We start from the raw sequence: 44,992 nt of genomic DNA, 5'->3' as shown, positions 1-44,992 counted from the left end.
CCCGGACCCCGCCCCGGTCGTCCGCCGCCGCCCACCGGGCGGGCGCCCCGCACTGGGTGCGCCCGGTGGCGCACTACACGCTCACCGCCGGCTACGACGCCTCCGGGGCGCACTGGGCGCACCGCCACACCGGCCAGGACTTCGCGGTGCCGCCGGGCACCCCGGTCCGCGCGGTGGGCGACGGCACGGTGGTGGTGGCCGCGTGCGGTGACGGCTTCGGCAACCAGGTCGTGGTCCGGCACGACGACGGCTACTGCACGCACTACGCCCATCTGTCCGTGCTGGAGGTCGTCCCCGGACAGCGGGTCCGCGCCGGCGAACGGATCGGCCGGTCCGGCAACTCCGGCAACTCCACCGGTCCGCACCTGCACTTCGAGGTCCGTGTCACGCCGCAGATGGGTTCGTCGGTCGCCCCGCTGCCCTGGCTGGCCCGGCACGGCGTGCGGATCGGCGGCTGACGGCCGCCGACCGGCACGGGAGCCCCGCCCCCCACAACTCCCTCACAGGTTCGCTATTGTTCGGCCTCCGGCGCTGACCGTTTCGGCGCCGCTTTCTGACCTGTGGGGGGTCCTGCATGCGCATACCGCGCGCACATCGGGCTGCCGTCCTCCGAAGTGCATCCGTTCTCCTTCTCACCACCGGCCTCGCGGCCGGACCGCTGACCGTCTGGCCCGCCTTCGCCGACGACGTGACGGTCAGCGGTCTGACCACCGGCGACGACGGCACCCTGGCCGTGGGCCTGGCCGACGGCCAGGCGCTGTGGGTCAAGGTGAGCGTCCGGGCCTCCGCGGCCGCGGACGCGCCCGTACTGGCCTCGACCGACGACCTGTCCTTCTCGTGGCAGCGCGGCTGGTACACCGACCGGCCCGTCGGCCTGCCCGCGGGCACGGCGTTCGGCGACTACCCGGTGGACGTCGACTACCGCCTGCCCGGCGGCACCGTCCAGCACTGGAGCGGCGCCGCACACGGCGGGGCGGGGCTCTTCGGCTACCGGCTGCACACCGGGGTCGGCACGCTCGCCTACGACCGCGACCACACCGACTTCGACCACCAGTCGGCGGTGCTCACCGGCGCCGTCACGACCTTTGACCCCGCGACGGGCACGACCGGCCCGGCCGCGCCCGGCACTCCGGTGCGGGTCAACTGGACCGCCCGCGTCGGGGTCGACACCAAGCACGGCTCGGCGACGGCGACGTCCGGAGCCGACGGCACCTTCTCGGTCGGCGTGACGCCCGGCGGCGCGCTCACCGCGGGCACCGCCGTCGTCAGCGGCGGGGCCGACACCGACCCGGTGGCCCCGGCCGCCCTCCCGGAGCTGCCGGCCAAGGCGGTGCAGTACCGGATCAGCGCCGATCCGTCGGCCAAGCGGGTCCACCAGGGCAAGACCTTCACCATGCGGGGCACCGTCCAGCGGCTGACCGACGAGGGCTGGAAGCCGTTTGCCGGCGCGCCCCTGGTCACCACCCCGCAGCCCCCGGACGTGTACCGGTACACCACGCCCGGCCTGATGGGCACGGGCACCGCGGACGCCTCGGGGAACTTCTCGCTCGCGGCGACGGCGACGAAGACGACGTACCACTACACCTACGTCAAGCCGTCGGAGTACGTGTCCGGCTTCGCCTACGCCGAGCACCTGGTCAACGTGCCCACGGCCGGCTCCTACTCGGGCGTCACGATGTCGCTGGACGCCTACAAGAAGGTCACGGCCAAGGGCAAGCTGGCGGGTTCCTGCTGGAACGCGCAGGTCTCCCTGCAGTACTCCAAGAACGGCAGCACCGGCTGGAAGACCCTCAAGTCGGGCTCCGCGGGGGACTCCTCCGGCGGCAAGTGCTCCTTCTCGGTGAGCGCCTACGGCTACACGGACGGCTACTACCGCCTGTACCACGCCGAGTCGGACGGGATGCTCGCGGTGGCCTCGGCCAAGAAGCGCCTGCACCGCACGGTGACCCGGATCGTCTCCTTCGACATGACGCCCAACAGCCCGCGCGTGGGCGGTGCGCTGAAGGCCCGCGGCACGCTGCAGTACCAGTCGGGCGGCAAGTGGAAGGCGTACAAGGGCGGGAAGGTCGTCATCGTCTTCCGGCCCAAGGGCGAGAGCACCTGGTACTGGACCGTGAAGGGGAGGACCGACTCCTCGGGCCGTTTCAGCCTCAACACCAAGGCCTACGGCGACGGCACGTGGGGCGCCTACCTGGAGGCCGACTCCACGCACTTCTACAGCGAGTCGAAGACGGAGTACGTCAATGCCCGTTGAGTCCCGGCGCGCCCTCGCGCTGATCGCCTCGGTGGCCGCGCTCTCCGGCGGTCTCGCCGTCACCCCCGCCCTCGCCGACGACGCGGGCCCGGTCGGCATCGGTGTGGCCCGTACGGCCGACGCCGAGCGCGGCTCCTTCACGGTGCCGGTGTGGACGGACGTCCCCGGCGCCGCGGTCACCTCGGTCACGGCGACGGTGCGCGACGGCGACGCGGTCGTCGTGGACGCGCTGTCGCTCGCCGGCTCCGGGGAGCGGTGGTCGGTGCCGTCCGGCGCCCCGCTGAAGCTGACCGAGGACGGCGGCGCCATGCCGCACCTGGGCCGGTACACCATCGACGTCACCGCCACCGACGACCAGGGCCACACCGTCACCCGCACGGGCGCCGGCACCCTGGACTTCACCCTCCGGCCGGTCCTCACCGGCACCGTCCTGACGCGGACGGTGCTGGACAAGGACCACCGCACGACGGCCGTCACCGGCACGCTCCTCGGCGTCCAGCCGGGCAGCGGCGACCAGGTGCACGTCGAGGGCGCCACGGTCGACGTGACCCGCACCTACTACTCCGTCGACGGGCGGCCCGACAGCACCGGGCAGGCCGTGACCGGGGCGGACGGGTCCTTCACCTCCCAGGAGTTCCCGGTCGTCACGTGGTCCGGGCTGAGGGCGGCGCTCTCCGTGGACGACGGGCGGGTGCACGGGTCCGTCACCGCGGAGGCCGGGAGCCCGGAGATCCGGCAGACCGACGTGATCGTCACCGCCACGGCCGACCGCACCCGCGCGGTGCCCGGCCAGGCAGTGACGATCAGCGGCCACGTCAAGGACACCACGGGCGCGCCGGTCGCCGGGGTGCCGGTGGCGCTGGCGCTCAGCGGCACGGGTCAGGTCACGGTCACCACCGACGCCTCGGGCGCCTTCACCGGCAAGGTGATCGCGGCTCCCGCCACGTACGGGTCCTGGTCGGCCGGCGAGGCGGACCCCTACCTGTCCGCCTCCGTCTCCGCCGGCGGCTCGATCGTCCTCCCGGCGGACTCTGTCTTCACCGAGGCGAGCGCCAAGATCGCCGCGGACACCAAGGTGACCCTGTCCGCCCGGCTGTACGCCGCGTACGACCGGGTGACGTCCGTCTACCAGCCCCAGGTCGTCCACCTGGAGTACTCCAAGGACGGCAAGACCGGCTGGCAGGACCTCGGCACCGCGCACGCCGACAACAACGGCAGCGTGGTGACGATCACCAAGTGGGGCCACCTCGACGGCTACTACCGACTGCACCACTACGTCTCCGACCAGCTCGCCGAGAGCACCACCAAGCCGGTCCGGCTGACCCGCACCAACACCCGGATGTACTCGATCAAGGCGTCCGCGACGAAGGTGAAGAAGGGCGCCACCGTCACCTTCACCGGCACGTTGAAGGAGTACGTCTCCGGTTCCTGGCGGCCGTACAAGGGCCGGCACGTCGAGCTGTTCTTCCAGAAGAAGGGCTCGACGAAGTGGACGTACGTCGCGTCGGGCACCACGAGCTCGACGGGCAAGGCCACCGTGAAGGGCAAGCCGTCCTCCGACGGCAAGTGGCTGATCCAGTACTTCGGTGACTCCAAGCACTTCGACAGCGACGGCACCGCCGTCTACGTCGACGTGCGCTGACGCACGCGGCACCACCCGCACGAGGGCGGGGGCCGGCCGGGCGACCGGTCAGCCCCCGCCCTCGCCCTTGCCCGCCTCGGAGCGCAGGGACCGCCTCAGCCGGTGCGCCGCGCGGCGGTCCTCGTCGGAGGCGTCCGTGACGTCCAGGAAGATCTGGTCCAGTTCGGGGAACTCCCCGGCCAGGGTGCGCTTGATGCGGACCGCGGCCTCCTCCACGGTCTCGCTGTCGATGCCCTCGGTCAGGTCCACCCGGGCGGCCAGCAGCACCGAGTCGACCCCGAGGCGCATCGTCAGCAGCGCGGTGACCGTGTCGATCTCCGGCTGCAGGGTCAGCAGTTCGTGCGCCCGGTGCCGCAGCCGGGGGTCGGCGGCCTCGCCGATGAGGGTGTCCCGGCAGTCCTTGCCGAGCCGGTAGGCGACGTATATCAGCAGGGCGGCGATCGCCAGGGACGCGTACGCCTCCCAGGTGCGGTCGCCGGTGGTCCAGTGCAGCACCACGCCGGCGAGCGCCAGCAGCACGCCGAGCACCGCGGCGCTGTCCTCGCCGAGCACGGTGCGCAGGGTGGGGTCGTCACCCTCGCGCAGTTCGGTGCGGAAGGGGCGGCCGTGCTCGCGGGCCCCGCCGCGCACCTGCAGCAGCGCCCTGAGCAGCGAGGATCCCTCGGCGAGCAGGGAGACGACCAGGACGGCCACGGCGGTCAGGAAGGCCTGCGTGGTGTGCGGCTCGCGCTCGTGGAACGCGGACACGCCCTGGTAGAAGGAGAAGCAGCCGCCCATCACGAAGATCCCCACGGCGGCGAGCAGCGACCAGAACCAGCGCTCCTTCCCGTAGCCGAAGGGGTGCCGCGCGTCGGGCCTGCGCCGGCTGCGGCGCAGCGCGGCCAGCAGGAAGACCTCGTTGAGGGTGTCGGCCACCGAGTGCGCGGCCTCCGACAGCAGCGCAGGCGAGGTGGTGAGCAGCCCGCCGACCGCCTTCGCCACGGCGATCACCAGGTTCGCGGCGAGGGCGATGAAGACGGTGCCCTTGGTCTGTTCGTCCTTCCCCATGGGGAGCGTGTGCCCCGCCACGCGGCGCTCAGTGGTGGAAGGCGGTGGGTGCCTCGCCGGGCGGGTGGAGCGGGCGCTCCTGTTCGCGCAGTTGGGGGAGGTAGCGCTTGAGGTCGGCGAGGAAGAGGTCGGCGAGGTCCTCGGAGAAGCCGTTGCGGACCACGATGCGCAGCACCGCCAGGTCCTCGCGGTCGGCCGGATAGGTGTAGGCGGGCACCAGCCAGCCGCGCTCGCGCATCCGCCGGGAGACGTCGAAGACGTCGTAGGCGGTGACGTGGTCGGCGGTGGTGAAGGCGAAGACCGGCAACTGGTCGCCTCGGGTGATCAGCCGGAAGTCCCCGCACTCCTCGATCCGCGAGGCGAGGTAGACGGCCACGTCGCGGGCGGTCTGCTGGACGGTGCGGAAGCCGTCCCGGCCCAGGCGCAGGAAGGTGTAGTACTGGGCGACCACCTGCGCGCCCGGCCGGGAGAAGTTCAGGGCGAAGGTCGGCATGTCGCCGCCGAGGTAGTTGACCCGGAAGACCAGCTCCTCGGGCAGGGCGTCGCTGTCCCGCCACAGCGCCCAGCCCACGCCGGGGTAGACCAGCCCGTACTTGTGGCCGGAGGTGTTGATCGAGGCCACCCGGGGCAGCCGGAAGTCCCAGACCAGGTCCTCGTCGAGGAAGGGCGCGATCATGCCCCCGGAGGCGCCGTCGACGTGGACGGGGACGTCCAGCCCGGTCCGCTCCTGGAAGGCGTCGAGCGCGGCGCAGATCTCGGCCACGGGCTCGTAGGAGCCGTCGAAGGTCGAGCCGAGGACGGCCACCACCCCGATGGTGTTCTCGTCGCACATCGCGACGGCGGCGTCCGCGTCCAGGTGCAGCCGGTCGCCCTCCATCGGCATCAGGCGCGGCTCGACCTCCCAGAAGTTGCAGAACTTCTCCCAGCAGACCTGCACGTTGGCTCCCATGACCAGGTTCGGGCGGCCGGTGCCCGGGTGGCGGTCGCCGCCGCGCCTGGTCAGGCGGCGTGCGAGGGACGCGCGGGCGCCGTCGCCGGTACGCCTCATCCAGCGGCGCTTGAGGGCCATCCCGGCGAGCATGCAGGCCTCGGAGGAGCCGGTGGTGGAGCAGCCGACGGCGCTCTCCGGATCGGGGGCGTGCCACAGGTCGGCGAGCATCGACACGCAGCGCCGCTCCAGTTCGGCGGTGCGCGGGTACTCGTCCTTGTCGATCATGTTCTTGTCGAGGCACTCGCCCATCAGCACTCCGGCCTCGGGCTCCATCCACGTGGTGACGAAGGTGGCGAGGTTGAGCCGGGCGTTGCCGTCGAGCATCAGCTCGTCGTGGACGAGCTGGTACGCCGTGCCGGGCGCCATCGGGCCGTCGGGCAGCCGGTGCTTGGGCGGCGCAGCACGCATCCCGGCGACCGGGTCGGCCCCGGCGTAGAAGGGGTTCACGGCGAGCTTCGGCAGGCCCTCGGCACCTTTGTGCAGCGACATACCGTCACGATACGTGTGAAAACGGTCACCGGCAGGTCGGCGGCGACCGGCGACCGGTCCCGGCCGGGGGCCGCTCAGCCCGCCGAGGACATCGACAGCTTCGCCGCGAAGCCCAGGAAGAGCGCCGCGGCGCCCGAGGTCAGTCCCGCCGCCAGGCGCCTGCGACGGCGGAACTGGGCGGCCAGGTAGGTGCCGCCGAAGATCAGCAGCGTCAGGTAGCAGAAGCTGAAGACCTGCGCGATGGCGCCCAGCGCGAGGAAGGACAGCGCGGGGTGGGCGTAGCCGGGGTCCACGAACTGCACGAAGAAGGAGATGAAGAACAGGATCGCCTTGGGGTTGAGCAGGCTGATCACCAGCGCCCGCCGGAACGGCCGCTCGGCGTCCGCCACTCCTCGGCCGCGGTCGTCACCGGCACCGGCTCGGTGCCCCGGGAGCGCCACATGCCCCAGGCGGCCCGCGCCATGCCGACGGCGATCCACGCCAGGTAGCCGGCGCCCGCGTACTTCACGATGCCGAACAGCACGGCGTTGGCCTGGAGCAGCCCGGCCACGCCCGCCGCCGACGCGGTCATCAGCACGGTGTCGCCGAGGAAGACGCCCAGGGCCGCGCGGTACGCCGTCCGGACGCCGCGGCGCGCCGCGACGGACAGGGTGTACAGCGAGTTCGGCCCCGGCAGCAGCACGATCAGTACGGTGCCCAGCACGTACGTCGACAGGTCGGTGATTCCCAGCATGCGCACCAATATGGCACTTGCACCTCACGTGGCGTGAGGCCGGAGGGTGTGGTCATGAACACGAGCACGGGCTACCCGGTCGGGCAGGTGGCGGGTTTCGCCGGCGTGACCGTCCGCACGCTGCACCACTACGACGAGATCGGACTGCTCTCACCCAGCGCCCGCAGCCACGCGGGCCACCGGCGCTACAGCGACGCCGACCTCGACCGGCTGCAGCAGATCCTCTTCTACCGGGAGCTCGGCTTCCCCCTGGACCAGGTGGCGGTCCTCCTCGACGACCCTGCCGCGGACCCGCGGGAGCACCTGCGGCGCCAGCACGAGCTGCTGACCGCGCGGATCGGGAAGCTGACGGAGATGGCCGACGCCGTCCAACGAGCCATGGAGGCACGCACGATGGGCATCAACCTCACGCCCGAGGAGAAGTTCGAGGTCTTCGGGGACTACGACCCCGACCGGCACGCCGAGGAGACCCGGGAGCGCTGGGGCGACACCGAGGCGTACGAGCAGTCGCAGCGCCGCGCCGCCTCCTACACCAAGGAGGACTGGCTGCGGATCAAGGCCGAACAGGAGGACTGGGGCGCCCGGCTGGTCGCGCTGCGCGGGTCCGGCGCCCCGGCGGACGGCGAGGCGGCGATGGACCTGGCCGAGGAGCACCGGCAGTTCATCGTGGACCACTACTACGACTGCACGTACGAGATCCACACCGGTCTCGCCGAGATGTACCTGGCGGACCCGCGCTTCAACGCCTTCTACGAGGCGATCGCGCCGGGCACCGCGCAGTACGTCCACGACGCGATCGTCGCCAACGCTAGGCGGGCGCGGGGCTGATCACCGCCGCCGTGCCGTAGGCGCACACCTCGGTGCCGGCGTCGGCGGCCTCGCCGACGTCGAAGCGCATCGCCAGCACCGCGTTGGCGCCGCGCGACTGCGCCTGTTCCACCAGCCGCTCCATCGCCTCGGTGCGGGTCTGGGCCAGGGTCCTGGTGAGTCCCTTCAGCTCGCCGCCGATCAGGGACTTCAGGCCCGCGCCGATCTGGCTGCCCAGGTGGCGGGAGCGGACGGTGAGGCCGAACACCTCACCGATCACCCGTTCCACCCGGTAGCCCGGCACGTCGTTCGTGGTGACCACCAGGACGGCGGACCGGGGCGACTGTCCGCCGCCGTACTCGTCGATACCCATACGGGCATCGTCGCCCCTGTGCGCCGTCCCGCGCAGTCTCAGTACTCCAGGTGCGGTGCCCGGTCCGGGGCCGGGCAGATCCGGTGGCCCGCGTGGTCGAAGACGTACAGGTGCGCGAGGTCGACCAGCAGCGGCACGTGCTGGCCGGCACGGAGCCGCAGGTCGGGCCCGGTGCGCACGACCAGGTCGCCGCCCCCGCCGGCGGGCCGCTCGGTCTCCGGCCGCTGCCCCGGCGGGTCCAGTACGGCCGTCTGGCCCTGGCCGGAGACCCGAGCGGCGGCCTTCTGCACCAGCCGGCCCAGGCCTGCCGCGCCGCCCTGCCGGGACGCCGCCCGGGAGCGCTGCCGCCCGGTGCCCGGACGGGCGGACTCCAGTTCGGGCACGACGGCCGCGCGGGCGCCGGTGCCGAGGTGTACCAGCGATTCGTGGCCCTGGTACTCCACGTGCTCCACGACACCGCTCAGCACCACCTCGCCCGGCCGCGCGCTGCTCGGCCGGTCGATGCGCACGGCCTCCGAGCGCAGACCGACGATGACCGGCCGGCCCTGCTGGATGCGGAGCATCTGGTGGTCCCGGCTCAGCGGCTGGGGGAGGACGAGCCGCTGCCGTCCGAGGTCGATCCACATCCCGCCGTCCAGCGGTGCCACCACGGTCGCCTCCATGAGGTTGATCCGCGGGGTGCCGATGAAGGCGGCCACGAAGACGTTCTGCGGCAGGTGGTACGCCGCACGCGGGGTGCCCACCTGCTGCAGCACGCCGTTGCGCATGATCGCCACGCGGTCGCCCAGGGACATCGCCTCGGCCTGGTCGTGGGTGACGTACACGGTCGTCACGCCCATGCCGCGGGTCAGCCGGGCGATCTCGGCGCGCAGGTGCGAGCGGAGCTTGGCGTCCAGGTTGGACAGCGGCTCGTCCATCAGGAAGACGGACGGGCGCCGCGAGATGGCCCGGCCCATCGCGACCCGCTGCCGCTCGCCGCCGGACAGCTGGCCCGGGTAGCGGTCGAGGATGTCCTCGATGCCCAGGGTCCGCGCGGTCTCCGCGACCCGGGGCCCGGTGTCCTGCCCGGGCATCTCGAAGCGCAGCGGGAAGCCGATGTTCTCCCGGCTGGTCATGCTCGGGTAGAGGGCGAAGTTCTGGAAGACCATGGCCATCCTCCGGTCGCCCGGTGCCAGGTCGTTGGCGTACTCGCCGTCCAGCAGCAGCTCGCCGGAGGTGATGTCCTCCAGGCCGGCGATCATGCGCAGCACCGTGGACTTGCCGCAGCCCGAGGGGCCGAGCAGCACCAGGAACTCGCCGGGGGCGATGTCCAGGGAGAAGCGGTCCACGGCGCGCACGCCGCGGCCGTAGGTCTTCGAGACGTCGTGCAGGGAGATGGCGCGAGTCATGTGGGTTCCGCCGGATCATGATGATTCAGGAGTGACGGGCGACTTGCGGTGTTGCACGGTAAAACGCTTGGGAGGACCGTAGCCGAGCGTTCGCGGGCTGGGAACGGTTCGGTCGCGACCACGTTGATACTTTTGGCGCGTGACGACTCTCGCCCTGGGCCCGCAATGGCTCGACCCCGATTACCTCATCTCGTCAGCGGGCCTAATCGGCCTGCTGGCGATCGTCTTCGCCGAGTCGGGTCTGCTCATCGGCTTCTTCCTGCCAGGTGACTCCCTGCTCTTCACCGGCGGCCTGCTGGTCGCGGGCGGCAAGCTCGACTATCCGATCTGGCTGGTCTGCGTGCTGGTCGTGCTCGCCGCGGTCGCCGGCGACCAGGTGGGCTACCTCTTCGGCCGCAAGGTCGGGCCCTCGCTCTTCCGGCGCCCTGACTCCAGGCTCTTCAAGCAGGAGAACGTCGAGAAGGCCCACGAGTTCTTCGAACGGCACGGCGCCAAGTCGATCGTGCTCGCCCGCTTCGTGCCGATCGTGCGCACCTTCACCCCGATCATCGCCGGCGTCAGCCGCATGAACTACCGCGTCTTCGTGACGTACAACATCGTCGGCGGCCTGCTGTGGGGCGCCGGCGTGACCCTGCTCGGCTACTGGCTGGGCCAGATCGCGTTCGTCCACGAGCACATCGAGCTGATCCTGGTCGGCATCGTGCTGCTCTCGGTCGTCCCGATCGCGATCGAGTTCCTGCGCGCCCGCGCGGCCTCCCGCAAGGCCGGCCCCGGGCCGCTGCCCGGCGCACCCGAGTACGCGGACGAGGACGAGGCCGGCCAGCCCCCGCTCCAGCGGGGCTCCGGCGGGCGGCACCGCGCGAACCGCCGTTAGCGGACGGAGGGAGTGGGCAGTCGTCCCGCTGTGCCAGAGGGGAGGGTGACCGCACCCTCCCCTCTGGCGCACCCCGGCACCGTCCAGTGATCACGCGTCGAAAGGAGGATCCCGTGGCGCACCCCAAGGAGCCCGACGAGCCCGAGCAGCCGGTCGGCGGCTCGGAGTTCACCCCGCCGCTGGGCGTGGAACTGCCCAGGCCCGAACCGCAGGGTTCCGCCTTCGCCCGCCCCGGGACGCGGACCTCATCGCAGCTGTCCCACCCGGCCTTCACGCCCCCCGAGGGCATCCCGGTCGTCAGCCTCTCCAAGGAGACCCCCTGGCCCGACCGGATGCGCACGATGCTGCGCATGCCCGTCGGCGAGCGCCCCGCTCCCGAGCAGCCCGCCCGGCGGCCGGAGGCGGAGGGCGGCCCACCGGTCCCGCGCGTGCTCGACCTCACGCTGCGCATCGGTGAGCTGCTGCTCGCCGGCGGCGAAGGCGCGGAGGACGTCGAGGCCGCGATGCTCGGCGTCGCCCACGCCTACGGGCTCGGACGGGTCGAGCCGACCGTGACGTTCACCCTGCTGGGCATCTCGTACCAGCCCTCGCTCGTGGACGCGCCGGTCACCGCCAACCGCACGGTGCGCCGCCGGGCCACCGACTACACCCGTCTCGCGGCCGTCTTCCGGCTGATCAACGACGTCACCGCGGCCGACCTCAGCCTGGAGGACGCCTACCGGCGGCTCGCCGAGATCCGCCGCAACCGGCACCCGTACCCGGGCTGGCTGCTGACCGGGGCGGCCGGGCTCCTCGCCGGCGCGGCGAGCATGCTGGTCGGCGGCGGTGGTCCGCTGGTGTTCGCGATCGCCGCGCTCGGCGCGATGCTGGGCGACCGGCTGGCCTGGCTGTGCGCGGGCCGCGGGCTGCCGGAGTTCTACCAGTTCGTCGCCGCGGCGATGCCCGCCGCCGTGATGGGGGTGCTGGTCGCCCGGTTCGGCCAGCACCTGCCCGGTACGAGCACCCTGCAGGCCTCGGCGGTCATCACCGGTGGGCTCTTCGCGCTGATCCCGGGAAGGGCCCTGGTCGCGGCCGTCCAGGACGGCCTGACCGGCTTCTACATCACCGCCTCCGCGCGCCTGCTGGAGGTGATGTACCTCTTCACCGGCATCGTCGTCGGCGTGACGCTGATCCTCTACGCCGGGGTCAGCCTGGGTGCCGGACTCGACCCGGACCAGGTCTTCCGGGCCTACGAGAACCCGCCAGTGCAACTGGTCGCCGCGATGGTGCTGAGCCTGGCCTTCGCCGTGCTGCTGCAGTGCGAGCGCGGCGTGCTGGTGGTCGCCGCGCTCAACGGCGGTGTCGCCTGGACGGTCTACGCGGCGCTGCACCAGGAGAAGATCGGCATCGGCATGTCGCCGGTCGCGGCCACCGCCGTGGCCGCCGGCCTGGTGGGTCTCTTCGGCCAGGTGCTCTCCCGCTACCGGTACGCCTCCGCGCTGCCGTACGTCACGGCGGCCATCGGCCCGCTGCTGCCGGGTTCCGCGACGTACTTCGGGCTCCTCGGGCTGACCCGCGGTCACCTGGACCAGGGATTCGCCTCGCTGACGAAGGCGGCGGCGCTGGCGCTCGCCGTGGCCATCGGGGTGAACCTGGGAGGAGAGATCGCGCGGCTGTTCATCAAGCTGCCCGGCGGCGCTGACCAGGCACGACGCCGCGCGGCGGCCAAGCGGACCCGCGGTTTCTGAGCCTTCCGGGCCCCGCCGCCTCGCCGCCCGGCGATCGTACGGGCAACCTGATGTTAACTGTCCGTATCGTGGTCGTAGTTGACTGTAATCGGTTTTAGGGGTTTCACTTCACCAACTGGAGTCCGTTCCGGGGCAAAACCCGACCTTTCGGAGGCATGGAGCCTTGGCAGACGAGCACCTGAGCCCGCTGGACCTCGCCTTCTGGAACCTGGACTCGCCGGGTCACCCCATGCACCTGGGCGCCGTGGCCGTCTTCGACCGCGACCCGGAGCACCCGGTCGACGCCGACGGACTCGCCGCGCTGCTCACCGTCCGGGCCGAGGCCGTACCGCGGATGCGGCAGCGCGTGAGGGACGTCTGGTACGGCGTCGGCGGCGCCGCCTGGGCGGCCGACGAGCACTTCGACGCCCGGCACCACGTCCACGCCGTCCGCCGGGCCGACGCCCGGGCCGCCGTCGCCGAACTGATGTCCCGGCCCATGGACCGCGACCGGCCGCCGTGGGAGGTCTACGTCATCGAGGGCGCGCCCGACGTGCCCTTCTACGTCCTGGTCAAGCTGCACCACGCCCTCGCCGACGGCCTGCGCGCCGTGGAGTTCGGCGCCGCCCTGCTCGACCAGGGGGCCCGCACCACGGCGGCCGCCCCCGCCCCGGCGGGTCCGGCGCCGGTGGCTCCGCCTCCGCGCCCCGGCGCCGAGGCGGCCGTACCGGCCCAGGTACGGGGGCCCGGCATCCACCTGCCCGCGCTGCCGCTGCCCGATCCGCGGCAGGTCGTCGCCTCCCTGCCGGACCGGGTGCGCGAGGCCGGGCGCGCCCTGGGCATCGGCTCGGCCGTGCTGCGCGCCTCCCTCGACCCCGGCGGGCCCGCCGCGCTGGGCGCGGCCTGGACGCCCGGCGGCGCGGAGCGCCGCTTCGCCACCGCCTCCCTCGACGTCGACGACCTGCACCGGATCCGCAAGACCAGCGGCGGGACCGTCAACGACGTCGTCATGGCCGTCGTCGCCGGCGCGCTGCGGCGCTGGATGCAGGCCCGCGGCGACGACCCGGCGGGTCCGGGCCCGCGCGCCCTGATCCCGGTGGCGCGGCGCCGCCGCAGAGGCGTGCGCGGCGGCCGGGGCAACCGCATCTCCGGCTACCTGCTGCGGCTGCCGGTCGGTGAGCCCGACCCGCTCGCCCGGCTGCGCGACGTCCGCGCGGGCATGGACCGCAACAAGGACGCCGGACCCGACTCGGGGCCCGGTGCCGTCGCGCTGCTGGCCGACAGCGTGCCGCCGCTCGCGCACCGCTTCGCCGCGCCGCTGCTCGCCGCCTCCGCGCGACTGCTGTTCGACGTGCTGGTCACCAACGTGCCGATGCTCGACGTGCCGCTCACCCTGGACGGCTGCCGCATGACGGAGCTCTACCCGATCGCCCCGCTCGCCCGCGGGCAGTCGCTGGCGGTCGCCGTCTCCACGTACCGCCGCCGGGTCCACATCGGGCTGCTCGCGGACGCGGAGTCCCTGCCGGACGCCGAGACGCTCGCCGGGGCCCTGCACGGCGCGCTGGCCGAGCTGCTCGACGCCTGCGGGTGACGCCCCCGGACACGCGTGAGGGCGGCGCGCCCCGGCAGGGAGCGCGCCGCCCTCGTGGCCGCGGGAGCGTACGGGGTCAGTGACCGCCGTGCTCCTTCAGGCGCTTGTAGGACGCCTCGATCTCGGCCTCGGCCTCGGCGCGGCCCACCCAGTTGGCGCCCTCGACGGACTTGCCGGGCTCCAGGTCCTTGTAGACCTCGAAGAAGTGCTGGATCTCCAGGCGGTCGAACTCGGAGACGTGGTGAATGTCACGCAGGTGCTCGACCCGCGGGTCCGCGGCGGGCACGCACAGGAGCTTGTCGTCGCCGCCGGCCTCGTCCGTCATGCGGAACATGCCGATCGCGCGGCAGCGCACGAGGACACCGGGGAAGGTCGGCTCGTCGAGCAGGACCAGGGCGTCCAGCGGGTCGCCGTCCTCGCCGAGGGTGTTCTCCACGAAGCCGTAGTCGGCCGGGTAGACCGTCGAGGTGAACAGGTGCCGGTCCAGGCGGATACGACCGGTCTCGTGGTCCACCTCGTACTTGTTGCGGGAACCCTTCGGGATCTCGATCGTTACGTCGAACTCGAGCACAGCCTGTCCTCCATGATCAGCACATACTTCTGGTGATTAAGTGTCTCCCACGCTTGTGTGTGGTCGCGAAAGGGGCTGGTCCGGGGTGCCCGTCTCGAAGAACTGGCAGGTGGTGGCAGGTTCGGCTGCCGCAGGACTTGCCGTGGCGCTGACGGCTGTGGCCGCAGCAGGACCGTGGGAGTCAGGCCAGCGTACGGCCGAACGGGCGATCGCCGCCTCCCGGGACGGTCAGGGGAAGCAGGCGCGTCCCCACAAGAAGGGCGGCGGGGGCGGCCACAAGGGGGCGGTCGCCCCGGTGCCGCCCGCCCCCGAGGTGCTCACCGCCGTGTCCGGGCCGCAGGGCGCGCCGCTGCCGACCAAGGCCGGACTGGCGGGCCGGCTCGGCCCGTTGCTGCACGACCCCGCGCTCGGCGCGCTGACGACGGGCGCCGTCGTCGACGCCGTGTCGGGCCGGACCGTGTGGGGGCAGGGCACCGCCACGGCCGCCGTCCCCGCCTCCACCACGAAAGTCGCCACGGCCGTCGCGGCCCTGTCGCTGCTCGGGGCCGACCACCGGCTCACCACCTCCGTGGTCGCCGCGGGCAAGGACCGCGTCGTCCTGGTCGGCGGCGGCGACCCCACCCTGACCGCCCGCGCGAAGCCCGGCGGCGGATGGACGGCGGCTTCCCTGGGTACCCTGGCCTCCGACACCGCCCGCGCGCTGCGCGCCAAGGGCGTCCGCTCGGTGAAGCTCACGTACGACACCTCGCTCTTCACCGGCCCCGCCGTCCACCCCATCGGGCACAACGACAACATCGCGCCCGTCACCGCCCTGATGGCCGACGAGGGCCGCACCGACGGCAAGAGCTTCAAGGGCCCGGCCGCCCGCGGGTGGGACCCGGCGGCGGACGCGGCGGCGGCCTTCGCGGACCTGCTGCGCAAGCGCGGCGTCGAGATCGACGGCGCGGTGAAGGCCGGCAAGGCGCCCACGCGCACGCACGCGGCCGACCGGCTGGCGGAGGTGCGGTCCGCACCCCTGGCCGACCTCGTCGAGCGCATGCTCACCAACAGCGACAACGACATCGCCGAGGCCCTCGCCCGGCACACCGCCCTCGCCGCGGACCGCCCGGGGTCCTTCTCCGGCGGCGCCAAGGCCATCGGCTCCGCACTCCGCGAACTCGGGCTCCCGCTGGAGGGGGCCCGCTTCGTGGACGGCAGCGGGCTCAACCGCGCCGGCCACCTCACGGCGGAGCAGCTGGCGCGGATGCTGGCGCTGGCGGCCGACTCCGACCACCCGGAGCTCCGCCCCGTCCTCACCGGGCTGCCCGTGGCGGGCTTCACCGGGTCCCTGCGGGAACGCTTCACCTCCGCGGGCGGGGGCGCGGGGCTCGTCCGCGCGAAGACGGGCACGCTCACCGGGGTCAACGCGCTCGCCGGGACGGTGGTCGACGCGGACGGCCGCCTGCTCACGTTCGCCTTCCTGACCAACGGCACGACCAACCCCACGGCCGCGCAGTCCGCCCTCGACCGCCTCGCCGCCGGCCTCGCCACCTGCGGCTGCCGCACGTAGGGGGTTGTGGGACGTCGTTCCGCAAGGCATGGGGGCACCCCCAGCGGCCGCTGGGGGTGCCCCCAGCCTCCGGCGAGCGGCCGACCCGCAACCCCGTTCGCCGCCCGCGCCCCCGCGAGGAACGCTCCCGGGGAGGGGGACAAGCACGTACCGTGAAGGGATGACGAGCATCGGTGGTGCGGAGATGGTCGACTGGAACCTCGCGGTCGCGACCGCGACCCGCTTCGTGCGGCCCGGACCGGACGTGAGCCGGGACGAGGCGCGCGCGGTCGTGGCGGAACTGCGGCGGCACGCAAAGGAGTCGGAGGCGCACGTCCGGGCCTTCACCAGGATGTTCGGCGATCAGGAGGACCCGGCCGACACCGGGACCCCGGTGCTGATCGTGGACCGCCCGGGGTGGATCAGGGCCAACGTCGCCGGCTTCCGCGAAGTGCTCAAGCCGCTGCTGGACAAGATGCAGGCGCGCAAGCCGGGAGGCCCCGGCGGCGCCGTGCTGGGCACCGTCGGCGGGAAGGTGACCGGCGTCGAGGTCGGGATGCTGCTGAGCTTCCTGGCCTCCCGCGTGCTGGGCCAGTACGAGACCTTCGCCCCCGCGACCCGCGACATGCCGGCCGGCCCCGCCGCGCCCGGTCCGGGCGAGCCGCGCACCGGGCGGCTCCTGCTGGTGGCCCCCAACATCGTCCACGTGGAGCGCGAACTCGACGTGGACCCGCACGACTTCCGGCTGTGGGTGTGCCTGCACGAGGAGACCCACCGCACCCAGTTCACGGCCGTGCCCTGGCTGCGGGACCACATCGAGCAGGAGATCCAGGCCTTCCTCGGCGAGACCGAGATCGACCCGTCGACGCTGATCGAGCGGCTCCGCGAGGCGTTCCAGGCCTTCTCCTCCGGCAACCGGCCCGACGCGGAGGAGGCGTCGGTCGACGCGGACGGCGACGAGGGCCGCAGCCTGATCGACCTGGTGCAGACCCCGAACCAGCGGGAGATCCTGGGGCGGCTGACCGCGGTCATGTCGCTGCTGGAGGGGCACGCCGACTACGTGATGGACGGGGTGGGCCCGGACGTCGTGCCGTCCGTGGCGGAGATCCGGGAGAAGTTCCAGCGCCGCCGGCAGAGCGGTGCCGGACGGATGGACATGGCGCTGCGCAAGCTGCTGGGGCTGGACGCCAAGCTGCGCCAGTACCGTGACGGCGAGCGTTTTGTGCGCTCCGTGGTGGACGGGGCCGGGATGGACGGCTTCAACCGGATCTGGACCTCCCCCAACACCCTGCCCACCAAGCAGGAGATCGCCAAACCCGCGGACTGGGTGGCACGGGTGCACGGGCGGAGCGAAACCTGAGTCGACCCGGGGCACAACAGGCCCCGGGGCCTCCCGGTTCACCCGTCCGAGGGACCGTGGGCGCAGGGTAAGCGTGCGATGCTCGAGTATCGCCCGCTGTCTGTCACCATCTAGCTACCCTGCGTCATCTTCACCGTTCCCGACGCCTCCCCCAGCCTCTCCAGGAGGGAAACCGGACATGGGTCCCCACCCCGCGGTCGCGGCGATACGCCTGGCGGTCCGCCGCGTACTCCAGGACGTCCTGACCGACCACCCCGGCGGCAGCCCGCTCGTGCTGGCCGCCTGCAGCGGCGGAGCCGATTCGATGGCCCTCGCCACCGCCCTCGCCTTCGAAGCGCCCAAGCTCGGCATCCGGGCCGGCGGCGTCACCGTCGACCACGGTCTGCAGGACGGCTCGGCGGCCCGCGCCGTCGACGTGGCCGACCGGCTGCGCGGTCTCGGACTCGACCCGGTGGACGCCGTCGCGGTCACCGTGGGCCGCCAGGGCGGCCCGGAGGCCGCCGCCCGCGACGCCCGGTACGCGGCCCTCGACGCCGCCGCGGAACGCGCCGGCGCCGCCGCCGTGCTGCTCGGGCACACCCGGGACGACCAGGCCGAAACGGTGCTGCTGGGGCTGGCCCGCGGCTCCGGCATCCGGTCACTGTCCGGCATGCCCGCCGTCAACGGCCGTTACCGCCGTCCCTTCCTGCTGCTGGACCGTGACACGGTCCGCAAGGCCTGCCTCGCGCAGGGCATCGACGTGTGGGAGGACCCGCACAACCAGGACCCCGCCTACACCCGCTCCCGGGTCCGCCACGAGGCGCTGCCGGTGCTGGAGAAGTCCCTGGGCAAGGGCGTCGTGGAGGCGCTGGCCCGCACCGCCCAGCTCTCCCGGGACGACGCCGACGCCCTCGACCAGTGGGCGGCCCAGGCCGAGCGGACCGCCGTCGACGCCGACGGTGGGCTGGACGTCGCCCGGCTGCTGACCCTCCCCGCCGCCGTGCGCCGCCGGGTGCTGCGCCGTGCGGCCGTCGCGGCGGGCTCCCCCGCCGGTTCGCTCTTCGCCCGGCACGTCGAGGAGACCGACCGCCTGCTCACCGCGTGGCGCGGTCAGAAGCCGCTCAACCTCCCGGGCGGCGTCGTCGTCGGCCGGCGGAATGGCAGACTGTTCTTCCAGGCCCTGTAGACCGAGCCGGAAGTTGTGCGGGTGAACGAGAACGACATGGGCACCGACCTCGAGAAGGTGCTCATCTCCAAGCAAGAGATCGACGCCAAGCTGGCGGAGCTGGCTGCGCAGATCGACAAGGACTACGAGGGCAAGGACCTCCTGATCGTCGGCGTCCTCAAGGGCGCCGTCATGGTGATGGCGGACCTCGCGCGATCCCTGTCCTCCCAGGTCACCATGGACTGGATGGCGGTGTCCTCGTACGGCGCCGGGACCAAGTCCTCGGGTGTCGTGCGGATCCTCAAGGACCTGGACACCGACATCGCCGGCCGGGACGTCCTGATCGTCGAGGACATCATCGACTCCGGACTGACCCTGTCCTGGCTGATCAGCAACCTCGGCTCGCGCCGTCCGGCCTCGCTCGAGGTCTGCACGCTGCTGCGCAAGCCGGACGCCGCCAAGGTCGAGATCGATGTGAAGTACGTCGGCTTCGACATCCCCAACGAGTTCGTGGTCGGATACGGCCTGGACTTCGCGGAGAAGTACCGGAACCTGCCGTTCATCGGCACCCTTGCGCCGCACGTGTACGGCGGCTGAGGCTCCGGGAACCCCGACGCCCTCCTCCGCGTTGGAGGGTGGTAACGCTGTTTGTTTATGGTCTCCGGCGACTTCGGGTGACAATGCTGGGGTACCGTCCGAAGGTCGGTTCATACACCGGATGCACCGGCGGCCCCCAGGCCGCGGTGCCTCACTGTGGCAGGAGGGACGGGGCGATTTCGCCCCGCATGGATGGACGTGAAGCGCTATTTCCGTGGGCCAGTCATGTGGATCGTGCTGGCTGTCCTCGCCGTGGTCGTATTGATGCAGGTCGTCGGTTCTTCCGGTGGCTACAAGACGGTGGACACCGGCCAGGCCATTGAGGCGATCAACAGCAACCAGGCCAAGTCCGCCGAGCTGACCACCGGCGACGAGAACACGATCAAGGTCGAGCTCAAGGACGGCGCCAAGGTAGGCGACAAGGACCTGGGCTCCAAGATCAAGGCGAGCTACATCGGCGACCAGGGCGTCGACGTGGCCAAGATCCTGCAGGCGAAGGTCGACGACGGCGACAAGAGCACGCTGCCCGACGGCTACACCGTCGCGCCCTCGAAGCAGAACGCCTTCGTCGGCATCCTGCTGTCGTTGCTGCCCTTCGTCCTCATCGTCGTGGTCTTCCTGTTCCTGATGAACCAGATGCAGGGCGGCGGCTCCCGGGTCATGAACTTCGGGAAGTCCAAGGCCAAGCTGATCACCAAGGACACCCCGAAGACCACCTTCGCCGACGTGGCGGGCTCGGACGAGGCCGTCGAGGAACTCCAGGAGATCAAGGAGTTCCTGCAGGAGCCGGCGAAGTTCCAGGCCGTGGGCGCCAAGATCCCCAAGGGTGTGCTGCTCTACGGCCCGCCCGGAACCGGCAAGACCCTGCTCGCGCGCGCCGTCGCCGGTGAGGCGGGGGTCCCGTTCTACTCGATCTCCGGTTCCGACTTCGTCGAGATGTTCGTGGGTGTCGGCGCCTCGCGTGTCCGCGACCTGTTCGAGCAGGCCAAGGCGAACGCCCCGGCCATCGTCTTCGTCGACGAGATCGACGCCGTCGGCCGGCACCGCGGTGCGGGCCTCGGCGGCGGTCACGACGAGCGCGAGCAGACGCTGAACCAGCTGCTGGTCGAGATGGACGGTTTCGACGTCAAGGGCGGCGTCATCCTGATCGCCGCCACCAACCGCCCGGACATCCTGGACCCGGCGCTGCTGCGCCCGGGCCGTTTCGACCGGCAGATCGCCGTCGACCGCCCCGACCTGCAGGGCCGTCTGGAGATCCTCCGGGTCCACCAGAAGGGCAAGCCGGTCGCCCCGGACGTCGACCTCAAGGCCGTCGCCCGCCGGACCCCCGGCTTCACCGGCGCGGACCTCGCGAACGTGCTCAACGAGGCGGCGCTGCTCACCGCGCGCAGCGACAAGAAGCTGGTCGACAACGCGATGCTGGACGAGGCCATCGACCGTGTCGTGGCCGGCCCGCAGAAGCGCACCCGGATCATGTCCGAGAAGGAGAAGAAGATCACCGCGTACCACGAGGGCGGTCACGCCCTGGTCGCGGCGGCTTCTCCGAACAGCGACCCGGTCCACAAGATCACGATCTTGTCCCGCGGCCGTGCCCTCGGCTACACGATGGTCCTGCCCGACGAGGACAAGTACTCCACCACCCGCAACGAGATGCTCGACCGGCTCGCCATGACCATGGGCGGCCGCGCGGCGGAGGAGCTCGTCTTCCACGACCCCACCACGGGTGCCGCGGACGACATCGAGAAGGCCACCACCACGGCCCGCGCGATGGTCACCCAGTACGGCATGACCGAGCGGCTGGGCGCGATCAAGTTCGGGTCGAGCGACGGGGAGCCCTTCCTCGGCCGTGAGATGTCCCACCAGCGCGACTACTCGGAAGAGGTCGCCGGGCTGGTCGACGAAGAGGTCAAGAAGCTCATCGAGACCGCGCACAACGAGGCGTGGGAGATCCTGGTCGAGAACCGCGACGTCCTCGACAACCTCGTTCTGGCCCTCCTGGAGAAGGAGACGCTGAACAAGGAGGAGATCGCCGAGATCTTCAAGTCGATCGTCAAGCGTCCGGCGCGTCCGGCCTGGACGGGTTCCTCGCGGCGTACGCCGTCGACCCGCCCGCCGGTGCTCTCGCCCAAGGAGCTCGCCCTGACCAACGGCACCCAGCCGACGGCCAACGGCAGCACCACGGCGTCCTCCCTGAGCAAGTCCGCCGAGACGGTGGAGCTCCCGGAGGAGCCCAACCCGGAGTCCTGACGTCCGCGACGTGGCCTTGGTCACGGACATCGGAATGCGTGTCGCGCCCCCCAGGTTTCCTATCCTGGGGGGCGCGGCGTTTCCGCGGCTCCCGCGGTGCACGCATTTCGGTACGTCTGAGGAACGAGGCACACATGACCGACCCGGTGACCCTGGAGGGCGATCTGCGCCCCATCGGCGAGTTCGACGAGAAGCGTGCCGAGAACGCCGTCCGTGAGCTGCTGATCGCCGTCGGGGAGGACCCCGACCGCGAGGGGCTGCGGGAGACCCCCGGCCGGGTCGCGCGGGCGTACCGGGAGATCTTCGCCGGGCTCTACCAGGAGCCGGAGGACGTCCTGACGACCACCTTCGACCTCGGGCACGACGAGATGGTCCTGGTGAAGGACATCGAGGTGCTGTCGAGCTGCGAGCACCACCTGGTTCCGTTCGTGGGCGTCGCCCACGTCGGCTACATCCCCTCCGTGGACGGCAAGATCACCGGTCTGTCGAAGCTGGCCCGCCTGGTCGACGTCTTCGCCCGCCGCCCGCAGGTGCAGGAGCGGCTCACCACGCAGATCGCGGACTCGCTCATGCGGATACTCGAACCGCGCGGTGTGATCGTGGTCATCGAGTGCGAGCACATGTGCATGACGATGCGCGGGGTCCGCAAGCCCGGCGCGAAGACCATCACCTCGGCGGTGCGGGGCCAGTTGCGCGACCCCGCGACCCGCGCGGAGGCGATGAGCCTGATCATGGCCCAGTGACCTGAGGCGCCGCGGGCCCCGGCCCGCGGCCCGGTCGGCGTGCCCCGTTCCCCGTTCCCGTTCCGCGCTTCCCGCCCGGCGACGGAACCCGCCCGCCGGAGTTCACGTCCTACAGGGCGCAAATCTCCGACGAGAGCGGGGCGTGCGGTGGTGAACCGCATCGCCGGGGCGTGGTGGCTGATGTCTGTCGTGGCAGAGGAAGATCCCGCTGTCCGGGTTCCCCGGGACAGGGTGCGACGGCTCCCACGGCTGATGCCGGGGTCGGCGGCGCCCCGCGTGGTGGGGAGGGCGTGCGCGCTGGTGGGGCTGCTGGACCTCGCGGCGGCGGTGTTCCCCGGGTTCCGGCACAGCCGGATGCACGTGCTCGCCGGGGTCTTCCCGGGCACGGTCACCTCGGTGGCCGCGGCGGCGGGGGTGGTCACCGGCATCCTGATGCTGATGCTGGCGCACGCCCTCAAGCGGGGGAAGAAGCGCGCCTGGCGGGCGGCCGTGCTGCTGCTGCCGGCGGGCGCGGTGGCGCAGGTGCTGCACCGGCACTCGCTGGGCGGGGCCCTGCTGTCGGCGGTGCTGCTGGCCCTGCTGATCGGGTACCGGGCGGAGTTCTCGGCGCTCGGCGACCCCCGTACCCGGCTGAAGGCGGTCGCGGCCTTCGCGGGGCTCAGCACGCTCAGCCTGGTGGTGGGACTGGCCATCGTCTCCGCCCACCCGGCGGCGGAGATGGGCGACCCGTCCTGGACGGACCGGCTGGCCGAGGTGGTCTGCGGGCTCTTCGGCTTCGACGGGCCGGTCTCCTACGCCACCGGCCAGGCCTCCGACGTCGTCGCGTACTCGCTGGGCGGGCTGGGGTTCCTGATCGCCGCCACCACTGCGTACCTGGCACTGCGACCGGCCCACCCGGTCGCCGAGCTGACGGCCGGGGACGAGGAGCGGCTGCGGGCGCTGCTGCGACGGCACGGGGCCCGTGACTCCCTGGGGCACTTCGCGCTGCGCAGGGACAAGAGCGTGGTCTTCTCGCCGAGCGGCAAGGCCGCGGTCTGCTACCGCGTGGTGTCGGGGGTGATGCTCGCCAGCGGCGACCCGATCGGCGACGTGGAGGCCTGGCCGGGGGCGATACAGCGGTTCATGGCCGAGGCCCGGGCGCACGCCTGGATCCCCGCGGTCATGGGCTGCAGCGAGACCGGCGGGGAGGTGTGGACCCGGGAGACCGGTCTGGACGCCCTGGAGCTGGGCGACGAGGCGGTGGTGGAGACCTCCTGCTTCTCCCTGTCGGGGCGGGCGATGCGCAACGTGCGGCAGATGGTCAAGCGCACCGAGCGCGCGGGGTACGTGTGCCGGGTCCGGCGCGTGGCGGAACTGGGCGAGGAGGAACGCGACGGGGTCCGCCGCGCCGCGGACGCCTGGCGCGGCACGGACACCGAGCGGGGCTTCTCCATGGCGCTGGGCCGTTTCGGCGACCCGGCGGACGAGGAGTGCGTGGTGGTGACGGCGCACGACGCGCAGGACGTGCTGAGGGCGGTGCTCCACTTCGTGCCCTGGGGCGAGGACGGCATGTCGCTGGACCTGATGCGGCGCGACCGGTCCGCCGACCCGGGGCTGAACGAACTGCTGATCGTGGCCGCGCTGGGCGAGGCGCCGCGGCTGGGCGTGCGGCGGGTGTCGCTGAACTTCGCGATGTTCCGGTCGGCGCTGGCCCGCGGGGAGCGGCTCGGCGCGGGGCCGGTGCTGCGGACCTGGAGGGGCCTGCTGGTCTTCCTGTCCCGGTGGTTCCAGATCGAGTCGCTGTACCGGTTCAACGCCAAGTTCCAGCCGGAGTGGCTGCCGCGCTTCCTGGTCTTCCGGGCCACCGGGGACCTGCCCCGGATCGGCCTGGCCGCCATGCGCGCCGAGGGATTCGTCACCCTGGCGCTCCCCGCGTGGGCCTCCCGGCGCCTGCGGTGAGCCGCCCGCTCTAGGCTGACCTCATGGGTACGATGCGCGGCCACGTGGCCGGATTGCCGTCCTGGGACCGGTGCGCGGTCATGGGCGTGGTCAACGTCACGCCGGACTCGTTCTCCGACGGCGGCGACTGGTTCGACACGGACCTGGCCGTGAAGCACGGCCTGGACCTCGTCGCGGCCGGTGCCGACCTGGTGGACGTCGGCGGTGAGTCGACCCGTCCGGGCGCGGCGCGGGTGGACGAGGCGGAGGAACTGCGCCGGGTGGTCCCGGTCGTCCGCGAGCTGGCCAGGGCCGGGGTCGTGGTGAGCGTCGACACGATGCGGGCCACGGTCGCGGAGAAGGCGGTCGAGGCGGGCGCGGCGCTGGTCAACGACGTCAGCGGCGGACTGGCCGACCCGGCGATGATCCCGGTCGTCGCGGCGACGGGCAGCCCGTTCATCGTGATGCACTGGCGCGGCCAGAGCATCGACATGAACAACCGGGCGGTCTACCGGGACGTCGTCGGCGAGGTCACCACCGAGCTGCGGCGCAGCTTCGAGCACGCGGTGGCGGGCGGCGTCGACCCGGAGCGGATCGTCCTTGACCCGGGGCTGGGCTTCGCGAAGAACGCCGAACACGACCTGACCCTGATCGCCCACGTCGAGGACCTGCTGGCCCTCGGCCGCCCCCTGCTGATCGCGGCCTCCCGCAAGCGGTTCCTCGGCCGCGTGCTGGCCGGCGAGGGCGGCGATCCGCCCCCGGCCAGGGAACGCGACGCCGCCACGGCCGCCGTCACCGCCATCGTGGCGGGCCGCGGCGCCTGGGCGGTCCGGGTGCACGAGGTGCACGACAGCGCCGACGCCGTACGGGTCGCACGGGCGCTGGAAGGGGCTCGGTGAGCTACGTGTCCGACCGGGTGCCGAGGGGTGCCGGGAGAAGCGAACGAGGGGGCTTGGTGAGCGACGCACGCGAGGCTGCCGGGCGGCAGGCGGCGATGATGCCCGCGGCGGGGTGCCGAGCGGGCGGAGAAGCGAACGAGGGGGCTTGGTGAGCGACGCACGCGAGGCTGCCGGGCGGCAGGCGGCGATGATGCCCGCGGCGGGGTGCCGAGGTGTGCCGGGAGAAGCGAACGAGGGGGCTTGGTGAGCGACGCACGCGAGCAGACGACGAGGGACGGGGGCACAGGATGACGCCGCGTACCGCCGAGGCCGCACGGGTCGAGGAGGCGAACCAGGCGTTCTACGACGCAGTGGAGCGGTCCGACCTGGACGCGCTGGAGGAGCTGGTGCTGACCGGCCCGCTGGCGGAGACGGTGTCCGTGGTGCACCCGGGCTGGCCGGTGCTGCGCGGGCGACGCGAGGTGATGCGCTCGTACGCCCTGATCATGGCGAACACCGAGTACATCCAGTTCTTCCTGACCGACGTGGAGGTGGCGGTCGACGGCGACACGGCCCTCGTCACGTGCACCGAGAACATCCTCACCGGCGGCCCCGCCGAGGAGGAGGGCGAGATGGGCTCCCTCGTGGGCGGCCTGGTGGTCGCCACGAATGTGTTTCGGCGCACACCGGAGGGCTGGCGGTTGTGGGTGCACCACGGTTCCCCGGTGATGGCGGACGGGGCCGACGAGGACGCCGCGGAGGACGCCGACAACGGCGGCGAGGGGTCAGCCTGAGGCCTTCTGACCACTCGTTCGAGCCAAGAAGTGGTGAAGGCCGGAGTAGGCCGCTGCGTCCCGGGGTAAGCGCGGGGCGGTCGGCCGCCGCCGTGCCCGGTACTGGGGACTGTCGGTGGTCGAAGGTACATTCGAGTAAGGGCGGAGCGGCCCTCCCCTCCCGCTGGGCGGGCGGACCGCGCCCGCCCGTCCGTCCGTCGACCAGCGGGAGTGAATCGTGGATCGTGTCGCGCTGCGCGGCCTGAAGGCCCGCGGGCACCACGGCGTGTTCGAACACGAGCGCCGCGAGGGCCAGGACTTCTTCGTGGACCTCGTCCTCGGCCTGGACACCGCCCCCGCCGCCGCCACGGACGACCTGACCAGGACCGTGCACTACGGCATCGTGGCCGAGGAGGTCACCGCCGTCGTCGAGGGCGAGCCCGTGGACCTGATCGAGACCTTGGCCCAGCGGATCGCCGACCAGGTCCTCAAGCACGACCTGGTCCAGGAGGTGGAGGTCACCGTGCACAAGCCGCATGCCCCGATCACCGTCCCGTTCGCCGATGTGTCCGTCACCATCACCCGGAGGCGCCCGTGAGCTACGACCCCACCGTGCAGCCGGTCCCGGCCTCCGTCGTCGCGCAGGTCGACGCCGCGGACTCGACGCTGCAGAATCCGAAGTTCGCCGTCATCTCGCTGGGCAGCAACCTCGGCAACCGCCTGGAGACGCTGCAGGGCGCCGTGGACGCCCTGGAGGACACCCCGGGCGTCCGGGTCAAGAAGGTCTCGCCGGTGTACGAGACGGAGCCCTGGGGCGTCGAGCCGGGCTCGCAGCCGAACTACTTCAACGCCGTCGTCCTGGTCAGGACGACGCTGCCGCCGTCCTCGCTGCTGGAGCGCGGCCGGGCGATCGAGGACGCCTTCGCCCGGACCCGCACCGAGCGCTGGGGCGCGCGCACCATCGACGTCGACATCGTGGCCTACCAGGGCGTGGTCTCCGACGACCCGGAGCTGACGCTGCCGCATCCGCGGGCGCACCAGCGGGCCTTCGTGCTGGCGCCGTGGCTCGACATCGACCCCGCGGCGGAACTGCCGGGACAGGGGCCGGTGGCCGGTCTGCTGGCCGGCGTGGGCCGCGAGAGCGTGTGGGCCCGGGGCGACGTGGAACTCAGGCTGCCGGAGTAATCGTTACGATCCCGTCGGTACGTTCGTCGATGTGATGTGGGGAGCGAGCACTCGGTGAAGGCGCTGCGCATCAGGACCCTGGTCGGACTGTTCGTGGTGGCCGGAGTGCTCTCCTGGGCCGGCGCGAAGCTCTGGGACTCGCTCGGCACCTTGCCGGGCGTGCCCGTGGCCGCGCCGATCGTGCTGGCGCTGATCGCCGCCGTGCTGGCGGCGACGGCGCTGTCGTTGCGCTCCAGGCTGCGCGCGCAGCGCGAGCGGCGTCCGGGAGCCAAGGGCGTGGACCCGCTGCTGGCCGCCCGGGCGGTGGTCTTCGGCCAGGCCAGCGCGCTGGTCGCTGCCCTGGTCGCGGGCATGTACGGCGGCGCGTGCGTCTTCCTCGTCATGTACCAGCTGGACAACGACCCCCGCCGTGACCAGGCGATCTACGCGGGCACCGCGGTGATCGCCGGCATCGCGGTCTGCGCCGCCGCGATCTTCCTGGAGCGGGTCTGCCGCCTCCCCGAGGACGAGGACGACAACCGCACCGGCGCGGTGGGCGGCCGGGCCTAGCTCTGTCAGTAGCCGCGCCGGACGTTCTCGGCGGCGGCGTCGGCCTGCCGGCGGGAGCGCCGTCGGCGCTCGGCCGTCAGCTCGGCCAGCGCGCCGTCGAGGGCGGCCAGGACGCGGGCCTTCGCGGGGTCGGTCACGCCGGGTGCCGCGTCGGCGGCTGGGCCGACGCGCAGGCCGAGCGCCCCGGTGAGGGCCGCGAGGACGGGCTCGTCCGCCGCCAGGCGGTCCGCCGCGCGGCGACGGGCGGGGGAGTCGCCCAGCACGGTCCGGGTGTCGCGGACCAGCCACCGCCGGTGCCGTTCCCGTACGACCTCGCCCCCGGCTTCCAGGGCGCCCAGGTAGACATCGGCCAGGCCGCGGCCCCTGCGCCACAGCCAGTCGCCGGGGGTCTCGTACGGCGTCCGGCGCACCAGCGCGGCCGCGGCCTCCTCCAGCAGCGGGTCGGCGATCTCCGGGTGCCCGCCCGGCACCAGGCGGTCGCCCTCCAGGGCTACCGCCCCCGCGGCCAGGAGGTCGACGGCCTCGGCCGCGGCGAGGGCGAGGGAGAGGTCGCCGGGCTCCACGGCGCGTTCGGCGGCCCGTTCCAGGGCGGTGATGATCAGGTCCCGCGGGGTGGTCATGGAACGCTCCGCATCAGGAGGCTTCCGCGTCCGGTTCGGCCCGGCGATTGTCGCCCGGCCCGGTCCCGGCCGCCACCGACCGCCCCGCGTCCTCGTCGTCGCCGTCCTCGTTGACCGAACGGCGCAGCGCGGTGTGGAGCGTCGCCGGGGTCAGCACCCCGGCGAAGCGGTCGCCGTCCACGACGGCTATCCAGCCCGCGTCGTGCTGGAGCATCGCGCTGAAGGCCCGCTTGAGGGGGGCGCCGACCGGGACCCAGGCCTCCAGGCGGCGGGTGTGGTCGGCCACGGTGCCCGAGGTGAGGGTGCCCGCGGCGACGTAGCCGCGCAGCCCGCCGTCGTCGTCGAGGACGACGGCGTAGGGGTCGCCCTGCTTCGCCAGGACGGCCGCGGCCTCCGCGGCGGGGGAGCCGGCGCGCACGACGGGCGGGTGCTCCAGGTCGGCGGTCTCGACCGGCGTGACGGACAGCCGCTTCAGACCGCGGTCTGAGCCGACGAAGTCGGCCACGTACGGGGTGGCGGGGGAGCCGAGCACGGTCGCGGGGGTGTCGTACTGCTCGATCCGGCCGGGGCCGAAGACCGCCATGCGGTCGCCGAGCCGGACCGCCTCCTCGATGTCGTGGGTGACGAACAGCACGGTCTTGCGCACCTGTTCCTGCAGCCGCAGGAACTCCGACTGCAGCCGCTCGCGCACCACCGGGTCGACGGCGCCGAAGGGCTCGTCCATCAGCAGCAGCGGCGGGTCGGCCGCCAGTGCCCGTGCCACACCGACCCGTTGCCGCTGCCCGCCGGAGAGCTGCTCCGGGTAGCGGGAGCCGTGCACGGACGGGTCCAGGCCGACCAGTTCCAGCAGCTCGGCGGCGCGCGCCCGGCGCTTGGCGCGGGTCCAGCCGAGCAGGTGCGGCACGGTCTCGGTGTTCTCCAGCACGGTCTTGTGGGGGAACAGCCCGACGTTCTGGATGACGTAGCCGATGCGGCGGCGCAGCCGTACCGGGTCGGTGCGGGCGATGTCCTCGCCGTCCAGCAGGATCCGGCCGGCGGTGGGCTCGATGAGCCGGTTGACCATCTTCATCGTCGTGGTCTTGCCGCAGCCGGACGGTCCGACGAGGGTCACGAGTTCGCCCTCGCGCACGTCGAAGGACAGGTCGTCGACGGCGGTGGTGCCGTCGGGGTAGCGCTTGGTGACGTTCTCGAAGCGGATCATCGGGACCTCTCGTCGGCGCTGGGCGGTGCGGCTCACCCCCAGCTTGGTACACGCTCGGCGATGGTTGTGAAGGGGGTGTTGCGAGGATGTGGCGGGACGCCGGGAATGTCGGTGGCCGGGTTTACGCTCACCTGCATGATCTGAAGCGGGCGGGGGAGGTGGCATCGCATGGCCGGACAGGACTGCCTGGCGGCGAACGACTGGATCTGCGGTGAGTACGTGCGCACGCGCAGCCAGGAGTTGCTGGACGCGGGTGTGCAACATCTTTGGATCACCGTGGCGTCGGTGGCGGCGGGCGTGCTGCTCGCGTTGCCGCTGGCCCTGCTCGCCCGGCGCTGGCGGGTGGCCGCGGCGCCGGTGATGGGGGTGACGACGGTGCTCTACACGATCCCGTCGCTGGCCCTCTTCTCGCTGCTGGTGCCGGTTTTCGGGATCTCCGCGTCGGTGGTCGTCACCGGTCTGACCCTGTACTCGCTCACCATCCTCGTCAGGAACTTCCTGGCCGGTCTGGACGCTGTGCCCGAGGACGCGCGGGAGGCCGCGCGCGGCATGGGCTACGGGCCGATACGCCTGCTGTGGGAGGTCGAGCTCCCGCTGGCGCTGCCGGCGGTGATGGCGGGCGTGCGCATCGCCACGGTTGCCACGGTCTCCCTCACCACGGTCGGCGCGATCATCGGCTACGGGGGTCTCGGCAATCTCATCAAGGCCGGCATGCAGAGCTTCTTCAAGGCGGAAGTGCTCACCGCGTCCGTGATCTGCGTGGTGTTCGCCCTCGTCGCCGATCTGCTGCTGCTCGGGGTGCAGCGGCTGCTCACGCCATGGACCAGGGCCGCCAAGGCGGTGGGCTGATGGGGACGATCCCCGGCGCGTGGCACTGGCTGACCACGGGCGCCAACTGGACCGGCACCGACGGAGTGCTGCAGCGGCTCGGCGAGCACCTGGTGCTGACCTCCGTGTCGTTGGCCATCGCCTGCCTCGTGGCCCTGCCGGTCGCGATCCTCCTCGGCCACCTTGGCAAGGGCGGCGCGCTCGCCGTGAACCTCTCGAACGTCGGCCGGGCGGTGCCCACCTTCGCCATCCTGGTGCTGCTCATCGTCGCGACGAACTCGGCGCGCTACTGGCCCACCATCATCGCACTGGTGCTGTTCGCCGTACCGCCGCTCCTCACCAACACCTACGTCGGCATGCGCCAGGTCGACCGGGACGCGGTGGAGGCCGCCCGCGGAATGGGGATGACCGGCGGCCAGCTGCTGGCCCGGGTGGAGCTACCGCTCGCGGCGCCCTTCGTCCTGAGCGGGGTGCGTTCGGCCGCCGTCCAGGTCGTCGCCACCGCCACGCTCGCCGCGATTCCCGGTGAGGGCGGCCTCGGCCGCATCATCACCGCGGGCTTCGCCCAGTTCGACACCCCGAAGGTCGTGGCTGGAGCGGTGCTCGTGGCCGCGTTCGCCCTGCTCGTGGAGGGAGTCTTCCTGTTGCTGCAGCGCCTGGTGTCCCCCACGCGGAAGTCCCGACCTTCCCGAAGACCTGCCCGTCCCACACATCAGATGGAGTTCTCATGAGCAAGGCCCTGCGCACCGCCACCGCCGTGGCCGCCGTGGCGGTCCTCTCCGCCGGCCTGGCGGCCTGCGGCGGCGACAGCCTGGAGAAGAGCGGGGGAGGGGGCAGTTCGTCGGCAGGCGGCGGCAAGGGTTCCCTGACCGTCGGCTCGGCCGGGTTCACCGAGAGCACGGTCCTCGCGCAGCTGTACGCGCAGTTGCTGACCGACGCCGGCTACAAGACCACGATCAAGACGGTCGACAACCGCGAGCTCTACGAACCCGCCCTGGAGAAGGGCCAGATAGATGTCGTCCCCGAGTACGCGGCCACGCTCGCGGAATTCCTCAACGCGAAGGTGAACGGCAAGGACGCCGCGCCCGTGGCCTCCTCCGACGTCGACGCCACCGTCACGGCGCTCACCGAACTCGCCGACCCGCGCGGGCTGAAGGTGCTGCCGGCCGGTGAGGCGGTCGACCAGAACGCGTTCGCGGTCACCAAGGACTTCGCGGAGAAGAACAACCTCAAGACCCTCTCCGACCTCGGGAAGTCGAAGATCAAGGTCAAGCTCGCCGCGGGCGAGGAGTGCTCCATCCGCCCCTTCTGCTCGCCCGGCCTGAAGAAGACCTACGGCATAGACGTCACGTCGGTCGACACCAAGGGCGTCGGCACCGTCCAGGCCAAGCAGGCCGTCAAGGACGGCACCGACCAGCTGGTGCTCACCACGACCACGGACGCCACCCTCGACCAGTTCGGCCTGGTGCTCCTGGAGGACGACAGGGGCCTGCAGAACGCCGACAACGTGCTGCCCGTCGTCAACGCGAAGGAGGCCGGCGGGGCGGACGTCGCCGCGGCCCTGGACAAGCTCACCCAGGTGCTGACCACGGCCGACCTGACCGAGCTGAACAAGCAGGTGGACGCGGAGCGCAAGAAGCCCGAGGACGTGGCCGCCGACTACCTGAAGTCGAAGGGCCTGCTGAAGGGCTGAGGCCCCGGGGCCGACGGACGGTCCCGGACGGACAAGATCGACTAAATGGTGGCGGGAGGGCGTTCGTGTGACGTTTGGTGCACGCGCGAGCGCCCTCCGTATTTGTCGTTGTGTGTTCGGTGAGAAATCGGATGCCGCGGCCCCACACGACGCACGGGCACGCTAAGTTCCCTTCCATGCCCCGTGGACGACACCGCCATTCCCAGCCGCTGCACCGGCTGCTCCCGCCCGTGACGGTCGCCGGCTCCGCCGCGGCCCTCGCCGTCGGCGCGCTGGTGATCGGTGATCCGGTGCTGCTCCGTGTGTTCGTCGTCGCGGCGGCCGGTGTCGCCGGCGGCGGCGCCTTCCTGCTGCGCAGCTGGGACCGTGCGGCCGGCAAGCAGGTCGCCGACCTGAAGACCGCGCGTGTGCGCGACGAGTGGCGTGCCGACGAGCGGATCGCGGAGCTCGAGGTGGACCTCGAGGACTCCCGCGAGCTGCGCGGCAAGCTGGAGAACAAGCTGCGCGGCAAGCGCGCCGAACTGGCCCGGCTCCGCACGGAGCACGCGGACCTGCTGCGCCGCTACGCCACCGCCGAGTCCGAGCGGGCCCGCGCCCTGGAGGACGGCCGCGTCGCCAAGAAGGCGGTCGGCTCCGCGCTGCCCGTGCCCTACACCTCGCCGGTCAGCCCGGCCGCGTACCTGCGGGCCGCCTCCGCGCTGCGGGACCTGTCGCGCAACGGCGCCCGCCAGCAGGCCGCGCTCACCGTCGAGGAGGCGCGCCGCCGCGACCTCGCCGACACCGACGAGCCGCAGGGCAGGCACGCGCTGGACCCGGCCGTCCGTGAGCGTCCCGCCGACGCCACCACCAGCGGCAGCGGGAACACCCCGGCGCTGCCGGTGCGCCAGCCCAAGCTCGTCCCGGCGGTCGCCGCGGCCGTGCTGCCGTACGCCAAGCCCAACCGGCAGGCCAGCCGAGCCCAGGGCGGCTTCGACTTCTTCGGCACGAAGAACGAGAAGGCCCGCCCCCAGGAACTGGAACCGGCCGGCGAGGCGGCGCCCGCGGGGGCGGACCTCGCCGACGTCGTCGGGGACGAGGCCGTGGCCGAGCAGGCCGAGGTCATCGACCTGACCGTGCACGACGAGACCGAGCAGCTGGACCTCAGCGAGCTGCGCGCCCAGTCCTCCTGACGCCCGGCTTCCCGACGTCCGGCGGGCCGCCCGCGGGCTTCCCGCCGGTCACTTGTCGATGTCGCCGACGACGAAGAACATCGAGCCCAGGATCGCCACCATGTCGGCGATCAGCGTGCCCGGCAGCAGTACGGCGAGCGCCTGGATGTTGTTGTAGGACGCCGAGCGCAGCTTCAGCCGGTACGGCGTCTTCTCGCCCTTGGAGACCAGGTAGTAGCCGTTGAGCCCGAGCGGGTTCTCGGTCCAGGCGTACGTGTGGCCCTCGGGGGCCTTGAGCACCTTCGGTAGCCGCTGGTTGACGGGTCCCGGGGGCAGCTCGGCCAGCCGGTCCAGGCACGCGTCGGCGAGGTCCAGGGCGACGTGGGTCTGCTCCAGCAACACCTCGAAGCGGGCCAGGCAGTCGCCCTCGGTGCGGGTGGGGACCTTCAGGGTGTCCGCCAACTCCCCGTAGGCCAGGTACGGCTCGTCCCGGCGCAGGTCGAAGTCGACGCCCGAGGCGCGGGCGATCGGCCCGCTCACCCCGTACGCGTGCACGTCCCGCGCGGCGAGGACGCCGACGCCGCGGGTGCGGCCGCGGAAGATCTCGTTGCCGAGGACCAGGTCGTCGAAGGTCCCCATGCGCGAGCGCACGGCGGCGACGGCGGCCCGGACCCGGCCGTGCCAGCCGCTCGGGAGGTCCTCCTTGAGGCCGCCGACGCGGTTGAACATGTAGTGCATGCGGCCGCCGGAGACCTCCTCCATGACCGCCTGCAGGTCCTCGCGCTCGCGGAACGCGTGGAAGATCGGGGTGATCCCGCCCAGTTCGAGGGGGTAGGAGCCGAGGAACATCAGGTGGTTGAGCACCCGGTTCAGCTCGGCGAGCAGGGTGCGGGTCCACACGGCACGCTCGGGCACCTCCATGCCGAGCATGCGCTCCACGGCGAGCACGACACCGAGTTCGTTGGAGAAGGCGGAGAGCCAGTCGTGCCGGTTGGCCAGCATGATGATCTGGCGGTAGTCCCGGGCCTCGAAGAGCTTCTCGGCGCCCCGGTGCATGTACCCGATGACCGGCTCGGCCGAGCCGATCCGCTCGCCGTCCAGGCTCAGGCGCAGGCGCAGCACCCCGTGCGTCGAGGGGTGCTGCGGGCCGATGTTCAGCACCATGTCGGTGCCTTCGGCCGCGCCGCCGATGCCGATCGTGGTCTCCGTCATGGGCCCAGTTTCCCATCCCTTTACGCGTCCCGGGGCGTGCCCCCCGCAGCTTCCGCGGCGGCCGGCACGGGCTGCTCCAGCCAGAGGAAGCCGCCGAGACCGTACGGCTCGGTGAGCTCGGCCGCCTGACCCGCGCGGGCCAGGGTGCGCACGTAGCCGGCGGGGTCGGAGGAGGCCAGGGAGAGCGGCGGGCGGGCCCCGGTGACCCCCAGGGCACCCAGGGCCTCGCGCTGGGTGCGCAGGACCGCCCCGGGGCCCGCGCAGGCGTCCATCGCCACGTGCGCCGTGATGTCGCAGGAGCCGTCGGGCACGGGCGGTGAGACCTCGCGGCCCGCCCGGAACGCGGTGAGCGTCCCGTACGGCGGGCGGGCCCCGGCCACGTGGCCGTAGTCGACCGCGACGGCGAGCCCGGTCTCCAGGGAGGCCACCGCGGCCGCCCAGGCGGAATCCCGCCAGCGGCCGATCTCCGCCCGGGTCCCGGCATCCGCGCCCTCGACCGGCCACCAGCGGCGCAGCCAGGCGGCGTCCTCCCCGGACACGGCGTCGCCGAGGCGCTCGGCGCCGTCCGAGGCGCGGACGAGGACGTGGCGGGGCACACCGTGCGCGTCGGTCTCCGCCACCGCGACCGGCACGTTGTCCAGCCACTCGTTGGCGAAGAGCAGGCCCCGCAGGCCCCGCGGGAGCTCGTCGGACCAGGTCACCCGGGCGTCCAGGCCGTCCGGTCGGGGGGCCTTCTCCACCGCGTGGGGCCGCAGGCGGGCGCGCAACGTGGCGGGAACCACATCGAGCACCCCCGTGAGCAGTTCCCCGGCGCCCGCGCCGACGTCCACCAGGGCCAGCTCGCCGGGGTGCCCGAGGTCCGCGTCGACGCGCTCCAGGAGCCGGGCGACGGCGCCCGCGAACAGCGGCGAGGCATGCACCGAGGTGCGGAAATGGGCGGCCGGGCGCTCCCGGCGGAAGAAGCCTCCCGGGCCGTACAGGGCCCGCTCCGTGGCCTCCCGCCACCCCGTCCACGCGGCTGTGCTGTCGATCACGTCTCCACCGTATGTGCACAACCCGGGGCTTCGGACGGTTGAGCGGTCCATCACCGGTTCCAGGTAGGGTGCCGTGGTCAGAGGTGTGTCCGCCCGTGACGGCCGCGGATGAATCGATCATGAACATTCGGCCACCGCGTGAGCGTACGCCTATTGCCGGATGGCCCGGTACTGACAGGTGCTGTGCAAGTGACAGGCAGTGGAAGGTGAAGAGCGGATGACGGCCGGCAACAACGGTGCCCCCGAGCCCGGGAGTGACGACCCCTTCGCGTACCTGTACCGCCAGGACGGCGAGGAGCCGGGTCAGACGGCTGCTGCCCAGCCCGGTGTGCCCCGCACCTCGTACAACCAGGTGCAGCGGGTCGGTGAGCGGCGCCAGCAGCAGCCGCAGCAGGGCGGCTACGGCTACCCGCAGCAGCAGCCCGCGTACGGCCAGCAGGCGCCCTCCTACGGTCAGCCGCAGCCCCAGCAGGCACAGGCGACCCAGCAGTTCCCCCAGGGCCCCGCAGGCCCGTCGGGACCGGCCGGCGGCGGCGGCCGGCGCGCCGCGTCCCCGCGTGCCGGCGGCCCCAACAGCAAGGGCCTGCTGATCGGCGCCGTCGCCGTGGTCGCCGCCGTCGCGATCGGCATCGGCGTCGCCATGGCGGGCGGTGACGACAAGACCCCGCAGGCGGGCGGCGGCTCCACGCCGACCGCGAGCAGCGACGGCGGCAAGGACGACAGCTCCGGCGAGCCTTCGGCCTCGGCGAGCGCGACCGTTCCGGGAGTCGTGGACGCGGCCACCCTGAAGCTGGCCGGCGGTGCCACGATCGCCACCGGCGTCTCCGGCGGCAAGGGTGCCGACGGCAAGTACGTCGCCGGGATGGAGTCCGTGGGTGCCTCCGCCACGTGGAACTTCTCCGTTCCCGAGGACGGCGCGTACACGCTGTTCGTGGAATACAGCGTGCCGGGCGCCGACGGGAACGCCACGATCACCGTCAACGGCGAGAAGCAGCAGCGGCCCATGAGCCTGCGGAACTTCGCGCACGCCAAGCCTGGTGACTACGAGGGCGGCTGGACCAAGTCCTACAGCTACATCCGGCTGAAGCAGGGCGAGAACACGGTGGCCCTGTCCTGCGAGGCGGGCAACCAGTGCAACTACTACCTCGACCAGGTCTCGGTCGAGCAGGGCGAGCACAAGGGCTAACGCCCCGTCTCCTCCGAGCACAGCACCTCGACCCGCCCCAGCAGGTCCTCGTACACCCCGCGGTCGAACTCGCCCGCCACCGGTGCCGCCACGGTGGCCGCCGAGAGGGCGACGGCGCGGGCCAGGCGCCGCGGCCAGTCGAGGCCCTCGACGAGCCCGGAGAGCAGGGCGGCGACGGCGGAGTCGCCGGCGCCGGCGGGATTGCCGGGGAGGGGCGCCGGCGGCCGGGCGGTCCACACGGTGCCGTCCTCGGCGAGGGCGAGCATGCCGTCGGGGCCGAGCGAGGCGGCGACGGCGCGGGCGCCGCGGCGGCGGGCGTCACGGGCGGCGCGCATGGGCTCCGTCGCGCCGGTGAGCCCGGTCAGTTCGGCGGCGTTGGGCTTGACCAGATCGGGCCGGGCGGCCAGGCCGCGCCGCAGCGGCTCACCGCTGGTGTCCAGCAGCACCGGGACGCCCGCGGCGCGGGCGTCCCGCACGAGTTCGGCGTAGCAGCCGACCGGCAGTCCCGGCGGGAGGCTGCCGCACAGCGCCACGGCGCGCGCCGCGCCGCCGTCCAGGAACGTGCGGTACGTACAGAGGAAGGCCGCCCACTCCTGCGAGGTGATCGTCGGGCCGGGCTCGTTGAACATCGTGGTGTCGCCGCCCGACTCGTCCACGACGCCCACCGTCCGCCGGGTGCTGCCGGAGGTGGGCACGAGGGCGTCCGTGACGCCGTCGATCCCCGTCAGGTAGGCCCGCAGCCGGTCACCGGACGCGCCGCCCGCGAAGCCGGTCGCGACGGCCTCGTGGCCGAGCGCGGCGAGGACGCGGGCGACGTTCAGCCCCTTGCCGCCGGGACGTTCCGCGGCCTCCGACACCCGGTGGGTGGTGTGCGGCCGCAGCCGGGGGACGCGGTAGGTCACGTCGATGGCGGCGTTCAGCGTGACGGTGACGATCACCGCATGATCCCTTCGAACAGCGTGTGCGATGGGAAGGGATCATGCCAAAGGAACGCCCGGAGGCACAGACCCCGCCGCCTGGGGGTCCGTCAGGGCTCGACGACCCAGCTGCCCTTCCGCATCACGCCCACGAGGTCGAACGACGCGTCCAGGACCACCAGGTCGGCGTCCTTGCCCGGCTCCAGGGAGCCGATCCGGTCGTAGGCGCCCAGCAGTCGCGCCGGGTTGGCGCTCAGCGCGCGCACGGCGTCGCCGACGGGCAGCCCGTCCACGGTCACCGCCCGCTTGAACGCGGTGTCCAGGGTCAGCGTGGAACCCGCGATGGAGCCGCCCTCGACGAGCCGGGCGACGCCGTCGACGACGTCGACCTCCATCGGGCCCAGCAGGTAGCGGCCGTCGCCGAAGCCGGCCGCGTCCATGGCGTCGGTGATGAAGGCGACCCGGTCGGCCCCGGCGCTGCGGAACGCCATCTCCAGGACGGCCGGGTGCAGGTGGACGCCGTCGTTGATGAGCTCGACGGTGACCCGCTCGTCCTCCAGCAGCGCGGCGATCGGGCCGGGTGCGCGGTGCAGCAGCGCGGGCATGGCGTTGAACAGGTGCGTCGCCACGGTCGCGCCCGCCTCGACGGCCTGCAGGGTGGCCTCGTACGCGGCGTCGGTGTGGCCGACGGCGGCGATGACGCCGTGCTCGGCCAGCAGCCGCACCGAGTCGAGCCCGCCGGGCAGTTCGGGGGCGAGGGTCACCATGCGCGCGGTTCCGCGGGCGGCATCGAGCAGCTTGCGGACGTCCGAGGGGTGCGGGTCGCGCAGCAGCGAGGGCTTGTGCGCGCCGCGCCGGTGCGGGGAGATGAACGGCCCCTCGAAGTGGATGCCGGCCAGGTCGCCCTGCTCGACCAGTTCGGACAGCAGCGCGGCCTGCCGGGACAGGTCGTCGAGGTCCCCGGTGACCGTCGAGGCGAGCAGGGTGGTGGTGCCGTGCCGCCGGTGGGTGGCGACGCCGGTGAGGACGGCCTCGGCGTCACCGGAGGAGAAGGACGCGCCGCCGCCGCCGTGCACGTGGATGTCGACGAAGCCGGGGACGATCCAGTGTCCGGCCAGGTCGCGGGTGGACGCCTGGAGCGGGTCGTTCGCGACGATCGAGCGGCCCTCGACGGTCAGCCGGCCGTCCTCGACCACGCCGTCCGGCAGCACCACACGGGCACCGGTCAGCACGCTAGTTGCCGCAGTCAAGCGGTCACCTCCACGGAGAGAAGATCCCAGGCGAGCAGCCCTGCGCCCAGGCATCCGGCGGTGTCCCCGAGGGCCGCCGGCACGATGAGGGGGAGTTGCTGGAAGGTCAGCCGCCGCTCGACGGCGGCCCGCAGCGGTGCGAAGAGGGTGTCGCCGGCCTCGGCGAGCCCGCCGCCGACGATCAGTGTTCCCGGGGTCATCAGGGTGATCCCGGTGACCAGGCCGTCGGCGAGGGCGGCGACGACCTCGTCCCACACGGCCGCCGCGCGGGGGTCGCCCGCCTCGACGGCGGCGGCGCAGCCGGCGGCCCCGGCGTCCGGGCTCCCGCCCGCGGCCTCCCAGGCGCGGGCCACGGCGGCGGCGGAGGCAGCCGTCTCCAGGCAGCCCCGCTGGCCGCAGCCGCAGACCGGGCCGCCGGGGCGGACGACGACGTGCCCGAGCTCGGTGGCCTCGACACGGCCCTCGATGCCGATCGCCCCGGCGATGCCGGTGCCCAGCGCCACGAACAGGAAGCGCTCGGCGCCCCGCCCCGCGCCCAGCCGGCCCTCGGCGAGGCCGCCGGCGCGCACGTCGTGGCCGAGGGCGACGGGGGTGCCGTCGAGGCGGCGGGTGAGCAGGTCGCGCAGGGGCGCGTCGCGCCAGCCGAGGTTCGCGGAGTAGACCGCGATGCCGGCCCGCTCGTCGACCAGCCCGGGCACGGCGACGCCGGCCGCGGCGGCGGGCTCGCCGTAAGCGCTTTCGCCGTAGGTACGAAGGTCCGCGGCGAAGTCGAGCACGGAGTCGACCACGGCACCCGGGCCGCGCTCCCGGCCGGTCGGGCGGCGTGCCTCGTGCAGCAGCGTGCCGTCCGCCGCGACCAGGGCGGCCTTCATGCCGGTGCCGCCCACATCGAGGGCGATGACGTGTCTCACGGGGGACAGTGTCGCGCGGGACCCCGCAAAAGGTCTAGTCCACTCGTCGAAAGAGATCGCGTGCCGCGTGCGAACGGGCGCCGGGCGGGGTCGCGGGCGCGAACCCCGAGTGGTGTAGACCTCATGAGGGGGGTCGGTGTCGGGACTCCGTGTGACCGAAGGGACACCCGGCGCATCCGCCGGGCGGGGCGCGGATATGGTGGTCGGATGGAACGGGACGAGACCGGGGCGGACGCCCCCGCGGACGGGCTGACGGAGCAGGACCGCGCCGTCCTCGACATCGCCCGCCGCACGTGGGCCGGACCCGGCGCGAAGGAACGCGCCGTCCGCGAACGCCTCGGCATCTCCCCCACGCGCTACTACCAGCTCCTCAACGCCCTCCTCGACGACCCCCGCGCCCTCGCGCACGACCCCGTCACGGTCAACCGCCTCCGCCGCACCCGCGACACCCACCGCACCACCCGCTGACGCCCGCCCCGCGCGGTGGCGCGATGGATGCCCCCGCCGGTGACCGGGTGTCCGGGGTTCGGGCGGCGGTGGGAGAGCCGCGCAGGAGCGGTGGATCCGCGGCGGACACCACCAGTCCGCGCCCGTCCTTCCGGCAGTGAGATGGGTGTCCCCGCCGGCGACTGGTTGTCCGGGGTTCGGGCGAGTGGGTGAGTGGGAGACAGCCCGCCGCAGGCGCGGCGGACCCGCGGGCGGGGGCGGAGAACACCGCCGGAAGCGGGATGCTTCCGTACGCCGGGCATGCCCCCCGCAGGGGTCGGTATGGTCGGGGGCATGAGCCGCAGCCGCAGGGACGAACTGCCGGTACCCACGACGCCCGAGGGCAAGGACGGCCTGGCCGCACTGCTCGCGGAGCCCCGCAGGGCCGTGCTGGCCCTGGACTTCGACGGGACGCTGGCGCCGATCGTGCCGGATCCGGACGCCGCGCGGGCGCATCCCCGCGCGGCCGCCGCACTGGCCCGGCTGGCGCCGCGGATCGGGTCCGTCGTGGTCGTGACGGGCCGTCCCGCGGGCGTGGCCGTGCGGTACGGGGGCTTCGCCGGCGTGCCGGCCCTGGAGCACATGGTCGTGCTGGGCCACTACGGCGCCGAGCGGTGGGACGCCCGTTCCGGCGAGGTCAAGGCGCCCGGCGCGCACCCCGGGGTCAACGCGGTGCGCGCGGAACTGCCGGGCGTGCTGGACGCGATCGGGGCGTGGCACGGCACGTGGGTGGAGGACAAGGGCCGCGCCGTGGCCGTCCACACGCGCCGCACGGAGGATCCGCAGGCCGCGTTCGAGGCGCTGAGCGGACCGCTGCGCGATCTGGCGGACCGGCACGGGCTGATCGTGGAGCCGGGCCGGATGGTGCTGGAGCTGCGGCCGCCTGGCATGGACAAGGGCGTGGCCCTCAACGACTACCTGCGGGAGGTCGGCGCCGGTCCCGTGCTGTACGCCGGTGACGACCTGGGCGACCTGGCCGCCTTCGGGGCCGTGGAGAAGCGGCGTGCCGACGGCCTGCCCGGTGTGCTGGTGTGCAGCGGCAGCGCGGAGGTGGCCGAACTGGCCGCCCGGGCCGACCTCGTCGTGGACGGCCCGGAGGGCGTCGTGGCGCTCGTCGACGCCCTCGCGGACGCCCTGGAGGAGCGGGACGGTCAGGACGGGTCCGAGAGCCAGCCGCCGGTCAGCGACTGAACCGCGGACCCGTCGAGGTCCGCGAGCTTCACGCCCGTGAACTCCCGGGCCCGCGGGGAGGTCTGGACGCGGAAGGGCGGCCGCTCGGCGCCGAGCACCTCGACGATGGGCGCCGCGGCCTCGTCGATGGTCTGGGCGGCCGTGAACGCCTGCGTGGTCCGGTCGAGGTAGTGGGTGAACGCGGGCCGGTAGGGGCCCGCGGCCGCCGCGTACGCGGGGATGTCGATGCCGAGGTTGGCGACGAACTCGCTGCCGACCGCGCCCGGTTCGACGACGCTCACGGTGACCCCGACCGCGGCCGCCACGGGCGCGAGCGCCTCCATGTAGCCCTCGACCGCGAACTTCGCGGCGCAGTAGGCCTCGTTGAAGGGCTGCCCCACGACGCCGCCCACGCTGGTGACGGTGACCAGCCGCCCGCCGGAGGCGCGCAGGTGGGGCATCGCGGCCTTGGTGACCTCGACGACGCCGAAGAAGTTGACCTCCATCGTGGCGCGGACGTCCGCGACCGTCTCCAGCTCGATCGTGCCGACGTGCCCGGCGCCGGCGTTGTTGACCACCGCGTCCAGGCCGCCGGACTCCACGACGACGTCCTCCACCACCGCGGCGACCAGCCGGGCGTCGGTCACGTCCAGCCGCTTCACGTGGACGTGTTCGGCGACCCCCGCCCCGGCCGCGGCCTTGCGGAGGGCGTCCGCCTTCCCGGGGTCGCGCATGGTCGCGACGACGTTCCAGCCGGCACGGGCGGCGGCCACGGCGGTGGCCAGGCCGATGCCTGAGGAGGTGCCGGTGATCAGGACGGTCCTGGAGGTGCCGGTGGTCATGGGGTGGCTCTCGCTCTCTGCCGGGCCGTGCGGGTGCGCAGGTGCGCAGGTGCGCGGGTGCGCGCGTACTGATGACCGCACCCTAGACAGCCCGGGGGCCTCCGCCCGGTCAGCCCCGGCCCGTGGCGTCCGCGTCGTGGACGAGGAGGGCGATCTGGACCCGGTTGTTCAGGCCGAGCTTGCCGAGGATGCGGGAGACGTGGGTCTTCACCGTCGGCACGCTCATGTGGAGCCCGGCCGCGATGTCCGCGTTGGACCGGCCCTCCCCGATGGCGAGGGCCACCTCGTGCTCCCGCTCGCCCAGCGACGCGAGCCTGCGCCGTGCGGTGGCCCGCGCGCCCCTTCCTCCGGCGCCGGATTCGGCGACCTGGGCGATCAACTGCCGTGTCACCGCCGGGGACAGCACCGGTTCGCCGGCCGCCACCTTCCGTACCGCCTCGACGATCTCGCGCGGCGCGGTGTCCTTCAGGACGAAGCCCGCCGCGCCCGCGCGCAGCGCCCGCAGCACGTGCTCGTCGGTGTTGAAGGTGGTCAGCACGATCACCTCGGGCGCGCCCGGCCGCGCCCGCAGCGCCTCGGTGGCCGCGAGGCCGTCCACGACGGGCATGCGGATGTCCATGAGCACCACGTCGGGGGAGTGCTCCTGGACCAGTGCCGCCACCTCGCCGCCGTCGGCCGCCTCGGCGACGACCTCGACGTCCGGCGCCCCGCCCAGCATCATCCGCAGCCCGGCCCGCACCAGCGGGTCGTCGTCCACCAGCAGCAGCCGCACCATCGTCACGCCGCCCACGGTAGCCAGGCGCGCAGCCGGAAGTCCCCGCCGGCCCGGCCGTGCTCCAGGTCGCCCCCGGCGAGCGAGGCCCGCTCCGTCAGCCCGATCAGCCCCTGCCCGGCGCCGGGGATGGCCGGCACCACGGCCGTCGCGGCCGGCACCGGGTTGCTGACCTCGACGGTCAGCCCCCGCGCGGGACCGCCGGCGAGCCGCACGGTCACCTCCGTGCCGGGGGCGTGCTTGCGTGCGTTGGTCAGCCCCTCCTGCACGATCCGGTACGCCGTGCGCCCCGAGGCGGCGGGCGCCGCCGCCACGGCGTCGTCGTCCGCTTCCAGCACGATCCGCATCCCGGCGTCCCGGGACTCCTCGACCAGCCGCGGCAGGTCGGCCAGCGTCGGCTGCGGCCGTCCGCCCGCGCCGTCCGCCGCACCGGAACCGTCCGGCTCGCGCAGGACGCCGATGATGCCGCGCAGGTCGTCCAGCGCCTGGTGCGCGCTCTCCCGGATCACCCCGGCGGCCCGCTCGATCTCCGCGGGGGACGCCCCCGGGTGGAACTCCAGCGCTCCCGCGTGGACGCTCAGCAGCGACAGCCGGTGCGCCAGCACGTCGTGCATCTCCCGGGCGATCTCCTCGCGCGCCTGCCGCCGTCCGCGCTCGGCGTAAGAGGCCAGCAACTGGCGCCGGGAGCGCACGTAGAGCCCCCAGCCAATCGAGCCCGCCATGATCACGAAGAAGGTCGTCGCCGAGCCGGTCTCCGGCAGGTCCGGGTCGGGCCCCCGCGCCACGAACAGCGGCAGCGGAGCGAACGCCAGGGCCGCCACCCAGGCCGTCGTGCGCAGCGGCCGGTGCGCCGCCGCGGTGAAGACCGCCACCGCGGTCGGGCCGCCGACCAGGTGCGCGAACCACCCGGTCACCAGCAGCACCACCGCCAGCTGCACCGGCCACCGCCGCCGCAGGAAGAGCGCCGCGCACGCGGCCGCGCTGACCGCCTGCTCGACGGCCCCGACCGGGGCACCCACCCCGTCCACGGACAGCACGGAGAAGGCCGCCGCACCGAGGAAGACCGCGATGTCGGCGACGACCCCCTGCCGTACGCGTCGCATGTTCCCGAATGTACGGTCCCGGGGCGCCGGCACCACCCCCGCGCCCCAAGTCGAGACTTTCGGACGACAGCCCGCGCGTGATCGGCGACTTTCGCCGACAGCCCGCGCGGGCGCGTGCTCCCTAGCCTCGTGGCATGAAGGGTTTCCTCGGCTTCCTCGGCTTCGTGCTGCTCTCCCAGGGCATCGGCGGCATCGCCTACGAGCTCACCGGCGGCTGGTTCCGCCTATGGGCACTGACCCACCGGATCGGCTTCCTGGACCGTTACGAGATCTACGTGTGCGTCCTCCTGGTCGTCCTCGGCGTCGCGGTCCTCTCCGTGGCGGAGTCGGCGGGCAAGCGCTCCTGACGCCCGGTCGCGCCCGGTCGCGCACGGCCCGCCCCGGTCCCCCGTTCCTGTGCGACGGGGGCCGGGGCGGTGGCACATGTAGGGGGTCGGGTCACCAGTTGTTGTTGTCGCGGACGATCGCCGCGCATTCCACGACGGCGCGGGCGGTGCCTGCCGTACCCCCGCCGGGGTTAGTGACAGTGACCGTCCACCCGTTACCGGATCGCTGACTTGTGAGCACGTTGATGCTGGCGCTGGTGAGGACGAAGCCGCCGCCCGTGACCTCGGTGCGGGAGGGGCACCGAGCGTTGACCGTCAGCGATGGCGTAGCGGCTGGCACCATAGCGGAGACACCCAGGAACTCGGCGGTCCTCAGCCGCCCGAAGTTGTCCCGGTTGCCGCCGCCCTGGACGGGGTTCGAGGCGGCGTCGTCGGCGACCGCGGCGGTGCGCGCGGTGGCGGAGGCGTTCGTGGGACCGGCGAATGCGGTGGTCGTGACGACCGCTGCGGCGACCGTCATGGCTCCGGCGACACCCCAAAGCACCTTATGACGGGGTCGACCGGACATGGTCTTCTTCGCTCGTATGTTCATCTCTCTGCCTTCGAAGATGACGGAAGGAGCTCGCTCCGGGTCGAAGCGATTGCGCTCATCGTCACCTTGTGCGAGGTGTTCCGCACTTCGGGTGACCAAAGAGGATGAACGGTGCCCGCTCGACGATCTGACGGAGCGGCGGTGCGACGCTCGGTCAGCATGCAGGAACGGGCCTCAGATGACGCCGGTGACCGCCCGGGGCTTCACGTGTGGCCGCTGCCGCACGATGCCCGCGCGGACCAGCGAGGCGCCGCGCGGAGCACCCGACGGGGCGTCGGATGCGGGGGCGGCGCCTCGCTGGTCCGCGCGGGCAT

Annotated in this window: 43 protein-coding genes and 1 pseudogene; 27 read left to right on the top strand and 17 right to left on the bottom strand. The window is 73.0% G+C overall.

The window, feature by feature from the left end; translation table 11 throughout:
• The 3 genes from PV341_RS13325 to PV341_RS13315 form a co-directional block, all read left to right on the top strand.
• Positions 1-458: M23 family metallopeptidase (locus tag PV341_RS13325; protein WP_500357859.1), on the top strand; the 458-nt coding region annotated here is incomplete at its 5' end.
• Positions 459-574: 116 nt separating this feature from the next.
• Positions 575-2,254, top strand: coding sequence for a hypothetical protein (locus PV341_RS13320; RefSeq protein ID WP_500357857.1), 1,680 nt, complete (start codon positions 575-577; stop codon positions 2,252-2,254).
• A complete protein-coding gene (locus tag PV341_RS13315) occupies positions 2,244-3,896 on the top strand; it encodes a carboxypeptidase-like regulatory domain-containing protein (RefSeq protein WP_500357856.1) in 1,653 nt (550 codons plus the stop codon). The genes PV341_RS13320 and PV341_RS13315 overlap by 11 nt, the downstream gene beginning before the upstream one ends.
• Positions 3,897-3,944: 48 nt before the next feature.
• Here PV341_RS13315 and PV341_RS13310 read toward each other — a convergent pair whose 3' ends face one another.
• The 3 genes and pseudogenes from PV341_RS13310 to leuE form a co-directional block, all read right to left on the bottom strand.
• Positions 3,945-4,943, bottom strand: a complete 999-nt coding sequence (locus PV341_RS13310; RefSeq protein WP_500322706.1) for a cation diffusion facilitator family transporter — start codon at positions 4,941-4,943, stop codon at positions 3,945-3,947.
• 28 nt (positions 4,944-4,971) lie between these two features.
• The gene (gene gad / locus PV341_RS13305) at positions 4,972-6,423 is read right to left on the bottom strand and encodes a glutamate decarboxylase (RefSeq protein ID WP_500322707.1); all 1,452 of its coding nucleotides are present in this window, start codon (positions 6,421-6,423) and stop codon (positions 4,972-4,974) included.
• A 74-nt stretch (positions 6,424-6,497) separates the two neighbouring features.
• Positions 6,498-7,156, bottom strand: a pseudogene (leuE, locus tag PV341_RS13300) (leucine efflux protein LeuE).
• Between the two features lie 54 nt (positions 7,157-7,210).
• Here leuE and PV341_RS13295 point away from each other — a divergent pair.
• Positions 7,211-7,984 (top strand): MerR family transcriptional regulator, encoded by a 774-nt coding sequence (locus tag PV341_RS13295; protein ID WP_500322710.1) that lies wholly within the window; start codon positions 7,211-7,213, stop codon positions 7,982-7,984.
• On the opposite strand, the gene PV341_RS13290 is transcribed toward PV341_RS13295, so the two are convergent.
• Both PV341_RS13290 and PV341_RS13285 read right to left on the bottom strand, forming a co-directional pair.
• Positions 7,965-8,336 carry a YbjQ family protein gene (locus PV341_RS13290; RefSeq protein ID WP_500322711.1) on the bottom strand — a complete coding sequence of 124 codons (372 nt, stop codon included), beginning with the start codon at positions 8,334-8,336 and terminating at the stop codon, positions 7,965-7,967. The genes PV341_RS13295 and PV341_RS13290 overlap by 20 nt on opposite strands.
• A gap of 38 nt (positions 8,337-8,374) precedes the next feature.
• Entirely contained in the window at positions 8,375-9,724 is a 1,350-nt protein-coding gene (locus PV341_RS13285; RefSeq protein ID WP_500322712.1) for an ABC transporter ATP-binding protein, read from the bottom strand.
• 139 nt (positions 9,725-9,863) lie between these two features.
• On the opposite strand from PV341_RS13285, the gene PV341_RS13280 reads away from it, so the two are divergent.
• The 3 genes from PV341_RS13280 (at position 9,864) to PV341_RS13270 (ending at position 13,895) form a co-directional block, all read left to right on the top strand.
• Positions 9,864-10,598, top strand: coding sequence for a DedA family protein (locus PV341_RS13280; RefSeq protein ID WP_500322713.1), 735 nt, complete (start codon positions 9,864-9,866; stop codon positions 10,596-10,598).
• Positions 10,599-10,711: 113 nt separating this feature from the next.
• Complete coding sequence (locus tag PV341_RS13275) at positions 10,712-12,325, top strand: threonine/serine exporter family protein (RefSeq protein ID WP_500322714.1); 1,614 nt, start codon at positions 10,712-10,714, stop codon at positions 12,323-12,325.
• A gap of 163 nt (positions 12,326-12,488) precedes the next feature.
• The gene (locus PV341_RS13270; RefSeq protein ID WP_500322715.1) at positions 12,489-13,895 is read left to right on the top strand and encodes a wax ester/triacylglycerol synthase family O-acyltransferase; all 1,407 of its coding nucleotides are present in this window, start codon (positions 12,489-12,491) and stop codon (positions 13,893-13,895) included.
• 76 nt (positions 13,896-13,971) lie between these two features.
• On the opposite strand, the gene PV341_RS13265 is transcribed toward PV341_RS13270, so the two are convergent.
• Positions 13,972-14,466, bottom strand: a complete 495-nt coding sequence (locus tag PV341_RS13265; RefSeq protein WP_431948302.1) for an inorganic diphosphatase — start codon at positions 14,464-14,466, stop codon at positions 13,972-13,974.
• 142 nt (positions 14,467-14,608) lie between these two features.
• Here PV341_RS13265 and dacB point away from each other — a divergent pair, with 142 nt between their 5' ends.
• The 12 genes from dacB to PV341_RS13205 all read left to right on the top strand — a co-directional run bounded on the left by dacB (position 14,609) and on the right by PV341_RS13205 (position 27,387).
• Positions 14,609-16,015: a D-alanyl-D-alanine carboxypeptidase/D-alanyl-D-alanine endopeptidase gene (gene dacB, locus PV341_RS13260; protein WP_500357854.1), complete on the top strand. Its 1,407-nt coding sequence runs from the start codon at positions 14,609-14,611 to the stop codon at positions 16,013-16,015.
• Positions 16,016-16,175: 160 nt separating this feature from the next.
• Positions 16,176-17,354 carry a zinc-dependent metalloprotease gene (locus PV341_RS13255; protein ID WP_500322717.1) on the top strand — a complete coding sequence of 393 codons (1,179 nt, stop codon included), beginning with the start codon at positions 16,176-16,178 and terminating at the stop codon, positions 17,352-17,354.
• A 178-nt stretch (positions 17,355-17,532) separates the two neighbouring features.
• Complete coding sequence (tilS, locus tag PV341_RS13250) at positions 17,533-18,519, top strand: tRNA lysidine(34) synthetase TilS (RefSeq protein ID WP_499512522.1); 987 nt, start codon at positions 17,533-17,535, stop codon at positions 18,517-18,519.
• 36 nt (positions 18,520-18,555) lie between these two features.
• Positions 18,556-19,095: a phosphoribosyltransferase gene (hpt, locus tag PV341_RS13245; RefSeq protein ID WP_499516875.1), complete on the top strand. Its 540-nt coding sequence runs from the start codon at positions 18,556-18,558 to the stop codon at positions 19,093-19,095.
• 192 nt (positions 19,096-19,287) lie between these two features.
• Positions 19,288-21,342 (top strand): ATP-dependent zinc metalloprotease FtsH, encoded by a 2,055-nt coding sequence (gene ftsH / locus PV341_RS13240; protein ID WP_500322720.1) that lies wholly within the window; start codon positions 19,288-19,290, stop codon positions 21,340-21,342.
• 134 nt (positions 21,343-21,476) lie between these two features.
• Positions 21,477-22,085 (top strand): GTP cyclohydrolase I FolE, encoded by a 609-nt coding sequence (folE, locus tag PV341_RS13235; RefSeq protein ID WP_500322721.1) that lies wholly within the window; start codon positions 21,477-21,479, stop codon positions 22,083-22,085.
• 180 nt (positions 22,086-22,265) lie between these two features.
• A complete protein-coding gene (locus tag PV341_RS13230) occupies positions 22,266-24,023 on the top strand; it encodes a phosphatidylglycerol lysyltransferase domain-containing protein (RefSeq protein ID WP_500357852.1) in 1,758 nt (585 codons plus the stop codon).
• Positions 24,024-24,046: 23 nt separating this feature from the next.
• Positions 24,047-24,901: a dihydropteroate synthase gene (gene folP / locus PV341_RS13225; RefSeq protein WP_500322725.1), complete on the top strand. Its 855-nt coding sequence runs from the start codon at positions 24,047-24,049 to the stop codon at positions 24,899-24,901.
• Positions 24,902-25,188: 287 nt separating this feature from the next.
• Positions 25,189-25,674: a nuclear transport factor 2 family protein gene (locus PV341_RS13220; protein ID WP_499512517.1), complete on the top strand. Its 486-nt coding sequence runs from the start codon at positions 25,189-25,191 to the stop codon at positions 25,672-25,674.
• 217 nt (positions 25,675-25,891) lie between these two features.
• Positions 25,892-26,251, top strand: a complete 360-nt coding sequence (gene folB / locus PV341_RS13215; RefSeq protein WP_499512516.1) for a dihydroneopterin aldolase — start codon at positions 25,892-25,894, stop codon at positions 26,249-26,251.
• On the top strand, positions 26,248-26,838 hold the full coding sequence (gene folK / locus PV341_RS13210; protein ID WP_499512515.1) for a 2-amino-4-hydroxy-6-hydroxymethyldihydropteridine diphosphokinase: 591 nt from the start codon (positions 26,248-26,250) through the stop codon (positions 26,836-26,838). The genes folB and folK overlap by 4 nt, the downstream gene beginning before the upstream one ends.
• A 54-nt stretch (positions 26,839-26,892) precedes the next feature.
• Positions 26,893-27,387, top strand: coding sequence for a DUF3180 domain-containing protein (locus PV341_RS13205; protein ID WP_499516874.1), 495 nt, complete (start codon positions 26,893-26,895; stop codon positions 27,385-27,387).
• 5 nt (positions 27,388-27,392) lie between these two features.
• On the opposite strand, the gene PV341_RS13200 is transcribed toward PV341_RS13205, so the two are convergent.
• Both PV341_RS13200 and PV341_RS13195 read right to left on the bottom strand, forming a co-directional pair.
• Positions 27,393-28,007, bottom strand: a complete 615-nt coding sequence (locus PV341_RS13200) for a GPP34 family phosphoprotein (protein WP_500322726.1) — start codon at positions 28,005-28,007, stop codon at positions 27,393-27,395.
• A gap of 13 nt (positions 28,008-28,020) precedes the next feature.
• The gene (locus PV341_RS13195; RefSeq protein WP_500322764.1) at positions 28,021-29,208 is read right to left on the bottom strand and encodes an ABC transporter ATP-binding protein; all 1,188 of its coding nucleotides are present in this window, start codon (positions 29,206-29,208) and stop codon (positions 28,021-28,023) included.
• Between the two features lie 168 nt (positions 29,209-29,376).
• Here PV341_RS13195 and PV341_RS13190 point away from each other — a divergent pair, with 168 nt between their 5' ends.
• From PV341_RS13190 to PV341_RS13175, 4 genes are all read left to right on the top strand, one after another.
• Entirely contained in the window at positions 29,377-30,057 is a 681-nt protein-coding gene (locus PV341_RS13190) for an ABC transporter permease (RefSeq protein ID WP_500357850.1), read from the top strand.
• Positions 30,057-30,767, top strand: coding sequence for an ABC transporter permease (locus PV341_RS13185; RefSeq protein WP_500322730.1), 711 nt, complete (start codon positions 30,057-30,059; stop codon positions 30,765-30,767). The genes PV341_RS13190 and PV341_RS13185 overlap by 1 nt, the downstream gene beginning before the upstream one ends.
• Positions 30,764-31,729, top strand: a complete 966-nt coding sequence (locus PV341_RS13180) for an ABC transporter substrate-binding protein (RefSeq protein ID WP_500322731.1) — start codon at positions 30,764-30,766, stop codon at positions 31,727-31,729. The genes PV341_RS13185 and PV341_RS13180 overlap by 4 nt, the downstream gene beginning before the upstream one ends.
• Before the next feature lie 176 nt (positions 31,730-31,905).
• A complete protein-coding gene (locus PV341_RS13175; protein WP_500322732.1) occupies positions 31,906-32,898 on the top strand; it encodes a hypothetical protein in 993 nt (330 codons plus the stop codon).
• 48 nt (positions 32,899-32,946) lie between these two features.
• Here PV341_RS13175 and PV341_RS13170 read toward each other — a convergent pair whose 3' ends face one another.
• Both PV341_RS13170 and PV341_RS13165 read right to left on the bottom strand, forming a co-directional pair.
• Positions 32,947-34,089: an NADH-quinone oxidoreductase subunit D gene (locus PV341_RS13170; protein WP_500357848.1), complete on the bottom strand. Its 1,143-nt coding sequence runs from the start codon at positions 34,087-34,089 to the stop codon at positions 32,947-32,949.
• 20 nt (positions 34,090-34,109) lie between these two features.
• On the bottom strand, positions 34,110-35,123 hold the full coding sequence (locus PV341_RS13165; protein ID WP_500357846.1) for an SAM-dependent methyltransferase: 1,014 nt from the start codon (positions 35,121-35,123) through the stop codon (positions 34,110-34,112).
• Between the two features lie 217 nt (positions 35,124-35,340).
• Between PV341_RS13165 and PV341_RS13160 the strand changes: the two genes are divergently transcribed.
• Positions 35,341-36,309 (top strand): carbohydrate-binding protein, encoded by a 969-nt coding sequence (locus tag PV341_RS13160; RefSeq protein WP_500357844.1) that lies wholly within the window; start codon positions 35,341-35,343, stop codon positions 36,307-36,309.
• Here PV341_RS13160 and PV341_RS13155 read toward each other — a convergent pair.
• The 3 genes from PV341_RS13155 to PV341_RS13145 form a co-directional block, all read right to left on the bottom strand.
• Positions 36,306-37,247: a 1-phosphofructokinase family hexose kinase gene (locus PV341_RS13155; protein ID WP_500322737.1), complete on the bottom strand. Its 942-nt coding sequence runs from the start codon at positions 37,245-37,247 to the stop codon at positions 36,306-36,308. The genes PV341_RS13160 and PV341_RS13155 overlap by 4 nt on opposite strands.
• Positions 37,248-37,336: 89 nt before the next feature.
• Positions 37,337-38,530 (bottom strand): N-acetylglucosamine-6-phosphate deacetylase, encoded by a 1,194-nt coding sequence (gene nagA / locus PV341_RS13150; protein WP_500357843.1) that lies wholly within the window; start codon positions 38,528-38,530, stop codon positions 37,337-37,339.
• Positions 38,473-39,387 (bottom strand): ROK family protein, encoded by a 915-nt coding sequence (locus PV341_RS13145; RefSeq protein ID WP_500322740.1) that lies wholly within the window; start codon positions 39,385-39,387, stop codon positions 38,473-38,475. Before PV341_RS13145 ends, nagA begins: the two co-directional genes overlap by 58 nt.
• Before the next feature lie 207 nt (positions 39,388-39,594).
• Here PV341_RS13145 and PV341_RS13140 point away from each other — a divergent pair, with 207 nt between their 5' ends.
• Together PV341_RS13140 and otsB are read left to right on the top strand one after the other, a co-directional pair.
• Positions 39,595-39,855 (top strand): DUF3263 domain-containing protein, encoded by a 261-nt coding sequence (locus PV341_RS13140; RefSeq protein ID WP_499512503.1) that lies wholly within the window; start codon positions 39,595-39,597, stop codon positions 39,853-39,855.
• Between the two features lie 312 nt (positions 39,856-40,167).
• Complete coding sequence (gene otsB / locus PV341_RS13135) at positions 40,168-41,064, top strand: trehalose-phosphatase (RefSeq protein WP_500322741.1); 897 nt, start codon at positions 40,168-40,170, stop codon at positions 41,062-41,064.
• Here otsB and PV341_RS13130 read toward each other — a convergent pair.
• From PV341_RS13130 to PV341_RS13120, 3 genes are read right to left on the bottom strand one after another with little or no spacing between them, the layout of a single operon-like run.
• Complete coding sequence (locus PV341_RS13130; protein WP_500357841.1) at positions 41,025-41,966, bottom strand: SDR family NAD(P)-dependent oxidoreductase; 942 nt, start codon at positions 41,964-41,966, stop codon at positions 41,025-41,027. The genes otsB and PV341_RS13130 overlap by 40 nt on opposite strands.
• 28 nt (positions 41,967-41,994) lie before the next feature.
• Complete coding sequence (locus PV341_RS13125; protein WP_500322765.1) at positions 41,995-42,660, bottom strand: response regulator transcription factor; 666 nt, start codon at positions 42,658-42,660, stop codon at positions 41,995-41,997.
• Between the two features lie 2 nt (positions 42,661-42,662).
• Positions 42,663-43,760 (bottom strand): sensor histidine kinase, encoded by a 1,098-nt coding sequence (locus tag PV341_RS13120; RefSeq protein ID WP_500357839.1) that lies wholly within the window; start codon positions 43,758-43,760, stop codon positions 42,663-42,665.
• 134 nt (positions 43,761-43,894) lie between these two features.
• Here PV341_RS13120 and PV341_RS13115 point away from each other — a divergent pair, with 134 nt between their 5' ends.
• Positions 43,895-44,107: a hypothetical protein gene (locus PV341_RS13115; RefSeq protein WP_500357837.1), complete on the top strand. Its 213-nt coding sequence runs from the start codon at positions 43,895-43,897 to the stop codon at positions 44,105-44,107.
• 91 nt (positions 44,108-44,198) lie between these two features.
• Here the strand turns inward: PV341_RS13115 and PV341_RS13110 are convergent, their stop codons facing one another.
• Positions 44,199-44,606 carry a hypothetical protein gene (locus PV341_RS13110; RefSeq protein WP_500357836.1) on the bottom strand — a complete coding sequence of 136 codons (408 nt, stop codon included), beginning with the start codon at positions 44,604-44,606 and terminating at the stop codon, positions 44,199-44,201.
• Between the last annotated feature and the right edge of the window lie 386 nt (positions 44,607-44,992).

The organism is Streptomyces sp. PA03-1a (assembly GCF_033792805.1).
Taxonomy (GTDB): domain Bacteria; phylum Actinomycetota; class Actinomycetes; order Streptomycetales; family Streptomycetaceae; genus Actinacidiphila.
Note: the sequence above shows the minus strand (reverse complement) of the source record. Positions and strands in the feature narration are given on the sequence as shown.

Excerpts from the sequence above, each read along its gene's own strand:
- gad (WP_500322707.1), bottom strand. The coding sequence starts at position 6,423 with ATGTCGCTGCACAAAGGTGCCGAGGGCCTGCCGAAGCTCGCCGTGAAC.
- PV341_RS13290 (WP_500322711.1), bottom strand. The coding sequence starts at position 8,336 with ATGGGTATCGACGAGTACGGCGGCGGACAGTCGCCCCGGTCCGCCGTC.
- PV341_RS13315 (WP_500357856.1), top strand. The coding sequence starts at position 2,244 with ATGCCCGTTGAGTCCCGGCGCGCCCTCGCGCTGATCGCCTCGGTGGCC.
- PV341_RS13230 (WP_500357852.1), top strand. The coding sequence starts at position 22,266 with ATGTCTGTCGTGGCAGAGGAAGATCCCGCTGTCCGGGTTCCCCGGGAC.
- PV341_RS13310 (WP_500322706.1), bottom strand. The coding sequence starts at position 4,943 with ATGGGGAAGGACGAACAGACCAAGGGCACCGTCTTCATCGCCCTCGCC.
- PV341_RS13115 (WP_500357837.1), top strand. The coding sequence starts at position 43,895 with ATGAAGGGTTTCCTCGGCTTCCTCGGCTTCGTGCTGCTCTCCCAGGGC.
- nagA (WP_500357843.1), bottom strand. The coding sequence starts at position 38,530 with ATGCCTGGGCGCAGGGCTGCTCGCCTGGGATCTTCTCTCCGTGGAGGT.
- PV341_RS13140 (WP_499512503.1), top strand. The coding sequence starts at position 39,595 with ATGGAACGGGACGAGACCGGGGCGGACGCCCCCGCGGACGGGCTGACG.
- PV341_RS13200 (WP_500322726.1), bottom strand. The coding sequence starts at position 28,007 with ATGACCACCCCGCGGGACCTGATCATCACCGCCCTGGAACGGGCCGCC.
- tilS (WP_499512522.1), top strand. The coding sequence starts at position 17,533 with ATGGGTCCCCACCCCGCGGTCGCGGCGATACGCCTGGCGGTCCGCCGC.
- folP (WP_500322725.1), top strand. The coding sequence starts at position 24,047 with ATGGGTACGATGCGCGGCCACGTGGCCGGATTGCCGTCCTGGGACCGG.
- PV341_RS13170 (WP_500357848.1), bottom strand. The coding sequence starts at position 34,089 with ATGACGGAGACCACGATCGGCATCGGCGGCGCGGCCGAAGGCACCGAC.
- PV341_RS13180 (WP_500322731.1), top strand. The coding sequence starts at position 30,764 with ATGAGCAAGGCCCTGCGCACCGCCACCGCCGTGGCCGCCGTGGCGGTC.
- ftsH (WP_500322720.1), top strand. The coding sequence starts at position 19,288 with ATGGACGTGAAGCGCTATTTCCGTGGGCCAGTCATGTGGATCGTGCTG.
- PV341_RS13185 (WP_500322730.1), top strand. The coding sequence starts at position 30,057 with ATGGGGACGATCCCCGGCGCGTGGCACTGGCTGACCACGGGCGCCAAC.
- otsB (WP_500322741.1), top strand. The coding sequence starts at position 40,168 with ATGAGCCGCAGCCGCAGGGACGAACTGCCGGTACCCACGACGCCCGAG.
- PV341_RS13220 (WP_499512517.1), top strand. The coding sequence starts at position 25,189 with ATGACGCCGCGTACCGCCGAGGCCGCACGGGTCGAGGAGGCGAACCAG.
- PV341_RS13175 (WP_500322732.1), top strand. The coding sequence starts at position 31,906 with ATGCCCCGTGGACGACACCGCCATTCCCAGCCGCTGCACCGGCTGCTC.
- PV341_RS13285 (WP_500322712.1), bottom strand. The coding sequence starts at position 9,724 with ATGACTCGCGCCATCTCCCTGCACGACGTCTCGAAGACCTACGGCCGC.
- PV341_RS13195 (WP_500322764.1), bottom strand. The coding sequence starts at position 29,208 with ATGATCCGCTTCGAGAACGTCACCAAGCGCTACCCCGACGGCACCACC.
- PV341_RS13295 (WP_500322710.1), top strand. The coding sequence starts at position 7,211 with ATGAACACGAGCACGGGCTACCCGGTCGGGCAGGTGGCGGGTTTCGCC.
- folE (WP_500322721.1), top strand. The coding sequence starts at position 21,477 with ATGACCGACCCGGTGACCCTGGAGGGCGATCTGCGCCCCATCGGCGAG.
- PV341_RS13190 (WP_500357850.1), top strand. The coding sequence starts at position 29,377 with ATGGCCGGACAGGACTGCCTGGCGGCGAACGACTGGATCTGCGGTGAG.
- PV341_RS13320 (WP_500357857.1), top strand. The coding sequence starts at position 575 with ATGCGCATACCGCGCGCACATCGGGCTGCCGTCCTCCGAAGTGCATCC.
- PV341_RS13120 (WP_500357839.1), bottom strand. The coding sequence starts at position 43,760 with ATGCGACGCGTACGGCAGGGGGTCGTCGCCGACATCGCGGTCTTCCTC.
- PV341_RS13110 (WP_500357836.1), bottom strand. The coding sequence starts at position 44,606 with ATGACGGTCGCCGCAGCGGTCGTCACGACCACCGCATTCGCCGGTCCC.
- PV341_RS13125 (WP_500322765.1), bottom strand. The coding sequence starts at position 42,660 with ATGGTGCGGCTGCTGCTGGTGGACGACGACCCGCTGGTGCGGGCCGGG.
- PV341_RS13160 (WP_500357844.1), top strand. The coding sequence starts at position 35,341 with ATGACGGCCGGCAACAACGGTGCCCCCGAGCCCGGGAGTGACGACCCC.
- PV341_RS13255 (WP_500322717.1), top strand. The coding sequence starts at position 16,176 with ATGACGAGCATCGGTGGTGCGGAGATGGTCGACTGGAACCTCGCGGTC.
- hpt (WP_499516875.1), top strand. The coding sequence starts at position 18,556 with ATGGGCACCGACCTCGAGAAGGTGCTCATCTCCAAGCAAGAGATCGAC.